This window comes from Lentzea albida, from assembly GCF_900111005.1.
GTDB lineage: Bacteria > Actinomycetota > Actinomycetes > Mycobacteriales > Pseudonocardiaceae > Lentzea > Lentzea albida.
On the sequence record NZ_FOFV01000001.1, the window covers coordinates 676,686 to 732,140 of the forward strand.

The window sequence follows — 55,455 nt, forward strand, 5'->3', positions numbered from 1 at the left end:
CTCCTGCCACACGCTCTTGCGGTAGAACATGCCCCAGGGGTACTGCGTGAACGGCACGAAGTACTGCTTGCCGTCGGTGGCCGTCGAGGCCTGCTTGAGCGCGTCGGAGTAGTTGCCGCCGATCTTGCCCCACAGGTCGCTGACGTCGCCGGTGAGTCCCTGGTCGGCGAAGAACCGCATCCGGTAGCCGGCGAACCACGCGAGCACGTCGTCCGGCTTGCCCTGCAGGTAGTTGTTGATCTGCTCCTGGTACTGCTCGTGCTGCTTCGTGTTGATCGTGACGGACAGGCCGCCCGACTGGCCCTCGAAGCCCTTGAGCGCGGCCGTGATCGCGTCCTTCGGCACCTGGTCGGACAGGTTGTTGCCGAAAGTGACGACCTTGGAGTCGCCGCCCGAGCCGGAACCGCCCCCGCACGCCGAGAGAAGACCACTGGTCGCGGCGACGCCGGCGCCGGCCAGCATGACTCGCAGCATCGTCCGCCGACCGAAGTGCGGTAACGGGGTGGAACCAGGCGTCTGCAGAACCATCATCGCTCCTACGGGTGACACGCGCTCGTGCGAACCGAACATGACTCAAACAAAGTTGCGCACAATGTGGTCCGAGTCATACAGCATGTCAAGCCCTGTTACGCAGCTGTTAAACCGGTGCGCAGCGGCGTCCGGGCCACTTCCCGGTACTTTTCCCGGTCGTTAGCCCCACAGACCTCAACGCGAAGTTGTGTTTGCTTGTGTTGACGTTGGGGGTCGTCGTCGGCCACGCTTGCGGCCGTGACGACTTGGCCAACAGACCTGCCAGGCCTCGGCTGGGGGGCTGACTACAACCCCGAGCAGTGGCCCGAACACGTCTGGACCGAGGACGTCGAGCTCATGCGGCGCGCCGGCGTGACCATGGTCAGCGTCGGGATCTTCAGCTGGGCGAAGATCGAGGTCAGCAAGGGCGAGTACCGGTTCGACTGGCTCGACCGCGTGATGGACCTGCTGCACGCCGGCGGCATCCGCGTCGACCTCGCGACCGCCACCGCCGCGCCCCCGCCGTGGCTGACCACCGAGTACCCCGAGATGCTGCCCGTCCGCGCGGACGGCGTGCGGCTCTCGCACGGCTCACGGCAGGCGTACTGCCCGTCGTCGCCGATCTACCGCGACCGCGCGACGGCGCTGGCCGCCGAGATGGCCTCGCACTACCGCGACCACCCCGCCCTCGCCGCCTGGCACGTCGGCAACGAGTACGCGTGCCACGTGAAGCGCTGCTACTGCGACACGTGCGCCGCCTCGTTCCGCGAGTGGCTGGCCGCCCGCTACACGCTCGACCAGCTCAACGACGCGTGGTCGACGGCGTTCTGGAGCCAGGGCTACACCGACTTCGCGCAGGTCCTGCCGCCGCGCGTCACGCCGACGTTCTCGAACCCGGCGCACGTGCTCGACTACGACAGGTTCTCCGACGACGCGATCCTCGAGCTCTACAAGGCCGAGCGCGACGTGCTGCGCATGATCACGCCCGAGGTGCCGGTCACGACCAACTTCATGGTCAACTGGACGTTCGGCGACCTCGACTACTGGAAGTGGGCGCGCGAGGTCGACTTCGTCTCCAACGACCACTACACCGAGGCCCAGTCGCCCGACCGGCACATCGAGCTCGCCATGTCCGCGGACCTCGTGCGCGGGCTCGCGGGCGGCAAACCGTGGCTGCTCATGGAGAACTCGACGTCCGCGGTGAACTGGCAGCGGCGCAACATCGCCAAGCTGCCGGGGGAGCAGCGGCGGCACTCGTTCCAGAACATCGCGCGCGGCGCGGACGGCACGCTGTTCTTCCAGTGGCGGCAGTCGCGCGGCGGCAGCGAGCGCTACCACTCGGCGATGGTCCCGCACGCCGGCCCGGACACCAAGGTGTACCGCGAGGTCTGCGAGGTCGGTGCCGAGTACCGGAAGCTCGCCGAGGTCGTCGGCTCCACTGTGGACGCCTCCGTCGCGGTCCTGTTCGACTTCCAGTCCGGCTGGGCGCTGCGCCAGGACGCCCACCCGACGCAGGACTTCGACTACTGGCAGCACGTCCTCGGGTACTACAAGGCGCTGTGGCAGGCGGGTGTCACCGTCGACTTCGTCGCGCCGGGCACCAACCTCTCGAAGTACTCGCTGGTGGTCGTGCCGGCGTTCTACGCGGTGTCCGACGCGCACGCCGCCGTGATCGCGGACTACGTGGCGGGCGGCGGCCACGTCGTCGTCACGTACCTCTCCGGTGTCGCCGACCAGTACACGCGAGTGCGACTGGGCGGGTACCCCGGGGCGTTCCGCGACGTGCTCGGCGTGTGGTCCGAGGAGTTCTTCCCGCTGCGGCAGGACGAGACCGTCTCGCTGAGCGACGGCTCGACCGCCTCGTTGTGGACGGAGCACCTGCACACGCGCACCGCTGACACCGTTGTCTCCTACGTGGACGGGCCGTTGCCCGGGGTGCCGGCGGTGACGCGCAACGCGTTCGGCAACGGTGTCGCCTGGTACGTGGCGTGCGACCTCGACGGCGACGGTCTGAGCCGAACGGTGGAAAACGCGCTTTCCGGTGCGGGCGCAAGGGTGTCGCGTTCGCCGATTGAGCTCGTGCGGCGCAGGGGCGACGTATCGTTCCTCTTCGCCGTCAACCACACCGACACCGACGCGCAGATCGAGGCGTCCGGTGTCGACGTGTTGTCCGGCACGCAGGTCTCCGGACGCCTCACCGTGCGAGCCGGGGACGTGGTCGTCCTCAGGGAAGAGGTGTGAGGTGCTGGCACGTCAGCGGCAAGCCGTGATCATCGAAGAGGTCCGCCGCACGGGAGCGGTGCGCGTGAGCGACCTCGTCGTGCGGCTCGGCGTCTCGGACATGACCGTGCGCCGGGACCTCGACGTGCTCGCCGCGCGCGGGCTGGTGGAGAAGGTCTACGGCGGCGCGACGTCCGTCGTCGGGCGCTCGACCGACGAGCCCGGTTTCGAGGCCAAGTCGGTGCGGCAGCTGCCTGAGAAGGAGGCGATCGCGGCCGCCGCCGCGGGCCTCGTGCGTCCCGGCACGGCCATCGGTCTGTCCGCGGGCACCACGACGTGGACGTTGGCGCGGTTCCTCGACGACATCCCCGACCTGACCGTCGTCACGAACTCCATCCGCGTCGCCGACGTGCTGCAGCAGAGCGGTCGCACGGACCGCACGGTCGTGCTGACCGGTGGCGTGCGCACGCCGTCCGACGCGCTGGTGGGCCCCGTGGCCGTGCAGGCGTTGCGGTCGCTGCACCTCGACGTGGTGTTCCTGGGCGTGCACGGCATGGCCGAGCGCTCCGGTTTCACCACCCCGAACCTCAACGAGAGCGAGACCGACCGCGCGCTCGTCGACGCCGCCGGACGCGTGGTCGTGGTCGCCGACCACGAGAAGTGGGGCACCGTCGGCATCTCCACGATCGCCGACCTCGACGAGGCGCACGTCCTGGTGACGGACGAAGGTTTGCCGGACGACGCCAGGGCCATCCTGAGCGAGCAGGTCGGCGAGTTGGTGTTGGCACATGTACCGGGAAGTGGCGAGGAGCTGGCGTGAGGCGTACCGCGGGAAAACTGGCGGACGGCCGGGAGATCATCTACTTCGACGACAGCGCTGAGGCGCCGCCGCGGGCCGCGGTGGACACCCGGGACCTCCCCGAGACCCAGCCGATGTCCGAAGTCCGGCTGGACCCGTTGACCCGCGAGTGGGTCGCCATGGCGGCCCACCGCCAGACGCGGACGTACAAGCCGCCGGCGGACCTGTGCCCGCTGTGCCCGTCGACGCCGGGCAGGCCCACCGAGATCCCCGAGGCCGACTACGACGTCGTCGTGTTCGAGAACAGGTTCCCCTCGCTGGCCCAGAACGTGCCCGACGTGCCGTCCACTGTGGATGGTGAGGAGCTGTTCGTGCGCGCGCCGGGCCGCGGGCGCTGCGAGGTCGTCTGCTTCACGTCGGACCACAACAAGTCGTTCGGCGAGCTCTCAGAGTCGCGCGTGCGCACCGTCGTGGACGCCTGGGCGGACCGCGTCGCCTTCCTGTCAACGTTGCCAGGGGTCGAGCAGGTCTTCCCGTTCGAGAACCGCGGCGAAGAGATCGGCGTGACGCTCTCCCACCCGCACGGCCAGATCTACGCGTACCCGTTCGTCACCCCGCGCACCGAGCGCATGCTGACGGCTGCTCAGGCCTACTACGCCGAGCACGGCCGCCCGCTGTTCGGCGACGTCCTGGAGGCCGAGCTCCGCGCGGGCGCGCGGGTGGTGGACGAGTCCGAGCACTGGGTCGCCTTCGTCCCGGCCGCCGCCCGCTGGCCCGTCGAGGTCGTGCTGGCACCGCGCCGCCAGGTGCCCGACATCGCCGCACTGTCCTCAGTGGAGCGCGACGACTTCGCGTCGCTCTACCTGAAGGTGCTGCACCGCCTGGACGCCCTCTACGACCGGCCGTTGCCCTACATCGCCGCCTGGCACCAGGCCCCGGTCAGCCAGGGCCGCGAGGAGATGTGGCTGCACCTGCAGGTCTTCTCGGTGCTCAGGACGAAGGACAAGCTCAAGTACCTCGCGGGCTCCGAGTCCGGCGAGGCCGTCTGGATCAACGACGTGACGCCCGAGCAGATCGCGGAACGGCTCCGGGGAACACACAAGTAGCTCCCAGGCTGGTTTAAGGGTTCTCTCAGGACGACACCCGAGACTATGGGCATGACCGAGAGCAACCAGCCAGCGCAGCAGCCGGACCAGCCGGACTCCGTGCCGTCGAGCGCCGGTCAGACAGACTCCGGAGCGCGGGAGCAGGGCCCGTCGCTGCCGGAACCCGGCCAGCCGGATCCTTTGCAGGGGGGATCCGGCCAGGCTGGGGCTACCGCTCAGACCGGGACGACCGGCCAGGCCGGGGCTCCCGCTCAGGCCGCGACGACCGGCCAGGCCGGGAGCGCCGGCCAGGCCTCCCCGTCCGGCCAGGCCGGGAGCATCGGGCAGGCCTCTCCGTCCGGGCAGGCCTCCCCGTCCGGCCAGCCGGCCGCGCCCGCGGGCCTCGGCGACGTTCCCGCCTCCTTCACTTCGGCCCAGCCGCAGGTGCCCTCACCTGACGCGGGCCAGACGCAGCTCGGCGGGTCCGGACCCGGCCAGCAGCTCTCTTCACCCTCAGGGTCCGGCCAACCTCACCCGCTCGGCCTCGGCGCCACCACCGCGCAGTTCGGTGCGGAGTCACCGGCGGGCACGCCGTCCGGTCCGTTCGCCGCGCAGCAGCCCTCGGGCCCGTTCAGCGCGCAGCAGCCGTCAGGTCCGTTCGGCGCACCGAACGCGGGACCGCCCTCCGACCCGTTCGCCGCACCCGGCTCGCAGACCGGCCAGTACTACCTCCCGCCCGGCCACCAGCAGGCCGTTCCCCCGCGTCCCAAGGGCCGCGGCAAGGTCGTGGCGGGCGTCGCCGCCCTCGTGCTCCTCGTGGGCGGGCTCTCCGGCGGCCTCGGCGGCTACCTGGGCTACAACTTCGCGAACGACTCGTCGTCCGTGAGCTCGCTCGACTCGCCCCGCCCGGCCTCGCAGACCTCGAACGCCCCCGCGGGCTCGGTCGAGGACGTGGCGAACAAGCTGCTGCCGTCCGTCGTCCAGATCCAGGTCACGACGAGGGCCGGCGCCGGCGAGGGCTCGGGCTTCATCATCTCCGGCAACGGCCAGATCGTGACGAACAACCACGTCATCGAGGGCGCTGCCGCCGGCGGTGACATCAAGGTCGTCTTCCAGGACGGCAGGACCGCGTCCGCCAAGATCCTCGGCCGCGACCCGAGCTCCGACATCGCCGTCATCCAGGCCGACGGCGTCTCGAACCTCCCGGTCGTGCAGCTCGGCAACTCCGGCGACATGAAGATCGGCCAGGGCGTCGTCGCGATCGGCTCGCCGTTCGAACTGTCCGGCACGGTGACGTCCGGCATCGTCAGCTCGCTGAACCGCCCGGTCTCGGCGGGCGGTGACCGCACCTCGCAGGCGACGGTCCTGAACGCCATCCAGACCGACGCCGCGATCAACCCCGGCAACTCGGGCGGCCCGCTCGTCAACATGCAGGGCCAGGTCGTCGGCATCAACTCGGCGATCTACAGCCCGAGCCAGGGCCAGGGCCAGGCCGGTTCCGTCGGCATCGGCTTCGCGATCCCGATGGACCAGGCCCGCCGCACGATCGACGAGATCGTGAAGAGCGGCAAGCCCAAGCAGACCGTGCTCGGCGTGAAGGTCGAGTCGACCGAGCAGGGCGCGAGGATCACGGAGATCACCGCCGGAGGCGCCGCCGAGAAGGCCGGGCTGAAGGCCGGTGACGTGATCACGAAGTTCGGCGACCGCCGCATCGACGAGTCGGACACGCTCGTCGCCGCCGTCCGGTCGAAGGCTCCTGGCGACAAGGTGACGATCACCCTGTCAGACAACAGGACCGTGGAAGCCACCCTCGACGGCGTCGAGGTGGGATAGGTCGGGGGACGCTCGGGTCCTGGCAGCCGCCGCCCGCCAGGACCCGAGCGTGACGACCCCGGAGAGGCCCGGACCTGTGCGCACCTGCCCCGCACACAGGCCCGGGCCTCTTCTTACGTCCTCGTGACGAACACGGGCCAGGCGCGCTTCCGTGACCTACCGTGGTGACGTGGTGGAACGGGTGCTGGTCGTCGACGACGACACGACGGTGCGCGATGTCGTGCGCCGCTACCTCGAACACGCCGGGTACGAGGTCGAGCTCGCCGGCGACGGGGAGAGCGCGCTGCGGCTGATGGCCGCGCAGGAGCCGGACATCGTGGTGCTGGACCTGATGCTGCCCGGCATCGACGGCCTCGAGGTGGCGCGGCGGATCCGGGAGCGCGGCAGCACGCCCGTCGTCATGCTGACGGCGCTCGGCGAGGAGGAAGACCGCATCGCCGGGCTGCAGATCGGCGCGGACGACTACGTGACGAAGCCCTTCAGCCCGCGCGAGCTGGCGTTGCGCGTGTCGTCGGTGCTGCGGCGGGCCCACCGGGCGTTCGAGCCGCGGGTCGTGCGGGACGGGAACCTCGTGCTGGACGTGGCCGCGCACACGGCGACGCTGGACGGCCGGCCGTTGCAGTTGACGACCCGCGAGTTCGACCTGCTGGCGTTCTTCATCGGCAACGCGGGCAAGGCGTTCGGCCGGGCGGAGCTGCTGGAAAGGGTGTGGGGCTGGCAGTTCGGCGACCAGTCGACGGTGACCGTCCACGTGCGACGGTTGCGGGAGAAGATCGAGGAGGACCCCGCGAAGCCGCGCCGGCTGAGCACCGTGTGGGGCGTCGGCTACAGGTACGACCCGTGTTCGATCGACTGAGCCGCGTCTCGCTGACCACCGCGATGACCGTCATGGTCATCGTGCCGGTGGTGGCCACCATCGCCGGTGTGCTGATGGTCAGCGGGTTCATGTTCACGCCGATGCTCGGCGCGACCCTCATGGCGTGCGTGGTGGTCGGCCTGGTCACCGTGCCGTTCTCGATCCTGCTGGGTCGCGCGATCGCGCGGCGCACGATGTGGGAACGCGAGGCCGAGGCGGCGCGGCGGCAGCTGGTGGCGTGGATCAGCCACGACCTGCGGACGCCGCTGGCCGGGATCAGGGCGATGACCGAGGCGTTGGAAGACGGCGTCGTCTCCGATCCGGGCGAGGTCGCCGTCTACGCCAAGCAGATCGCGCTGGAGGCCGACCACCTGTCGAAGCTCGTGGACGACCTGTTCCAGCTCTCCCGGATCACCGCGGGCGCCCTGAACCTGCCGATGCACGACGTGGCGCTGGCCGACGTGGTGAGCGACGTCGTCGCCGCCTCCCGCCCGATCGCGTCGCGCGAGGGTGTCGAGCTGCGCGCGGACGCCCGCGCCTGGCCCGTCGTGCGGGGCTCCGAACCGGAACTGATGCGTGTCGTACGCAACCTTGTGTCCAACGCCATCCGCCACACACCGGAGGGCGGTGCCGTCGCCGTCCAGGTCGATGTGGACGGACCCGAAGCGGTGGTGCGAGTGGACGACTCGTGCGGCGGCATCCCCGATGACGTGCTGCCACAGGTGTTCGACGTGGGCTTCCGCGGCTCGTACGCGCGCAACCCGTCGGGCGCCGGACTGGGCCTTTCCATCGCGCGCGGCCTCGCCGACGCGCACCACGGGCGGATCGGCGTCGAGAACCACGGTCCTGGCTGCCGCTTCGAGGTCCGACTCCCGCTACGGTGATCGGTATGGAACGCAGCGCGCAGCGCCTTGGCCGCGCTTTGGTCGTGATCGTGGACGACCGGGTGGCGCACGGCGAGCAGGACGACAACTCCGGGCCTCTCGTCACCGAGCTCCTCGAAGAAGTGGGCTTCATCGTCGACGGCACCGTCGCGGTCGAGGGTGAGGTGGTCGACATCCGGGCCGCCCTCAACACGGCCGTCATCGGTGGCGTCGACCTCGTGGTCACCGTGGGAGGCACAGGCGTGTCCCCGCGCGACGTCACCCCCGACGCCACGCAGGGCGTGCTCGACCGCCCGATCCACGGCATCGCCGAGGCGCTCCGCGCCTCCGGCCTCGCCGCGGGAGCGGTCGACGCGGGCATCTCGCGCGGTCTCGCCGGCGTCTCCGGCAGCACGCTCGTCGTGAACCTCGCGGGCTCGCGCTCCGCGGTCCGCGACGGCATGGCGACCCTGTCGGCCCTGGTGCCCTACGTGATCGAGCAGCTGAGCGGTCTTGACGAAGAGTGATTCACCGAAGCCGGCCGACGACGACGCAGCGCGTCGTCGCCGGTTGGCGGAGGTGTTCGGTGACGTGCTGCCGGAGACCACTTCGGACGAGCGCGGTGGGTCCGGGGCTGGGGCGGATGACCGCGAGGCCTGGTACCGCGAGAACAGGCCGCCGCACCACGGCGGCTGAGGCAGGCTGCCGCAGCCTTGTGCGAGCTGACGCGGCAGGCGCGGCTGGCGTGAGCCGACGCCGCTGAGACGGGCCGATGCCGCTGAGACGGGCCGACGCCGCTGAGACGGGCCGACGCCGCTGGGACAGCTTGTTGCCAACCCGAGTGGGCAGCAGGCCTCGTGGGATGGCTGCGGATGTCCCTGGCCGGACCCGCGAGTGCGGAGCGCTGGCCTCGGCGCCGTGATCAGGCGGCCTGGGCCCGGCCCCGGACGTCGGCCGGGGGTTGGAGCAAAGCCAGGACAAAGCGCGCTGGACCGCTGGTGCGGCGGGCGCGCTTCGTCTCGGCGGGGACGGGCTGAGATCAGATGGCTGGGCCGCGGCGGTCCTGCACCACGGTGGGCTGCTGCTGCTGGTTGTTCTGCTGTGCCGCGAGGAGGTCGCGGATCTCGATGAGCAGCTCGACGTTCGTCGGCTCGGCCGGGCCGGCCTCCTCGCCCCTCTTGCGGCGCTCCTGGATCTTCTTGATCGGCAGCACCAGGACGAAGTAGACGACAGCGGCCACGATGATGAAGTTGATCGCGGCGTTGATGACGTTGCTGAAGTCGAGGTACGTGTCGTCCTTGCCCTCGCGGAGCTGGATGCCGAGGCCCTTGGTCTCGGCGCTGCCCAGCGACGCGATGAGCGGCTTGATGAGGCTCGTGGTGAACGCGGTGACGATCGCGGTGAACGCCGTGCCGATGACCACGGCCACGGCCAGGTCGACGACGTTTCCGCGCATCAGAAAGTCTTTGAATCCCTTCAGCATCAGCGGAGAGTAACGGCTAATGCGTGATCCAGTGACATCGCGGCCACACGAGTTGCATTAAGTCTCGGCAACGTGAGCACGACGACCTGGCCGCGCGTCTCCCTCACCGCCGCGTTCTCCGCGACGACCTCGCCGGACGACGACACCACGTCGACCCGGCCGCCCGGTCTGACGACGGCAGCAAGGCCCTGGTCAGCCACTCGGACGGCCACCGACGCCTGGTCCGGGGACACGTCGGAGAGGTCGTAGTCGGTCAGCGGGACGCCTGCCCGCGCGGGCGACGACAACGCGCGGCCCACCACTGCCTCGGAACCCGGGAACGAGCCGGGCAGCGGCGCGCTCAGGGACACGACCCGGACGTCGGAGGCCGTGAGCGGGGACCCGGCCGGCAGGTCGCGGGAGGCGACCACGGCGGGATGGCCCACGTCCGGCCAGAAGAACGTCGACAGGGCGATCAGGGCGAGGCCCAGGGCCAGGAAGCGGCGCCACGCGGGAGAAGGGCGGCGGCGCGAGAAGGAGCGGACCCGGTCGAGGGCGGAGGCGGAAAGCGTCATGCCTCCGACCGTAGGGCGGTCGGAGGCATGGCTGGTGGGGCTGGAACGCAAGTTGTGGACAACTCGCGATCTTCAGGAAGCGGCGGCCGCCGGAGCGCTCGAGGACTTCGAATCCGAAGAGGACGACGAGGACGACGAGGTGGACTTCGTGTCCGACGACTTCGTCTCCGAGGAGGACGAGGTGGACGACGAGGACGTGCTCTTCGACGAGCCCGAACGGCTGTCCGTGCGGTAGAAGCCGCTGCCCTTGAAGACGACACCGACGGCGCCGAACAGCTTGCGCAGCTTGCCCGAGCACTCCGGGCACTCGGTGAGGGAGGCGTCGCTGAACGACTGCACCGCCTCGAACCGGTGCTCACACGCGGTGCAGGCGTACTGGTACGTAGGCACTGGGTCTGCTCCTAGCTCTGGCACTCGACCGTTGTGAGTGCCAACACGATTTTCGCCCAGGACCTTCCCGGAGCGCAAACACCCCCGATCAAAGTCACAGCCAGCGCAGCCCGATCGAGGGAGTCAGAACGCCGTTCATCCGCACGTCGTGCGGCTCGCCCGGCACCTCCGCCAGCACCTCGCAGTCCCGCACGACACCGACCAGAGGCGCCTTGACCAGCGGCAACGACCGGTCGTAGTGGCCCTGCCCCTTCCCGATCCGCACCCCGGTCACCGACACGGCCAGAGCGGGCACGAGCACCAGCGAGGCTCCAGCGATCGCCGAGGCGCCGAGCCGCGGGCCGGTCGGCTCCAGCAGCTTGAACCCCGCGGGCGCGACCTCGCCGGTGTGCTCCGCCCAGTCCAGCGGCGACGCCCCCGTCACGACCGGCAGCAGCACCCGGCACCGCAGCCCGTCGAGCCACGACGCGTCACCGGGCTCGGAACCGACCGGCAGGAAGGCGCACACCGTCTGATCAGGTGAAAGATCCAGAGCGGCGACGTGCGCGGCCAGCGCGGCGGCTTCCAGGGCGCGGACTTCGGGCGACAGCGCACGCCGCGCGGAGAGCAACCGTGAACGCAGTGTGGCCTTCCGGTCACGAAGATCGGACGTCATGATGGGTATCCCCCGGTATGTCGTTAGCATCGCAGCCCATGAGCAGCGCCTTCCACACCGCTATCGTGCCCGCGGCCGGTCTGGGCACCCGTTTCCTCCCCACGACCAAAGCCGTGCCGAAGGAACTGCTGCCCCTGGTCGACACCCCCGCCATCGAGTACGTGGCGCGCGAGGCAGCAGAGGCCGGTGCGAAGAAGCTGGTCATCGTGACGTCGCCGACCAAGGCGTCGGTCGCGGACTACTTCGACGCGAACCCCGACCTCGAGCAGTCGCTCACCGACAAGGGCAAGACCGAGCTCGTCGAGAAGATCCGGCGCGCCCCGCAGCTGATCAAGGCCGAGACCGCGATCCAGGACCAGGCGCTCGGCCTCGGCCACGCGGTCGGCTGCGCCGAGGGCAACCTGACCGGTGAGGACGAGGCCGTCGCGGTGCTGCTGCCCGACGACATCATCCTGCCGACCGGCGCGCTGAAGAAGATGGCCGAGGTCCGCCAGGAGAAGGGCGGCAGCGTCCTGCTGGCGTTCGACATCCCGCGCGAGCAGATCTCCGCGTACGGCGTGTTCGACGTCCGCGACACCGGCAGCGACGACGTCAAGCAGGTCGTCGGCATGGTCGAGAAGCCGAAGCCGGAGGAGGCGCCGTCGACCTTCGCGGCGGCGGGCCGGTACCTCCTCGACCGGGCGATCTTCGACGCCCTCAAGCGCATCACCCCCGGTGCCGGCGGCGAGCTGCAGCTCACCGACGCCATCGCGCTGCTGATCAACGAGGGTCACCCCGTGCACGTCGTGGTCCACCGCGGCGGGCGACACGACCTCGGCAATCCCGCCGGATTCCTGCGCGCTGCGGTTGACTTCGCACTCAACACCCCGGAGTACGGACCCGATCTGCGCGAGTGGTTGCGGGAACGCCTCGACAACTCCTGAGCGCGAGGACCAATCACATGAGGTCAGTGGACGAGCAGCTCGCTCGGGTGATCGCGGCCGCGGTGCGGCCCGCACCCGTGCGAGTCGCGATCTCCGAGTCGCAGGGCCTGCTCTGCGCCGAGGAGGTCGTCGCGGAACGCGCGTTGCCCGGCTTCGACCAGGCCGCCGTGGACGGCTACGCGGTGCGCAGCGTCGACGTGTCCGGCGCCAACGCGAGTCCGGTGCAGCTGCCGGTCGTGGGTGAGATCCCGGCCGGCTCCCGGCAGCCGCGCAGGCTGCAGCCGGGCCAGGCGGTGCGGATCGCGACGGGCGCTCCGCTGCCGACGCTGGCCGACGCGGTCGTGCCGCTCGGCTACACCGACGGCCACCAGGCCAAGGTGACGGTCAACCGCAGCGTGCCGTCCGCCGGGTTCGTCCGCCGCACCGGCGAGGACGTGCAGACCGGTGACGTCGCCGTGCGCCGCGGCGCGTCCATCGGTGCTGCTCAGGTGGGTCTTCTGGCCGCCGTCGGACGCAACAAGGTGCTCGTGCACCCACGGCCGCGCGTGTCGGTCATCTCGCTCGGCGAGGAGCTCGTCGACGTCGACCGCACGCCCGGCCAGGGCCAGGTCTACGACGTGAACTCGTACGCGCTGGCCGCCGCCGCCCGTGACGCGGGCGCCGAGGTCAGCCGGGTCGGCATCATGTCGGCCGACCCGCGCCGGCTGCGCGAGGTGATCGAGGGCAGGCTCCTGCTGTCCGAGATCGTCGTCATCGCGGGCGGCGTCGGCGGCACGATCGGCGACGAGGTCAAGGCCGCGATCACCGAGCTCGGCGACATGGACGTCAGCCGCGTCGCCATGCACCCCGGCTCGGCGCAGGGCTTCGGCAGGCTCGGCCCCGACGCCGTGCCGACGTTCCTGCTACCGGCGAACCCGATGAGCGCGCTCGTCGTGTTCGAGGTGCTGGTCAGGCCCTTGATCAGGGCGGCGCTCGGCAAGAAGAACCCGTACCGCCGCGCGGTGTCGGCGCGCCTGCTGTCGCCGCTGCAGTCGACGAAGGGCCGCCGGGGCTTCCTGCGCGGTCAGCTGCTGCGCGACGCGGACAACGGCGAGTACCTGGTGCAGCCGCTCGGCACGTCCGGGTCGCACCTGCTCGCGTCACTGGCCGAGGCCAACTGCCTCATCATGGTCGACGAGGACGTCACCGAGGTCTCTGTCGGCGAAGAGGTGCTGGTCAGCTTCCTAGCGCAGCGTGGATGAGCGTTTTCGCCGATCTGGGCAGACACCCCGGCTGGCCCGTCCGGCTGGGGCCCCTGCACGTGCGCGCCGGAACCGTCGAGCTGCGCGGACCGCGCCTGTTCGACGGGTCGCGCTGGTCGAGGCTGCGCATCCGCGACCGCGCCTACCTGGAGCAGTGGGAGCCCACGGCGCAGGAGGGCTGGGACGAGCGCAACGCGACGCTCTCCTGGCCCGCGCAGTGGTCGTCGTTGCGCGGCATGGCCCGGCGCGGCACCACGCTGCCGTTCATGATCCTGGTGGACGGCGAGGTCGCCGGTCAGATCACCGTCGGCAACATCGTGCGCGGCTCGCTGCTCTCGGCGTGGATCGGCTACTGGGTGGCCGCTGACCGGGCCGGGGGCGGAGTCGCCACGGCGGCCGTGGCGTTGCTCACGGACCACGCCTTCCGCGATGCCGGACTGCACCGCCTCGAGGCCACCGTGCGTCCCGAGAACGGCGCCTCGATCCGTGTGCTCACGAAGTCCGGTTATCGCGAGGAAGGTCTCTTCAAGCGTTATCTGGATGTTGCCGGACAGTGGCGCGACCACCTCTGCTTCGCGCTGACGACCGAAGAGGTCCCGGATGGCCTAGTGCGCCGTTTGGTCGCACGCGGAGAGGCCCGTCTTCCCTGACGATTGCTTCCGTTCGCCCTAATCACTTCACCCAAAAGTGGGTGATAGACCACACTTTCGTACGCACGGCAGTCGGCGAGCCTCCGACACAGGTGTGACTGTTGTGACTAGCGTGGTGACAGCACCACGCGTGGGCCGGGGGAGGTGAACGGGGAATGCCGAGTTCGCTGATCATCGTTGCGCTGGTCGTCGCCTGGCTCGTGGTCCTCGTCCCCATGATGGCCCGCAAGCGCCAGGAGAGTGCGCGCAGCGTGGGGGAGGAGTACGACGCCATGCCGGACGCCGAGTACGACGACATCCACGACATCGACGACGACTACTTCGACGAGGAGGAGTACGTCGAGCGCCCCTTCCGGCGCGGCCGCGGTGGCTACGACCCGGAGACCGCCGCGCTGGTCGCGCAGGCGAAGTACGCGTTCCGGCGCAGAGTGGTGGCATTCCTGCTGGTCGCCGCCGTCGCGTCCGGGATCGTCGCCGGGGTCTTCTTCGCGAAGCTCTGGTACGGCCACGCCGCGATCGACCTGGTGCTCGTCGGGTACCTCACGTACCTGCGCCGGCAGGTGCGGATCGAGGAGGAGATCCGCGCGCGCCGGCTCGCCCGCCTGCAGCAGGTGCGCCGCCGCCGTGCGACGGGTCCGCAGCTGCAGGAGCCCCCTGCCGCCGAGCCCGAGCCCGTGCAGGTCGCCGAGGAGGCCGAGACCACCCAGGTCGAGGTCGTCGAGGACAGGCCCGCGCTGCCGCCGTTGCCGCGCTTCGAGCACCACGTGCGTCCGGGCACCATCCCGGTCGACTCCGACGACGAGGACCCGGTCTTCGTCGAGCTCGACGGGCTGGAGTCGCTGCGGTACCGAGGTGCGGTCGGCGCTTAGGAGGGGGTGGTGAAAACACCCCCTCCGGGACTGCTATAGTTCTCCCCGTAAGACAGCAAGGGGCTGTAGCACAGTTGGTAGCGCGTCTCGTTCGCATCGAGAAGGTCAGGGGTTCGATTCCCCTCAGCTCCACAGATTGATAATCGCCCGGTCCGCGTTTACGCGGGCCGGGCGATTTCGCATTAGTCGTACGTTTGTCCCTCTCGCACTGCGAATGCCTTGTCCTTCGGCAATCGCAGTCATCCGGAGCAGCGATCGGCCGCTCCCGGGCCCGCGGAGGTCACGGGGAACGGCGGTCGGAGGACGCCCGCGAGAACGCGTCGAGAACGACCGGCAGGACCAGTCGCTCCACCAGTCGGGAGTCGATGCTGCCCGGCTCCACCAGTTCCTGGGCGTTGCCGCCTTCGCGCAGGGCGACCGCGAAGCGGGCCACCAGTGCGGGATCGATGACGAACTCGCGGCCCGACGCCGCCAGCAGTTCAGCGAAGATCCGCGCGATCCCCTGGCGGACCTCCTCGTCCTTGCGGGCGAGGACGGCCGCCGCCTCGGGGTTGCGGATGGCGTACAGGGTGAACTCGGTCGAGATGAGGAACCACTGGCGCTCGTCCTCGGACGGGCGGTTCGCGAGGTTCACGAAGTGCTGCAACGGATCGCTCGCCTGACGGGCCTGGTCGAGGGCGCTCCGCAACCGCGTGAGCACCGCGGCGGCGTGCGCCTCGAACATGGTGAAGAAGAGCTCGTCCTTGCTCGCGAAGTTGGAGTAGAACGCGCCTCGGGTGAAGCCGGCCCGATCGCAGATCATCTCGATGCTGGCCCCGTTGAAGCCGCGCTCGGCGAAGACCTCGGCGGCACTCGCCAGCAGCCGCGACCTCGTCACGGCGCGCTGACCGGTCGTCCCTCGTGGCACCACTCCTCCGCTCTGCCCGTTTCGATACAGGAACGTATCTGCACGCGGCTGCTTTGCATAGCTGCTCTTGACGCTGGTTCTGACCAGCTGTGATAGTGGCCTCAGTCTTCGATACGACTCTGTATCTCATAGATGGGACCGTCATGACGAGCACGGTTACGCCGGACATCCTGGAGATGGTCCGCGCCAGCATCGGACCCGCCCCCGACGACTTCGAGCTGCCGCTGCCGCCGATGAACCTCTCGGTCGAGGAGGAGCGGGAGTACCGCAAGCGCGAACTCGCGGCCGCGTTCCGGGTGTTCGCCAAGTTCGGTTTCTCGGAGGGGGTGGCCGGCCACATCACGGCCCGCGACCCCGAGCACCCCGACACCTTCTGGGTCAACCCGTTCGGCATGAGCTTCAGCCAGATCAAGGTGTCCGACCTGATCCACGTCGACCACGTGGGCAACCTGCTGCACGGCAAGCGGCCGGTCAACCGGGCGGCGTTCTGCATCCACTCCGAGGTGCACAGGGCGCGGCCGGACGCGGTCGCCGCCGCCCACGCCCACTCGCTGAACGGCAAGGCCTTCGCCTCGCTCGGCATCCCGCTCGCGCCGATCACCCAGGACGCCTGCGCGTTCTACGAGGACCACGGGCTCTACTCGGACTTCCGCGGCGTGGTCAACGACACCGAGGAGGGCCGCCGGATCGGCGTCGCCCTGGGTGACGCGAAGGCGGTCGTCCTGCAGAACCACGGCCTGCTCACCGTGGGGCAGACCGTCGCGGCCGCCGCCTGGTGGTTCATCACCATGGAGCGCTCCTGCCAGGCCCAGCTGCTGGCGATGGCCGCCGGTGAGCCGACCCTCATCGACCACGACACCGCGGTCGGCGTGCGCGACCAGACCGGGAACCCGGTCGCCGGCTGGTTCCAGTTCCGGCCCCTCTGGGACCAGGTCGTCGCGGAATCCCCCGACCTGTTCGACTGATCCCGGCGACGACGAAAGGGCCGCCCCGGAACGCGGGCGGCCCTTTGTCGTGTCCTGGCGTCGGCGCCTAGAACGTCTTGATGACGCCGCCGTCGACGACCAGGTCGGTTCCGGTGATCCAGCTCGCCTCGTCCCCGAGCAGGAACGCGACGGCGGCCGCGACCTCCTCGGGCTCGCCCAGCCGGCCCATCGTGACACCCATGTCGGTGGGTGCCTTGTGGTTCAGCACCTCTTCCCTGGTGGCGCCGGACTGGGCGACCATCCAGTCGACGGTCCCGCCCTCGTCCGTCCAGCCGGGGGTGCGGGTCGGACCGGGGGACACGGTGTTCACCCGCACGCCCCGCGCGGCGAACTCCTCCGACAGGGCCTGGGTCAGGTTCGACATCGAGGCCTTGTGGGCGGAGTAGTCGACGACGCCCGTGAACGGCAGGCGGGCGTTGACCGAGGAGATGTTGACGATCGCACCACCGCCGTCGAGCAGGTCGGGCAGCAGCGCCCGGCTGAGCCGGACCGCGGACATCACGTTGATCGTGAACCCGGCTTCCCACTGTTCGTCGGTCACGTCGAGGAACGAGGAGCGGAAGTCCCAGTTGCCGACGTTGTTCACCAGGGCGGACACCCTGCCGCGGGCGCGGGCGGCCTCGGCCAGGCGCAGGTTGCCCTCGGCGGTGGCGAGGTCGGCCCGCACGACCGTGAGGTTCCCGGTCTGCTCCGGCGAGGCCGAGCGCGATCCGGTGACGACCTCGTAGCCGTCCTTGAGGAGGCGTTGGACGACAGCGGCGCCGATCCCCTTCGTTCCTCCGCTGACGACGGCGACGTTGTTCGGCATGACACTCCTAGGCTTGTTCGGGAGCGATCGCTCCCTATCTCGGTCTGACCGTAATACGGGAGCGATCGCTACACAACCCGGAGTTAGGATGAGGCATGCCACGTCCCCGTCAGTTCGACGACCACGACGCAGTCCGGAAGGCGATCGAAGTGTTCCGCCGCCAGGGCTACCACGGCACGTCGACGCGGGACCTGGGCGCGGCGATGGGACTGAACCCGTCGAGCCTGTACCGGGCCTACGGCGACAAGCACGCGCTGTTCCTGCGGGCCTTGGACAGCTACCAGACCGTCCAGGACGAGGCCACCGGCGAGATCACGAGCAGCTCGGACAGCGTGCGCTCCGCGCTGCGCCGCTGGCTGGTGCACATGATCACCGAGGAGCAGGACCACGCCTGGGGGTGCCTGATGGTGAACACCGCCGCCGAACTGGGCGCCGAGGACTCACCGACCCGTGAGCGGGTGCACGCGGCCTTCGACGGCAACGTCACCGTGATCGCGGACCTGCTGGAGAAGGCCGTCGCCGAGGGCGAGATCACGCGTGAGATCGACGTCCACGGCTGGTCCGAGCTCCTGTTCACCACCGTCGCGGGTCTGCGGGTGCGGGACAGGGCCGGGCAGCCCCTGGAGCGGCTGACCGCGGCCGTCGACACGGCGCTGGACGCGATCTGGGGCAGGTAGCGGAAACGCGTTCGGTGTCCGCCTCACCGCCGGATACCTTGGGCGCGTGAACATCCTTGGGGGATTTAAAGCTCTGTTCGTCGTGGGGACGGCACTCGCCGCCGTCAGCTGTTCGCCGGGGCAGGAGGAGCAGCCGGCGGCGCCGCAGGAGAAGCACTTCGACGTCACGGGCTGGGGGAAGCTGAAGCCCGGAATGTCCAAACAGGACGCCCTCGCCACCGGTGACCTCGCGGCCACGGGCGCGGGGAAGACCGGAAACTGCGAGGACTACCGCTACGAGGACGGGCCCGCGGCCGACCCGAAGCAGGTGGCCGAGGACGACGCGCTCGAGCAGAAGATCGCCGAGGCGCAGAAGGCCGCGGACGCCGCCAAGGCGGCGATCGGGCCGGAGCCCGGTCCGAACGCGGGTGCCGCGGACTACGCCGCGTCGGCGGAACGGCTCGCGGCGTCGGCCGAGGCGAGCAACAAGGTCGTGCAGCTGACCGTGGAGTCCACGAAGCGCATCGCCGACCGGGCCGAGGCGCGCGAGGCCCACGGCGGCGTGCTGTTCGCCGGCGACAAGATCCGGATGATCCTGCCGCCTCCCGGTGCCACGGCGGCAAAGGACCTCGGCAAGGGCGCCACGGTCGAGCAGGTCAAGGCGGCCTACCCGAACGCCACCAGCGCCGGCGACGGCATGTTCGACGTGCCCGTGCCCGGCCAGAAGGGGTTCGTGCTGAGCTTCCACTTCGCCGAGGGCAAGCTCACGGCGTTCATGCTGTTCAACACCGAGGCGGCGTGCGCCTGAGCTGAGCGATTCCAGGCCGTCCGTCGTAATGCGGGCGGCCTGTTCGTCTATATAACGGCCGTAAGCTCGTTCGGCTCCCGAAAGGCTGTACCCATGAGCGACGCGCCACAGGACAAGGTCACGGTCCTGTCCGCCGAAGCCCTCGCCCAGCTGAAGGCGTTCCCGCTGCACGGCGACGAGCGGCTGCAGAACAAGCTCCTGTGGAAGTCGCCGGGCGGCGACACGATCGTCGGCCTGATCCAGATGGCGCCCGGCGCCCGCGACGTCGGCCACAACCACCCGTCGGCGACGCAGCACACCTGGGTCATCGACGGCACCGTGAGCATCGGCGGTGTGGAGGCGACGGCGGGTTCGTACGCGTTCGTGCCGCCGGGCGTCGACCACGAAACGGTCGCGGGCGACGAGCCCGTCACGATGTTCTACGTCTACCAACCGTTCGCGCCCGAGCACGACCACCACGACCATTAATTGCACGCTCACCCATCTATGGGGTGAAGTTCGGTGAAGAACGCGGCGCCCACAAATAGTTTTCTCCTATGAGATCTGTGGTCGCCGCGTTATTACTCGGGGCCGTCACCTCCAGCGGTGCAGCGGCGACCGAAGCCCACGCCGCCCGGTGCACGGCCGCCCGTCCCGTCGTCTCCAGCACGGAGACAGCCGTAGAAGCGCGCGTTCTCACCGGCTGCACGGCCGGTGAGCTCGTCGTGTTCCAGGCGTCCATGACCCTGCGCGCGCACGGCACCTCCTGCACCGCGATCTCCGAAGAGCTCGAAGCGGACCCGGCCACCGAGCCGCAGTGGATCCGCGCCCGCCTGGAAGTGGAATGCGCGCCCGGTGAGACCGGCGAGCTCGGCTCGCGGATCACCGTCGAGATGCGCGACCAGACCCGCACCGCCACCTACGGCCTCGGCGACTCCTACGCGGAGCGCGACCCGGCCGCGCGGCACCGGTGGACCGTCGAGTTCCTCGCCGGGCTGGGGGAGTTGCCGGTGGCACCCGATCCGGTGGTGAGGACCGGCGGGGGATCGGTGGGGCCGGGTGGCTCGCACACCGTCTCCGACCACCGCGTTCACACCCGCTGAGGTCGCTTTCTCCACCCGTTCGCCACAGGTCCGTTCGTGCTGCCTCCGATAACGATCCGTGCAGAACCGGCGACATCGGTCAACGGAGTCCGTCCATCGCAACGTGTAAGAGCCAAGAGGCCCAACGCGGGGTGGACGGAGGTGCAACGCGGTGATCAAGGAAAGGGTTGCTGTGGGATCAACCGCAGACCAATCACGCACCGTAGGCTGAGAAGGCACCTAGGCTGGGGGTGATCTCGAAAGGGGTGGTGTGAGTCGTGGGGCTCGCTGAGTCCTTGCTCACGTGGCTGCACGGCTTCGTGGGTGCGAGTGTCTGCCCCGGTGACTGGGTGTGGACCACCACGGCGCTCGGTGCGGTGCTCGGGTTGTTCCCGACGGTCGGGGCGCTGCTGTCCATCGCGGTGCGCCGGGTGGTCGGCAACTCCTACGGTCCCGTGACCGGTGCCGTCTTCACCGTGCTCGGCGTCGCCAGCTGCCTGGTGCTGCCGTGGCTCGTGATGCGCGGAACCGTGCAGGGGCTGTCCGGGCGGGCCATCATCGGCGCCGACTCCCTGGACGAGGCCACCTGCTTCGGCACGTTCTCGCAGGGTTCCTACCTCATCGAGGCCCCCTCGGTCCTGGGTGTGATCAAGCAGCCCACGGCGCAGCCGTTGTTCCTCGCCGCCGCCGGTGTGACGGTGGCGCTCGCGCTGCTGTGCCTGCTGTTCGTGATGCTGCAGTCCGGTTCGGCGTTCCGGCTCGGGCCGAACTGGCCGCGCCGGGTGTTCTGGCCGATGTTCCTGGTACTGCTCGTAACGACGTCGGCATTCCCCGTGACCCTTGTGGGCCATGTGCTCCTCGGGTTTCTGCCGATTGCGGTAATCGGGTCAATCGTCGTGCGGATTTTCGGGTTGACTACCGCCATGCTGAACCGCCCCGGCCGCGACCGGTCCTCGGACCGCAACTCGCAGAACCAGCCACCGCAGCCGGTGGCGCGCACGCCGCAGCCCCAGAACAACCAGCTCCCGCAGGGCCAGCCGCAGAAGAAGGCCGCGACGAAGCCGATCAACGCCTCCGCGCACCAGCCGCCGCACAACCCGCCGCAGCACTCGTCGCAGAACCCGCCGCCGTACCAGCCGGCGCAGGTGCCGAAGTACCAGCCGGCGCCGATGAACCGGCCGATGCGCCCGGTGACGCAGCCGCAACCGCAGCCTGCGAACCACCCGCAGAACCCGCCGCCGCGGCAGTACCCGCCGACCCGCGTCGCCGAGGTGCTGCCCCAGCCGAAGGCGCCGCAGCCGTCGAACCCGGCGGTGCTCGCGGACACGCCCGGCCCGCTGCCGTTCGGTCCGGGCGCGGCCAACGCCGAGTCGCCCGCGCCCGTGCAGAAGTCGGGCAAGGTCTGGAACCCCGGCAACGGCCGGTTCCGCCGCGTCCGCCAGCTCGGTTCCGGCGGCTTCGGCACGGTCTGGCTGGCCGTCGACGAGCAGCTCGACCGCACGGTCGCGGTGAAGCTGGCGCACGCCCCGGACAACGAGACCGAGGCGCGCATGCTCCGCGAGGCCCGCGCGTTGGCCGCGGTCCGGCACCCGAACTGCGTGCGCGTGTTCGACATCGTCCAGGACCCGGACGGCCTCGCCCTGGTGATGGAGTACATCGAGGGCGCGTCGCTGTCCGAGACGGTGCTCAAGAACGGCCTGATCGACGACAAGCTCGCCGCCCGCCTGTGGCTGAACATGGCCGACGCGCTCGCGGCAGCCCACGACCGGGGCGTTTTGCACCGCGACGTGAAGCCGTCGAACGTCATCGTGGACGGCCAGGGCACCGCGCACCTGATCGACTTCGGCATCGCCCGCTCCAAGGGCGACAGCACCCTCACCGCGACCGGCATGATGGTCGGCACGCCGGACTTCCTCGCCCCGGAGACGGCCCGCGGCGAGACGGCGTCCCCGGCGTCCGACTCGTGGCAGCTCGCCGCCACGGTCTCGTACGCGCTGACCGGCCACCCGCCGCGCGGCTCCCGCGAGAACCCGATCTCCTCGCTGATGGCCGCTGCCCAGGGCGAACCGATCACCAAGCTGCCGCAGAACAGCGCGCACGCCCGTCTCCTGCTCGCCGCGATGGACCCCGAACCCGGGCGCCGGCCTTCGCTCGCGCAGGTGCGGTCGCAGCTGTCGCAGTTCCTGGACCAGCAGGGCATGAGCAAGGAAGGCCCGGTCACCAAGATGATCAGCAAGCCGACTCCGCCGCCGACGAGGCACATGCCGATGTAGGCGATCCGGGCTGGCGTTCTGCGGGACGAGGTGGATGTTCCACCACGTCGTCGACGACCGCCAGGACCGCGCCCGACGTAGTGCCGCAGCTCGAAGCAGTGCTCTGACAGCTCACGCACGCGTCCGGATCGGTGCGGCTGGACGCGTTCGTGCCCCCTGAAGACGTCACGGTCGCGCTTGTCCCGGTCGACGCTTAGGCGATCCGGGTGAACGTCGAACCGGTCCGTAACGGCGATTCACCGTTCAACGACCAAGGTCGTGGTTCACCCGGAAGCCTCGGCATCTCACGGGATGCCATGCGAAGAGTGGTGAGGCGGTTTCCGCCGATCGCCTCACCACTCACCTTCGGGCCGCGGGCCGCAACCGCTTGCGCAGCAGCAGGAACACCCCGGCCGCGCCGGCCACGACGAGCCCCGCGATCCAGACCGGCAAGGGCTTTCCCGACGGCTCCACGGCGGCGGCCGGTTCGGGGGCGGCGGACACCGCGGGCTTGGGCAGCGGTGGTGCGATCTCCTGCCACGGTGACGGGCCCTCGACCGGTCCCAGCACGAGTTGTGGGTCCACCGGCTTGACGAGCAACGTGCCCGGGACCGTCAGCCTGCCCAGCGGGTGGTCGGGGAAGATCCCCTGCACGCCGAAGACCTCGTACGTGCCGGCGGGCAGGGTGAACGCCACGGCGTAGTGCGCGGGTTCGGGCAGCCTCACGCCGACGAACACCTTCTCGTCCGCGCCGTTGCGGAACTTCAGGCCCGTCTTGTCCAGGTTGCCGGCGAACGGGCGCACGCCGTGTTGCAGCACCCAGTAGCCGACGGTGTGGGTCGTGGAGGGCTGGATCGACGGCACCGGGTCCACGTACGTGACGGCCCATGCGCCCGCGTGCGCGTTGGGCGCGCTTATCAGCAGGAAAGCGCACATCAGCAAGAGGATTCTCATGAGGCGGATACACCGGGAACCCAAGTGGGGTTCCCGGTGTAGAGAGGGCATCACGGACGACGCGGTGGCACGGGCGATCGCAGGTGACCAGGCGGCCTACGGCGAGCTGGTCGCCCGGTACACCGCGCTCGCGCACCGGACGGCCTACCTGCTCGGGGCGGGTGCGGACGCCGGGGACGTGGTGCAGGAGGCGTTCGTGAAGGCCTACCGGAAGCTCCACACGTTCAAGCAGGGCCTCGACTTCAAGCCGTGGCTGCTCAAGATCGTCGCCAACGAGACCAAGAACCTGCACCGCGGCAGGCGCCGGCGCAACCTGGTGGAGCTCAGGCTCGCGACCATCACCGAGACCGTCGACCACGACGACCCCGGCACGCTCGTGGACGACTCCCGCGCGAAGCTCCTGAAGGCCGTGCAGGGCCTCAGCGAGCCGGACCGCCAGGTCGTCACGTGCCGGTACCTGCTCGACCTGAGCGAGGCCGAGACCGCCCAGACCCTCGGTCTCGCCAAGGGAACCGTGAAGTCGCGGCTGTCCCGCGCGCTCGCCAGGCTGCGCCCGATGCTGGAGGAGGTGGCCCATGACCGATGACCCGACGGAGGCCGCCCTTCGCGACCTCGCCGTGCACCTCCACGTGCCCGAGCCGCCGGACGTCACCGCGCAGGTGCTGACCAGGATCAACGCGCCGCGCAGGAAGAACCGCCGGCTCCAGGCGGTCGTAGCGGCCGTCACCGCGTTCGCGATCGCCTTCGCGGTGTCCCCGGCGGTGCGGGCGGGCGTGCGGCAGCTGCTGGAGTTCGCCGGCGTCGAGTTCCGCACCGAGGCGCCGCAGTCCGTCGCTCCTCCGCTGTCCAGCCAGGACGTCGGGCTGGACCAGGCCAGACGGCAGATGCCCTTCGACATCCACCTGCCGCAGGCCCTCGGCACGCCGGACAAGGTGACCGTCCACGAAGGACGGTTCGTCACGCTGCACTACGGCGAGCTGAGGCTGGACCAGTTCGACGGCACCATCAGCTCGACCGTCGGCAAGCTCGTCCACGGCGAAGGGGTCGAGCAGATCGGCGACAAGATCTGGATCCCCTACCCGCACGCGTTCTTCTACATCGACCGCGACGGCCAGTGGCACACCGAGGAACCGCAGCTCGCGGGCCAGACCCTGCTCTGGCAACGAGGTCAGGTCACCATGAGACTCGAAGGCGACCTGACCAGGCAGAGAGCCCTGGAGATCAGCGCCAGCTAGGCAGCCACAGCTGCTGTTGCCACATCTCCGGTGTGATCGGGTTGCCGTTCAGGATCGGCCAGAGCCACACGAAGTTCGCGACCACGATGCCGACGTACAGCGCCACCACCAGAAGTCCGGTGCCGCGGCGTTCGGAACCGGCGGTCCGACGGCCCAGGACCTCGCCCAGCGCCAGCACGATCATCAGCACCAGGAACGGCGCCATCGGCGTGACGTAGAAGAAGTACATCTGCCGGTCGAGGTTGAGGAACCACGGCAGCAGACCGGCGGCGTAGCCGACGAGGACGCCCGCGTAGCGCCAGTCCATGCGGCCGATCGTGCGGAACAGCGCCCAGCCGATCACCGGGAACGCGAGCCACCACATCGCGGGCGTGCCGATGAGCATGATCGCGCCCAGGCAGGACGCGGCGCCGCAGCCCGTGACGGTGTTGTCGTAGTAGTAGAGCATCGGACGCAGGCCCATCGGCCACGTCCACGGCTTCGACTCCCACGGGTGCCGGTTGGTCTCCGAGGTGACCAGCTCGACGTGGAACTTGTAGACGTTCTTCGCGTTGTACCAGAGCGACTGCAGGACGTCGGGGATGTACGAGATGTCCTGGACCTTGCCGCCGACCACGTGCCGGTCGATGCCGGTCTCGCTCGCCATCCACGGGAACCACGTCGCGATGTAGACGAGCACCGGGATCGCGACCAGGCCGCCCAGCGACGGCAGCACGTCCTTCGCCAGCGCGCCCAGCCACGGCTCCTCGACGCCCGCGGCACGACGGGCCAGAGCGCTCCACACGACCGTCAGCAGGCCGAACGCGGCGATGTACCAGATGCCCGACCACTTGATGCCGCACGCCGCACCGAGCATCACGCCCGCACCGAAGCGCCACCAGCGGAAGCCGAGCCACGGGCCGAACGCCGAGTTGTTGACGAACCCCTCGCGCACGGCCACGGCCAAGCGCGCGCGCACTTGTTCGCGGTCGACCACGAGACAGCCGAACGCCGCCACGACGAACAGCGCCAGGAAGATGTCGAGCATGCCCATCCGCGACTGGACGTGCGAGACGCCGTCCGCGATGAGCAGCACGCCGGCGAGCGCGCCCAGCAGGTCCGAGCGGGTCAGGCGGCGGGCGATCCGGACGATCAGCAGGATCGTGATCGCGCCGGCCAGTGCCGAGGCGAACCGCCAGCCGATGCCGTCGTAGCCGAAGAGCTCCTGGCCGATCGCCATCAGCTGCTTCGCGAGCGGCGGGTGGACGATCAGCTCGTAGCCGGGGTTGTCCTCGTAGCCGCCGTTGCGCAGCACCTGTGCCGTCTGCGGCACGTAGTGCTTCTCGTCGAAGATCGGCGTGCCCTTGTCCGTCGGATAACCGACGTTCCAGAAGCGCACGACGGCACCGATCAGCGTCACGACGGCCGTCATCAGCCACCCGCGCATCCGGTCTCCGGACGGAGGCGGGTCGAGCGTCGCCGCACGATCCGTGCGCGGCTCCTCGACGACGACGGGCGCCTCTCCTGGCTGCACGAGGACTGTCACGCCGCCGATCGTAGGGTGAACCTTGTGAGTCCTGTATCCGGTTCAGGCCGTCTAGTTCTGGCAGCCACCCCTCTCGGCGACATCCGAGACGCCTCCGCGCGCCTGGTCGAGGCCCTCGAGACGGCCGACGTGATCGCCGCCGAGGACACCAGGAGACTGCACAGCCTCGCCGCCGCGTTGCAGGTCAAGCCGTCCGGGAGGGTCATCAGCTTCTACGACCAGAACGAGGTCGGGCGCCTCCCGGGCCTGCTCGAATCGCTGCACAACGGCGAGACCGTGCTGCTCGTGACGGACGCCGGAATGCCGTCGGTCTCCGATCCCGGTTACCGGCTCGTCGCCGCGTGCGTCGAGCAGGACCTCACGGTCACGTGCCTACCGGGGCCGTCCGCGGTGACGACGGCACTCGCGCTGTCCGGCCTGCCGAGCGACAGGTTCGCGTTCGACGGCTTCCCGCCGCGCAAGTCCGGTGAGCGCCGCCGCTGGTTCGCCCCTTTGGCCACCGAGCAGCGCACCGTCGTGTTCTTCGAGGCCCCGCACCGGCTCGCGGACACGCTCGCCGACGCCGTCGAGGTGCTCGGACCGGACCGCCGCGCCGCCGTGTGCCGCGAGCTGACGAAGAAGTACGAGGAGGTCGTGCGGGGCACGCTGGGCGAGCTCGCCGAGTGGGCCGTGGAGGGCGCGCGCGGCGAGATCACCGTGGTGCTCGGGCCCGCCCCCGTCGCCGACACGCCGGACCTCGACACGCTGGTCGCCGAGGTCAAGCAGCGCGTCGCCGACGGGGAGCGGATGAAGTCGGCCGCCGCCGAGGTCGCGGAGGCGGCCGGGATCAGCAAGAAGACCCTCTACGACGCGGCGATCAAGTCAAGCTGACTCCTTGTTGAACGTGCGCACGCCGTAGAACACGCCGACCAGCACCAGCACGGCCACCGAGACCAGCCCGTACGTCACCGTGCCGGGGTTGAAGATCGACCGCTCGGCGTCCACGACGTGCGCCAGCGGGTTGAGCCGCGACAGCCAGTAGAGCCACTGCGGGCCGTTCGACATGGGCAGCAGCACGCCGGAGAGCAGCATCAACGGCACGATCGACGCCGACAGCACGGACGCGAAGACGTACTCGAGCTTCACCTTCAACGCGATCGCGTACGACATCGAGCCGATCGCGATGCCGAGCAACGCCACCAGCCCGAGGCCGAGCAGCATCTGGCCGGCCGTCGCCCGGAAGCCGAACAGCATCGCGGCGAGCATGATCAGCAGGCTCTGCACGACCAGCAGCACCACGTCCTTGCCGACCCGGCCGATCAGCAGCGCGATCCGGCTGACCGGGGTGACCCGCAGGCGTTCCATCACGCCCGTGCGGACCTCGGGCAGCAGCGAGAAGCCCGCGTAGGCCGTGCCGAACAACGCCATCTGCACCAGCAGGCCGGGCACGAACCACTGCCAGCCCGTGTCGCCGAGCAGCGGACCGAAGAGCCCGAGGTAGAGCAACGGCTGCGCGATGCCGAACACCACGGCCACGGGGTTGCGCAGCACGGGCAGCATCACGCGGGAGAAGACGAGCCAGGTGTCACGCAGCATTGCTGTCCTCCCGCAGGGAACGGCCGGTCATCGTCAGGAACACGTCGTCGAGCGTCGGCCGGTGCACCTGGACGGAGTGCAGCTCGACGCCGATGTGGTCGAGGTCCTTGAGCAACGACGGCAGCGCGCGGTCGCCGTTCGGGATGCGGAAGCTGACCACCTCGCCGTCGACCACGGCGTTCTCGAACTTCGTGGCGACGACCTGCGCCTGCGGTGTGCCGAGGACGACGAGGTCACCGGAGACCTGGTGCTTCAGGTCGTCCGGTGAGCCCTCGCCGACGATCGCGCCGTGGTCGATGACGAGCAGCCGGTCGCTCAGGTAGTCGGCCTCGTCGAGGTAGTGCGTGGTCAGGAAGACCGTGGTGCCGTCGGCCTTGAGCTGCCTGATGTGGTCCCACAGGTTGCGGCGGCTCTGCGGGTCGAGCGCGGTGGACGGCTCGTCGAGGAACAGCAGCCGCGGGTCGTGCAGCACGCCCATCGCGATGTCGAGCCGCCGCTGCTGGCCGCCCGAGAGCGTGACGACGGCGCGCTTCTCCAGGCCGACCAGGTCGAACCGTTCGAGCAGGCCCGCGACCTTCTTGCGGGCGTCGTGCTTGGAGAGACCGTAGAAGCGGGCCTGGAAGTCGAGCTCGTCGGCGACCCGCTGGTCCTGGCCCGCGCCGGGCTTCTGGCCGACGTAGCCGATGTTGCGACGGACGCCCGCCGGGTCCTTCAACAGGTCGTGCCCGGCGATGGTGGCCTCGCCGGCGGTGGGCTGCAGCAGCGTGGTGAGCATCCGCAACGTCGTGGACTTGCCGGCGCCGTTCGGCCCGAGGAACCCGACCAGCTCGCCCTCGGCGACGTCGATGTCCACGCCCCGCACGGCGTCCACCGGACCGGTCTTCGTGTCGAACCGGCGCGCGAGGCCGCGTGCCTCGATCATGGTGAGACCCCCTCTAGTCAACTTTGACTAGAGGCTAGCGAGGACTATTCAAGTTTGACTAGTCCTTAAGCGCGTACGCACCGGCCTCTAGGCGTTCGATCAGCTCTTGAGTCCACCGGACCTGACCTTCGAGGTGGACGAGCCACAGTCGAAAGAGCTCGCTGACGTGCGCGGGCTTGCCCATCTCCGGCATCGACTCGATGCCGTGGCGGGTCGGGGTGAGCTGGCCTTCGAGGCCCGCCAGCCGGTTCTTCAGCAGCACGACGGCCTGCTTGCGCGGGACGAGGTTGAGCATCGCGACGCCCGCGGACACCTCGTCGTTGCCGGCGGCCGGGTTCGCGAGCGCGTGCGCGAGGAGGTCGTTCAGCTCGTGGTCGCCGGCGGCCGTGATCCGGTAGGAGGTGCGGGCGGGACCCTCGCCGGACTCGACGCCGACCGGCTCCAGCAGTCCGTCCTTGGCCAGCGCCTTCAGCGCGTGGTAGATCGAACCGGGCTGCACGTTCGCCCAGGACTCCGCCGACCACGACTTGAGCTCGCGGCGCACCTGGTAGCCGTGGGCCTCGCCGACGAGCTTGACCACGCCGAGCACCAGCATTCTGGTCGCGGACAAACCGACCTCCCATGCAGTGAAAAGCGGCTGGCACCGCCTCCGTAGGCTATGCACATGAGTGCCTCCGTACTGACCGCGGTGGCCTGGCCTTATGCCAACGGCCCCAGGCACATCGGTCACGTCTCCGGTTTCGGTGTCCCGTCCGACGTCTTCTCCCGCTACATGCGAATGTCCGGACACCGGGTGCTCATGGTCAGCGGCACGGACGAGCACGGCACGCCCATCCAGGTGCAGGCCGAGAAGGAGGGCCTGACGGCCCGCGAGCTCGCCGACAAGTACAACCGCGTCATCGCCGGCGACCTGCAGGGCCTCGGCCTGTCCTACGACCTCTTCACCCGCACCACCACCGGCAACCACTACCAGGTGGTGCAGGACCTGTTCTCCGCGCTGTGGAAGAACGGCTACGTCATCCCCAAGACGGAGATGGGCGCCATCAGCCCGTCGACCGGCAGGACGCTGCCCGACCGCTTCATCGAAGGCACCTGCCCGATCTGCGGGTACGACGGCGCGCGCGGCGACCAGTGCGACAACTGCGGCAACCAGCTCGACCCGATCGACCTGAAGAACCCGCGCTCGCGGATCAACGGCGAGACGCCGAAGTTCATCGAGACCGAGCACCTGTTCCTCGACCTGCCGTCGTTCATCGAGTCGCTGGGCTCGTGGATGGGCACGCGGACCGAGTGGCGCCCGAACGTGCTCAAGTTCTCGCAGAACCTGATCAAGGACCTGCGGCCGCGCGCCATCACCCGCGACCTCGACTGGGGTGTGCCGATCCCGCTCGACGGGTGGAGCGACCAGCCGATGAAGCGGTTCTACGTGTGGTTCGACGCGGTCATCGGCTACTTGAGCGCGTCCGTGGAGTGGGCCCGTCGTTCCGGTGACCCGGACGCGTGGCAGGAGTTCTGGACGGGCGACGCCCAGGGCTACTACTTCATGGGCAAGGACAACATCGTCTTCCACTCGCTCATCTGGCCGTCGCTGCTGCTCGGGCAGAACGGCGCGGGCGACAAGGGCGGCGAGCCCGGCCGGTTCGGCACGCTGAACCTGCCGACCGAGGTCGTGTCGTCGGAGTACCTGACGATGAGCGGCTCGAAGTTCTCCACCTCGCGCGGCACCGTGATCTACGTCGGCGACTTCCTCAAGGAGTTCGGGCCGGACGCGCTGCGGTACTTCATCTCCGTCGCGGGTCCCGAGAACCAGGACACGGACTTCACCTGGGAGGAGTTCGTCCGCCGGACGAACTTCGAGCTGGCGAACGAGTGGGGCAACCTGGTCAACCGCTCGGTCTCGATGGCGCACAAGAACGTCGGCGCCATCCCGAAGGCCACCGCTCTGACCCCCGCCGACCACGAGCTGCTCGCGCAGTCCAAGGCGGCGTTCGACACGGTCGGCGCGCACCTGCGCCGGTCGCGGTTCAAGCAGGCCTCCGGCGAGGCGATGCGCGTGATCTCGGCGGCGAACAAGTACCTGTCGGACCAGGAGCCGTGGAAGCTCAAGGACGACCCGGACCGCCGCGACTCGGTGCTGCACACGGCGTTGCAGGTCGTGCAGGACGCGAACACGCTCATGACGCCGTTCCTGCCGCACTCGGCGCAGAAGGTGCACGAGGCGTTGGGCGGCACGGGCGTGTGGGCCGCACAGCCGCAGATGAACGAGGTCTCCGACCTCGACGTGCCCGACCGCTCGTACCCGGTGCTGACCGGTGACTACGCGGGTGAGCAGGCGAAGTGGGAGTCCACGCCGCTCGAGGTGGGCCGCCCGCTGCAGAAGCCGTCGCCGTTGTTCACCAAGCTCGACGCGAAGCTGGGCGAGACCGGGCCCGAGTGGGCTCCGATCGTCACCGACTAGTGGCGGAGAAGCGGGAACGACCGCCGGTGCCGGAAGCCCTTCCGGTGCCGGTGGTCGACGCCCACACCCACCTCGACGCGTGCGGCGCCTCGACCGCCACCGACGTGGCGGTCCTGCTCGACCGGGCGGAGGCCGCCGGCGTCTCGCACGTGGTCACCGTGGCGGACGACCTGGCCGCCGCCCGCTGGGCCGCCGAAGCGTCCACTTGGGACCCCAGGGTCTACGCGGCGGTGGCCGTGCACCCGACGCGCACGGCGTCGTTCGGGGACGCGGAGAAGTCCGAACTGGAGCGCCTGGCCGTTCTGCCGCGCGTGGTCGCGATCGGCGAGACGGGTCTGGACTACTACTGGGACTACTCGCCGCCGGCCGCGCAGCACGAGGCTTTCCGTTGGCACATCGACCTTTCCAAGCGCGTCGGCAAGCCGTTGATGATCCACGACAGGGACGCGCACGAGGACATCCTCAAGATCCTGGACTCCGAGGGCGCACCGTCCACAGTGGTCTTCCACTGCTTCTCCGGTGACGCGGACTTCGCCCGCCGGTGCGTCGACGCGGGGTACGTCCTGTCGTTCGCGGGCCCGGTCACGTTCAAGAACGCGCGCGCCCTGCGCGAGGCGGCCCAGCTCGTGCCCCAGGACCAGCTCCTGGTCGAGACGGACGCGCCGTTCCTGACGCCTCATCCGTTCCGGGGGCGTCCGAACGAACCCTATTGTGTGAATTACACAGTTCGGGATCTCGCTACGGTGCGTGGCGAAGATCTTTCTGAACTCTGCGCCGCCGTCACCCGTACTGCTCAACGAGTGTTCGGGTTCGACCACTGAAATGCGACGTAGAGCGAACGGAGTACAGGGTTCCTACCTCCATGGGGTGACTGAGGTCACAACATTGGTGGGGGTGTTTGCGCAACGTGCTTCGCCCCGTTACTGTCCCGTGACCGTGCCACCAGAGCCGACGTTGTCGGTTCGGAGCACGCCCGCAGTCGGGGCGGGACCGAAGCCAGAAGCGCGAAGAAGCGAGACCACGTAGGAGGAGTTGCCGGGAACCTTCGAGCTCCAACTCGAATGATCTTGTCAACGCCAACTGTGCGGTGGCCTCAAAGCTTCCGCAATGGAGGTATCGACCCTGATGTCCGGTAGCGACAGAACTGCCGCCGCGTCGTACGACTTCAACGAGGACACCGACTGGTTCACGCCGGTCGGCGGCACCGCGGTGGGCGTTGCCGATCCCCACCCGAGCTTTCCCCCCGGCGCGCTGACCATCACGCCGGCGGACGTGCTCGAGGTGCTCGGCCCGGACGCGGACGACCTGCTCGCCTCGGCCAACGTCGACGTCGACGAGCTGATCCGTCTCATCAACGCCGAGACGACGATCATGCCGCCCCTCGTCCTCCCGTCGGAGGAAGAGGAGAAGCGCGACCCGCAGGTCCTCGTCAAGGCCGCCTCGACGTGGAAGCGCCGCTTCCTCAAGGGCGCGGTCGCCGCGGTGCTCGTGTCGATCTCCGGCGGCGGCGTGACCGCGATGGCGATGGACAAGTCGCTGACAGTCGAGGTCGACGGAGCGCTGCAGACCGTCCACTCCTACGAGGGCACGGTCGGCGAGGTCCTGGCGGAGGAAGGCATCGTCGTCGGTGAGCACGACGCCCTGTCCCCGTCGCTGAACGCCCCGATCTCCGACGGCGGCAAGATCAGCCTCGACCGCGGCCGCCTGCTCAAGACGAGCGTCGACGGCCAGGCCCGCGAGGACTGGGTCCGCTCGATCACCGTCGAGGAAGCCGCGAAGCAGCTCGGCGTGAACCTCGAAGGCGCCTGGATGTCCGCGCCCGGTTCGCAGGACATCCCGCTCGAGGGCATGAACCTCGAGGTCAAGACCAGCAAGCTCGTCAAGCTGTTCGACGGCGCGAACCCGGTCCGCGAGATCAAGACCACCGCCCTGACCGTCGACGAGCTCCTCAAGGCCGAGAACCTCACCCTCGGCCCGGAGGACGCCGTCTCGTCCGGCACGGACGTCAAGATCGCGACCGGCGCCGAGGTCTACATCTCCCGCACCGGCGTCACGGTCATCAACGTGAACGAGCCGGTCGCCCCGCCGGTCGAGAAGACCAACGACCCGAACATGAACGCGGGCGAGCAGAAGGTCACCGACCCCGGCGCCCCCGGCGAGCAGATCTCCCAGTACCGCGTGACCGTGAAGAACGGCAAGGAGATCAGCCGCGAGAAGCTGAGCAGCAAGGTCACCAAGGAGCCGAAGCCGAAGAAGATCACGGTCGGCACCAAGCCCCTCCCCGACGGCGAGGTGTGGGACCGCCTGGCCAAGTGCGAGGCGGGCGGCAACTGGGCCATCAACACCGGAAACGGCTACTACGGCGGCCTCCAGTTCAACGCGAGCACCTGGGCCGCCTACGGCGGCACCGCCTACGCCCAGCTCCCGCACCAGGCCACCCGCGAGCAGCAGATCGCCATCGCCACCAAGCTCCGCGACGGCCGCGGCGGCACGTACTCGGCGTGGCCGGGCTGCCGCGCGAAGCTCGGCCTGCCGTAAACCCTCTCCGTCCCCGACAGAGGCCGCTCCTGGACCGCCAGGGGCGGCCTTCGTCGTGTCCGGGGGCCGCCGGGCGGGAAGTCCGGTGGGTTGGAGGGCTGGGACGCGTCTGGGGCGGGCTGCTGGGGGAGCGCACCCGCCACGGTGGCGCGCGGCAGGCGTGTCGGCACCCCGGTGGGGCGTGGGCGAGGCCGCGGCAGGGTGGGGGCGAGGTGGGAGCGCGGCAGGGGCCGAGGCGTGGCAAGGCTGGGTGAAGCTGCGGCTTGGCGGGGGTTGAGGTGCGGCGAGGCTGAGTGAGGCGGAGCGCGGCAGGGTGGGGCGCGCGGACCTGGTGAGGCGGAGCGTGGCGGGGATCGAAGCGCGGCAGGGCTGGAGAGGTGCGGCGCAGCAGGGGTGAGGCGCGCAGGCTGGTGGGGCGGATCGCGGCGCGGCACGGGTGAGACCGCCCAGATCAGACGTGAGACCGCCCAGGCCAGGGCGAAGCCGAAGGCAAGCCACCCCACCGCCCAACGCAATGGCGAAGCCGAGCCGCCCCTACCTCCACGGGTCTGAACAGCGGTAACGACCCAACCCCGACGGCGATTGGGGCTTGACTTTGGGTGCGAGGCCTTAGACTTGACCACTCGGCCGGGCTTCACAGACCGGCCTTTATTAGGCCGAGAAAGGCCTCGCAAGGGCCCCGAAGTCAAGCCCCAATCGCGATCGTCGCGAAGCGGCGATGAAATGACCCGGCTCGTCAAACCCCACGGTAGGTGCCACCCACCCCACCCACCACCAGGCCTGCGAGAATGCCCGGGTGAGCCTGCTGGGTCCTGCCGAAGTCCGCCGTCTAGCCGCAGAGCTGGACATCCGCCCCACCAAGAAACTGGGCCAGAACTTCGTCCACGACCCCAACACCGTCCGCAAGATCGTCACCGCGGCCGAGCTCACCGAAGACGACGTCGTCCTGGAGGTGGGCCCAGGCCTGGGCTCCCTGACCCTCGCCCTCCTCCCGAGCGCCAGCCAGGTGGTGGCCGTGGAAATCGACCCCCCGCTGGCACGAAGGCTCCCGCAGACCGTCCAAGAGATGGACCCGGAGAACGCCCACAAGCTCCACGTCGTCCTCAAGGACGCCATGAAAGTCACCCAAGAAGACCTGCCGGTCCAGCCCACCGCGATCGTCGCCAACCTGCCCTACAACGTGGCGGTGCCGGTGGTCCTCCACCTCCTGGCCGAGCTCCCCAGCCTCCAGAAGGGGCTGGTGATGGTGCAGGCGGAGGTGGCCGACCGGATGGCCGCGAAGCCCGGCAACAAGATCTACGGCGTCCCCAGCGTGAAGCTCGCCTGGTACGCCGAGGCGAAGAAGGCCGGCGCGATCGGCAAGAACGTGTTCTGGCCCGCGCCCAACGTCGATTCGGGGCTGGTTTCGTTCCAGCGCCACGAGAAGCCTTTGTCCACTGTGGATCGCAGTAAGCTCTTCAAGATCGTGGACGCCGCCTTCGCGCAGCGCCGCAAGACCCTCAGGGCTGCTCTCAAAGCACACACCGCGAACGTCGACGGACTGCTCGAGAAGGCCGGTGTCGACCCGCAGTTGCGGGGGGAGCAGCTCAGCGTGATCGACTTCATCCGGATTGCGGAGGTCTAGGCCGGGGATCCTTCGGCCATCAGTGTGATCTGTCGAACGAATCCGAATCTGGCTTGCGCAACCGAACGTCCGTCCGGTTGACTGCTACTTGCCATCCGGAGCGACTGAGAGACCTGGCTCTACGACGTCGCAGCAACCACCCGCTGGATGCGGGCAGGTGCTAACGCCAGGACCGATGGAGGAGCACCATGGGTACCGTGCGAATGCTGACGCGCCGTCGAGTTGTCGACCAGTGCCGTCGCACCGCTTCTGCATGTCGTCGCCACCTCGTCTAAGGCGCCTTCTCAAAGTCCTTTGACGCGCACTCGAACGAAGAGTGGCGCACACACCTGAGCAGCAACCCTCGACCGCGCACGTCCGGTTCACAGACCGGACGAGGTGCCGTCGCGCGCAGCCGTGGAGCAGAAGTGATCACTGTCGAAAACCTCACCAAGTCCTTCCAGGGTGTCAGCGCCCTCAACGGCGTGACCCTCGACGTCGAGGCCGGCACCGTGCTCGGTGTCGTCGGCCCGAGCGGTGCCGGCAAGTCCACTCTCGCCCGCTGCGTCGCGCTGCTGGAGCGTCCCGACTCCGGGGCGATCCGCGTCGACGGCACCGACATCACGAGCCTCGACGGGTCGGCCCTCAGGGCTGCTCGTCGGCAGATCGGCGTTGTGCCGCAAGGGGATTCGCTCCTCCGCCAGCGCACGGCGGCCGGCAACATCGCGCTGCCGCTCGAGAGCGCGGGAGTCCCCGGACCGCAGCGGCGGACGAGGGTCGGCGAGCTGCTCGACCTCGTCGGGCTCACCGACAAGGCCGCCGCGTACCCCGACCAGCTGTCCGGCGGGCAGCGCCAGCGCATCGCCGTGGCGCGTGCCCTCGCCGCCAACCCGTCCGTGCTGCTCGCCGACGAGCCGACGTCCGCGCTGGACCCGGAGACCACCGGTTCCGTGCTGACCGTGCTCGACCGTGCGCGCGCTGAGCTCGGTGTGACCGTCCTCGTCGTCACGCACGACATGGGCGTGGTCCGGAAGATCTGCGACGACGTCGCCGTGCTGGAGCAGGGGCGCGTCGTCGAACACGGCAAGGTCCTCGACCTGGTCAACAACCCGGTGAGCCGCACGAGCAGTGCGCTGCTGCCCGCGGTCGACCTGAACCCGATCAACGAGAGCAGCTACGACCGCGTCGCGGACGTCGTGCTCGTCGGGTTCGCCGCGGTCGGGGCGCTGCTGCCCGAGGCCGCGCACCGGTTCGGCGTGGAACTGAACATCGTCGGCGGTGGCCTGACGCGTCTCGGGGAGACCCCGGTCGCGCGCTTCCGCCTGGGGCTGAACGGCGAACGCTCCGACTCCGCTCTCGAGTGGATCGGCGAGGCCGGCGGCGCTGTGCAGAGGTCCCTGAAGGGGCCACAGGGAGTAGCTGCGTGAGGTCTGCAACACCCTGGTCCGACGTGATCGCGTATCTCGTCGAGGCCACCGGAGAAACGCTGTACATGGTCGGCGTCTCCACTGTCATCGCAACACTGCTGGGCGTTCCCGTGGGTGTTTGGCTGCAGCTCACCGCCAAGGGCGGGCTGCGGCCGAACGCCGCGGTGCACAGGATCCTGAGCTTCGTCACCGACCTGGGCCGCTCGATGCCGTTCATCGTGCTGCTCGTCGCTCTCACGTCGGTCACCCGCCTGATCGTCGGCGGCTCGATCGGCAGCACGGCGGTCATCGTGCCGCTGGCCGTGGGAGCGATCCCGTTCGTGGGCAGGCTGGTGCAGAACATCCTGTCCGAGGTGCACGTGACCGTGGTGGAAGCCGCGATCACGACCGGCGCCTCGACCCTCAAGATCGTCAAGAGCGTGCTGATCCGCGAGTCGCTGCCCGCGCTGATCAACGCCATCGGCGTCACCGTGATCGCCCTCATCGGGTACTCGGCGATGGCCGGCGTGATCGGCGGCGGTGGCCTCGGCGACCTGGCGATCCGCGAGGGCTACCAGCGCTTCAACGACCGGATCCTGTGGAGCACCGTGGCGTGGCTCGCCGTGCTCACCACCGTGATCCAACTCGGTTTCACCCGTGCCGCCCGCGCCTTCGACCGGCGCCGGCACGCCTCCGTCTGACCCGTAGCAATTCTCAAAAGGAACGTCATGCGTATTCGTGCTGCCCTGATCGCAGTCGCTTTGACCGGTTTGACTGCTCTGTCCGCCTGCTCGTCGGGTGGTGCGAGCAGCGCCTCCGACACGCTGAAGGTCGGCGTCTCGCCGGTCCCGCACGCCGAGATCCTCAAGTACGTGGCGAACGACCTCGCCTCGTCGAAGGGTCTCAAGATCGAGGTCGTCGAGTTCACCGACTACGTGCAGCCGAACACGGCGCTGGTCGACGGGTCGCTCGACGCCAACTACTTCCAGACCGTCCCGTACTTGGAGACGTTCACCAAGGAGTCCGGCGCGAAGGTGGAGTGGGTCCAGCCCGTCCACGTCGAGCCGCTCGGCCTCTACTCGAAGAAGGCCAAGAAGCTCGACGAGCTGCCGAACGGTGCCAAGATCGCCGTCGCCAACGACGCGACGAACGAGGCCCGCGGCCTGAAGCTGCTGGAGGCGAACGGTCTGATCAAGCTCAAGGCCGTGGACCAGCCCACCGTGCGCGACCTGGCGGAGAACCCCAAGAACCTGCAGTTCGTGCCCCTGGAGGCCGCTCAGCTGCCGCGTTCGCTGGAGGACACCGACGCGTCGGTCATCAACGGCAACTACGCCATCGACGCGGGCCTCAAGCCGGCCACCGACTCGCTCGCGCTGGAGAAGGCCGAGAACAACCCGAACGCGAACGGCCTGGTCACCCGCACCGAGCTCAAGGACGACAAGCGCATCAGGGACCTGGCGGAGCTCCTCGCGTCGCAGCAGGTCAAGGACTACATCAAGCAGAAGTACAACGGTTCGGTCATCCCTGTCTGAGCGCGACTGCGACCGGGGGAGGAGTCCGGAACCCGAGAACGCCCGTAGGCTGACATGGTGCTCGCAGTCGTTCCTCCCCCGGTCACAGTTCGCGTCCCGGCCAAGGTCAACCTGCACCTGGCCGTGGGTGACGTGCGCCCGGACGGTTACCACGACCTGGTGACGGTCTTCCAGGCGCTGTCGCTGGTCGACGAGGTCACGGTCGCGGTCGCCGACGAGCCAGGCGTCGAGGTCCACGGCGAGGGCGCCGACCAGGTGCCCACCGGTGCCTCGAACCTCGCGTGGCGCGCCGTCCAGCTGCTCGCCGCGCACGTCGGCAGGGACGCGGACGACCCCAAGGTCCGCGTCGTCATCCGCAAGGCCATCCCGGTCGCGGGCGGCATGGCGGGCGGCAGCGCGGACGCGGCGGCGGCGCTGGTCGGCCTGTCGTCGTTGTGGCGCCTCGACATCAGCCGTGACGAGCTGGCCGAACTGGCCGGGAAGCTCGGCGCGGACGTCCCCTTCGCCCTCTACGGCGCGACCGCCCTCGGCACCGGCCGCGGCGAGCGGATCGTGCCCGTGCTCGGCCGCCACCAGTTCCACTGGGTGCTGGCGTTCGACCGCCGCGGACTGTCCACTCCGGACGTCTTCGACGAGCTGGACCGCCTGCGCGCCGAGGGCGACCCGCCCCGCGTGGGCGAGGTCGAGGCCGTGCTGGAGGGCCTGTCCTCCGGCGACCCGAGGCAGCTCGCCCTGCTGCTGGGCAACGACCTCCAGGCGGCGGCCGTGTCCCTGCGCCCGAACCTGCGCCGGACGCTGCGCGCGGGTGTCGACGCGGGCGCGCTGGCCGGCATCGTGTCCGGTTCCGGCCCCACGACGGCGTTCCTGTGCGAGGACGGCGACGCGGCGGTGAAGGTGGCCGCCGAACTGGCCGGCGCCGGCGTGTGCCGGACGGTTCGCGTGGCGCACGGGCCGGTGCCCGGAGCGCGCGTGATCACGACTGAAGAGCCCAAGCCCACCCCTCCCGAGGTCCACGCGTAGCCGTCGGGGGATTTGGCCCGCCTGGGTAGCCTGCACCGGGCAGTTTCTTACTAGTCGTGAGGTTTTGATGGCCAACCTGGTCAACCTGGAGTCCGTGTCGAAGTCGTTCGGCGTCCGGCCGTTGCTCGACCGCGTGTCGCTCGGCGTCAACGAGGGCGACCGCATCGGCGTCGTCGGCCTGAACGGCGGCGGCAAGACGACGCTGCTCGAGGTGCTGGCCGGGGTGGAGCCCGCCGACGACGGCCGCGTGTCGCGGTCGCGCGACCTGCGGATGGCCGTCGTGACGCAGCGGACGGAGCTGCCCGAGGGCTCGACCGTGCGCAACGCGGTGATCGACCCGCTCGGGTTCGACGCGGAGCACGAGTGGGCGTCCGACGCCCGCGTCCGGTCCATTTTGGACGGACTCGGGATCACGGCGCTGGGCCTCGACTCCGTGGTCTCCACGATGTCCGGTGGCGAGCGCCGCCGCGTCGCACTGGCGGCCGCGCTGATCCAGGACCTCGAGCTCCTCGTGCTCGACGAGCCGACGAACCACCTCGACGTCGAGGGCGTGCGGTGGCTCGCGGAGCACCTGCTGGCCCGCAAGTGCGCGCTCGTCGTCGTCACGCACGACAGGTGGTTCCTCGACACGGTCTGCAACCGCACGTGGGAAGTGGTGCTGGGCAAGGTCGAGCAGTACGAGGGCGGCTACGCCGACTGGATCTTCGCGCGCGCCGAGCGGCAGCGGCTCGCGGACGCGGCGGAGGAGAAGCGGCAGAACCTGGCGCGCAAGGAGCTCGCGTGGCTGCGCCGCGGCGCGCCCGCCCGCACCTCGAAGCCGCGCTACCGCATCGAGGCCGCCGAGGCCCTGATCGCGGACGTGCCACCGCTGCGGGACAACGTGGAGCTGCTGGCGTTCGCCAAGAAGCGCCTGGGCCGCACGGTGATCGAGCTCGAGGACGCCACGCTGTCCATTCCGGACCGCGTGCTGGTGCAGGACCTGACGTGGCGGATCGGTCCCGGTGAGCGGATCGGGCTCGTCGGCGTCAACGGATCGGGCAAGACGACGTTGCTCCGCCTGCTGGCCGGAGAGCGGGAAACCGAGTCGGGCAAGCGGATCCAGGGCGCGACGGTCAAGATCGCGCACCTCTCGCAGGAGCTGCTCGACCTCAACGGGTCGATGCGCGTGCTGGAGGCCATCGAGGAGGTCGCGCGCCGCGTCGTGCTCGGCAAGTACGAGATGTCGGCCTCGCAGCTGGGCGAGCGCTTCGGGTTCTCGTCGCAGAAGCAGTGGACGCCCGTCTCGGACCTGTCCGGTGGCGAGCGGCGGCGCCTGCAGCTGTGCCGGCTGCTGATGGCCGAGCCGAACGTGCTGCTGCTCGACGAGCCGACCAACGACCTCGACATCGACACGTTGCAGCAGCTGGAAGACCTGCTAGACTCGTGGGCCGGCACGCTCGTCGTGATCTCCCACGACCGCTACCTCGTCGAGCGCGTCTGCGACAAGGTCGTGGCGCTCTTCGGCGACGGCAAGCTGACCGACCTGCCCGGCGGCATCGAGGAGTACCTGCAGCGCCGGGACTCGCTGCGCGACAGGCAGTCCACCGCCGCGCCGGCCGCCGAGAAGGCGCCGTCGAACGCCGCCGACCAGCGCGCCGCCCGCAAGGAGCTGGCCAGGCTGGAGCGGCGCCTCGAGGTGCTGCACAAGAAGGAAGCCGAGCTGCACGCGGCGCTGGCCGAGGCCGCGACCGAGCCCGACCGGCTGCTCAAGCTCGACGCCGAGCTGCGGGCCGTGCTGGCGGAGGAGTCCGAAGTGGAGACCGCGTGGATGGCCGCCGCCGAGGTCGTCGAGGGCTGAACCGCACCTGCCTGAGCGGCACCGGGCCGAGCCCGCGCCGGGGCTACTTGCCCCGGCGGCGCAGCTCCTCGGCGAGCTGGGGCAACAGCTCGTCGATGAACGACGTGTCGTAGCCCTGGCCCGAGAGCAGCGCGTAGCTGAAGCGCGCCTTCATGACCTCGTCGGCGGTCGCCCCGAGCATGCCGTCGAGCGCGACGCCGATCTCCTCCAGCATCCTGTCGACCTGCGCGGTGCGGTAGCCGCGCTGGCCGGACGCCGCCTGCGGGATCCGCAGCTGGCGCAGGTCCTTCCAGGACTTCACCGTCGGCATGCTGCTGCGCACCGGGCCGGAGAACTGCTGCTCGATCTGGCCGAGGAACGCGTCGACCTCGGTCTCGTCGTACCCGCGCCTGCCGATCAGGGGGCGGGAGAACCGGATGTCGCGGACGTCCTTCGCGGTCAGGTTGTCCTGGCCGAGCAGCGTCGCCTCGATGCGGTCGAGGAACGCGTCCACCTGGGACTCCTGGTAGCCGCGGCGGCCGCGCGGAGGGCGGTGGAACGCGATGTTGCGGATGTCCGCGGCGGTGAACTTCGCCGCGTCGACGGACTGCTGGGACGCGGGCTGCTGCGCGGGCGTCCGCGGCTGCTGCTGGGCCTTGCGGGGGCGCTGCTGCGGCTGCGGACGCGGGTCCGGCCGGGCGCCGCGCTGCTGCGGGCGTTGTTGCTGCTGGGGGAGCTGCGGCGGGATCTGCGTGGTCGGCGGGCCCGGGTCGCGCGGCGGCGGCGCGGTCTCGAACATCAGGACCACGAGGTCGAGGAACGTGTCGACGTCCTCGGAGTCGTAGCCGAACGTGCCGGGGGCGGTCTCGCCGAACACGGCGTCCTGCACCTGCTGGGCGGTCAGGTTGTCCCTGCCGCGCAGGGTCTGCTCGATGCGGTCGAGGAACGCGTCGATCTGCCCCTCGTGGTAGCCGCGGGTCCCCGGTCTGGGCTTGTGGAAGCGCACGGCGGCGACGTCGTCGGGGGACAACCTGACCGCGGGTCTCATCGCCTGCGACGTGGCGTGCGCTCCCTGCGCCGGCGCGGCGGCCTGCACCCGTTGCGGAGTGGACCGCAGCGTGTCCGCCACGAGTTCCATGAAGACGTTGACCTCGTTCACGTCGTAGCCCGGGTCTCGGGTCGCCGTGCTGAACCTGACGTTGAGCACGTCCTCGCGCGTGAGGATGTCCTTGCTCTTCATGGTGCCCTCGACCCTGTCGAGGAACGCGTCCACCTCAGCCGCGTCGTACCCGCGCTGACCACGCGGGGGACGGTGGAACGCGACCAGTGCCACGTCCTGCGCGGAGAGCAGAGGAGCCGGATGCGCGGGTAGACGATGCTGCGCTCCGGGACCGCCCCGATCCACCAATGACCTCCTCCTGCGTACCTGTACTGGGGAGTATCGCGTTTCGCGTGGCATAACGTTTCGCCCTGATGGACCAAAGGCCGCCACTACGATCGCGAACATGAGTCAGTTCGTGGATGTGATGCTGGCGACGGCCTCCAGCGGCAGCGACAGGGGCATGACGACGGGGGAACCCGCCGCGCCCGTCCGCCGGACGTGGGCCGAGGTGCACGAACGCGCCCGGCGGATGGCCGGTGCGCTCGACGTGGCACCGGGCACCGCGATCGCCGTGCTCGCCGCCGAACCAGCCGTGATCGCCCCAGCCGTGCAGGCCGCATGGCTTTGTGGTGGCAGCGTCACGATGTTGCATCAACCCACACCGCGCACCGACCTGGCCGAGTGGGCCGAGGACACGCTGCGGGTGCTCGCCATGATCGATTCGCACCTGGTCCTGCTCGGCAGCCCTTTCGACGCCCTGGCTGCCGTCCTGGACCAGCACGAAGTGCCTTACAAGCTGCTCTCCGAACTCGACGCGGAACCGATCGCTGCTCCTGTTCCCACCGACGAGGATGCCACGGCACTGCTGCAGTTGACGAGTGGATCGACGGCTGATCCGAAAGCCGTGCGCATCACCCACCGCAACCTCATGGCGAACGCCGAGGGCATGCGCGTCGCGGCGGCCCTGGACCCGTCCTCCGACGTCATGATCTCGTGGCTGCCGCTGTTCCACGACATGGGCATGGTCGGCTTCCTGACGGTGCCGATGCTGTTCGGCCTGGAACTGGTGAAGGTCACGCCCGTCGACTTCCTGTCCCGCCCGACGCTGTGGGCCGACCTGATCACCCGCCACCGCGGCACGATCACCGCCGCGCCGAACTTCGCCTACGCGATCGTGGCGCGCCGCCTGGCCTCGTCGTCCGACTCGTTCGACCTGTCCTCGATGCGGCTGGCCCTGAACGGCGCCGAGCCGATCGACCCGGCGGCCGTGGAGGCGTTCGTGACGGCCGGTGCGCGGTTCGGACTGCGTCCCGAGTCGATCCTCGCGGCCTACGGGATGGCGGAGACCACCCTGGGCGTCGCGTTCGCGCCCCTGTTCACCGGCCTGTCGGTGGACGTCGTGGACGCGGACGCGTTGGAGTCCAAGCACCGCGCGGTGCCCACGGAGGGCGGGCGCGCGTTCCCGTTGCTCGGTCCGCCGCTGCCCGGCCTGGAACTGCGGGTCGTGTCGGACGACGGCGCCGTGCTGGGCGTCCGGGACGTCGGCGAGCTGCAGATCCGCGGCGAGGCCGTGACGCCCGGCTACCTGACCGTGAACGGCCCACTGGCCACTCAGGACGCCGAGGGCTGGCTGTCCACCGGGGACCTCGGATACCTGGTGGAGGACGGCCAGGTCGTCGTCTGCGGGCGGCGCAAGGACGTCATCATCATGGGCGGGCGGAACATCTACCCGACCGACGTGGAGCGCGCGGCCTGCTCGGTCGAGGGCGTGCGGCCCGGCAACGCCGTCGCCGTGCGGCTGGACGCCGGCACCCAGCGCGAACGGTTCGCCGTCGTGCTGGAGTCGAAGCTCGCCGGTGACGCCGACGCGGAGAAGGACCTGGTCAAGCAGGTCACGGCGCGCGTGGTCGACGCCGTCGGCCTGCGGCCGTTCGCCGTGGTGGTGCAGCCGCCGGGGACGTTGCCGAAGACGCCGTCGGGCAAGCTCCGGCGGTCCGCGGCGGCCGCGCTCGTCTAGATCTCGTCGAGTTCCCGTAGTCGTTCGCGCAGCTCCCTCGCGGTCCTGCGGGGGAGTGCGTGGGCGGCGGCTTCGAGGACCTCACGGGCGTGGAACGGGTCGTGGTCCGGGTAGGGGTCGTGGTCCCACGGCTCTTCGAGCCACCGTTTGCTCGCCGGGGAGCGTTGCCAGGCCGTCCAGGTCTCCAGCGCTCGCCGGACGTCGTACGGGCCGAGGTGGTTGCGGATGCGCCCAAGGCGGTTCAGATCGGCCAGGAGGCGGCCGGAGAGGCCCTTCAGCACGTCGGGGCGGGGGCGCCTACGCGGCATGGCGTTCGGCGGTCCTGGCCACGAACCGGCGCAGCTCCTTCGCCGTGCGGGTGGGAAGCCTGTTCGCCGCCCGCCTGAGCAGGTGGCGTGCCTCCAACGGGTCGCCGCAGCACTCGTAGAGCTCGCACCGGGTGCCGGTCCCGAAGGCACGCAGATGGCGGTGCGGGTCGTGGAGGTACTCGGTCCACAGGCGCAGTGCGCGCTCGACCGAGCCCTGCCAGAGGGTTGGATCGTCGTCCTCGAGGACGCGGATGTCGGCGAGCAGCCGGGACGACATGCCCCGGACCGCGGAGTACGGGTTCACCGGGAGCTGGAGCAGCTGCCGGGCATTCAACGGGCGCCTACGCGGCATGGCCCTTTCGGTTCGTCATGCCGTCCATTGTGCCGCTAGTGGAAAGCGTTTTGTGCGGCTTCCAGGCCCTTGGTGACGAGGGCCTCCGCCGCGTCCGCCGCCCGGTCGATCTCCAGGGCGAGCTGCTTGCGCTCGACGGTCGAGAAGTCCTTCAGGACGTAGTCGGCCGGGTCCTGGCGGCCCGACGGGCGGTCGACGCCGAAACGGAGGCGGTGGTAGTCCTTGGTGCCCAGGGACTTCGTGATGGAGCGGAGTCCGTTGTGGCCGTTGTCGCCGCCGCCGAGCTTCATGCGCAGCTGGGCGAACGGCAGGTCCAGCTCGTCGTGGACCACGAGGATCGTGGTGGGCTTGAAGAACTTCACGGCGCTCGCGACGGGGCCGCCGGAGAGGTTCATGAAGCTGCGCGGCTTGGCGAGGACGACGCGGTGGCCCGCGAGACGGCCCTCGACGACCTCGGCGCCCGACTTGTGCGCCTTGAACTTGCCGCTCATGCGCGCGGCCAGTTCGTCGAGCACCAGGAAGCCGATGTTGTGCCGGTTGCCCTCGTACTTGGGGCCTGGGTTGCCCAGGCCGACGACGAGGGCGAGGTCAGCGTCCACGGAACCGCAACTCCTGCTCGAGATCGTCCAGCAACGTGTCGACGGCCTGCACCTGGTACCCCTTGCCCAGCAGGCCGGACGTGGTGCTGAACCGGGTGTTGCGGATCTCGGTCGAGGTCATCGAGCCGCGGCCGTCCAGGTTGGCCGCGGCACGGGCGATGAAGGCGTCGACCTCGGCGCGATCGTAGCCGGTGCCCGCCTTCGGGAGCTTGCGCGCACGCAGGTCCTCGCCGCTGTTCAGGCCCGTCGGCGGCACGATGCCGTTGCGGACCTGGAACTCCAGCAGGTGCAGGACGCCGTCGACGCTCAGCGGGTCGTAGCCGTTCGGGACCGCCGCGAACCTGACGGTGCGGATGTGGTCCGGGTTCAGCCGGAGCCGGCCGGAGAGGGCGTCGGCGATGATCTGCAGGAACTCGTTGACCTGCCCGGGGTCGTAACCCTGCCGCTTGCGGCGGAAGGTCTTCGACCGGACATCGGCCGGGCGCAGGTACTGCGACGGCGCGCCGCCCCCCTCGTGAGGAGGCGACGCGCCGTCGTTTCGGCCCGACGTGATGGGGCTCAGTCTTCCTCGGTGGCCTCGGCCGGGGCGGCCGCGTCGTCACCCTCGAGCTGCGCCGCGGACGGCGCCTCGTTGACGGCGACGACCAGAGCCTCGGCGTCGGTGATCAGGACGGCACCCGCGGGCAGCGTCAGGTCGCTGGCGTGGATCTGGGTGCCGGCGGCGAGACCCGCGATCGACAGCTCGATCTGCTCGGGGATGTTGAGCGCGTCGGCCTCGATCTGGATCGTGCTGAGGTCCTGCGTCAGCAGCGTGCCCGAGGCGGGCTCGCCCGAGATGGCCAGGGGCACCTCGACGGTGACCTTCTCGCCGCGCTTCACGAGCAGCAGGTCGACGTGCTCGATGTAGTTCTTGATGGGGTGCGTGGTGACGGTCTTGGTGAGCGCCAGCTCGCTCTCGCCACCGAGGGCGAGGGTGAGGACGGCGTTCTGGCCGTGCTCGCGGACGACACGGGCGAACTCGAGCGCCGGCAGGGCCAGGTGCTTCGGGTCGGAACCGTGGCCGTAGAGGACCGCGGGGATCTTGCCGGCGCGACGGGTACGGCGGGCTGCGCCCTTGCCGAATTCGGTGCGCTGCTCAGCGGCGAGACGAACCTCGGACACGGTGGGGTACTCCTTACACAAGTCTGGCCTTGTACGTCGGGGCGGTGCACAAGTTTTCAGCGGTTGAGGCTTGGTGGTGGCCTGCGGCGGCGAGCAGCGCGGAAATAGGGTCAACACGCGCGGCATCAAGCCACCGCGTCGATCACGCCGAGCTGGGGAGCTCGCCCTCGCCGAGGCAACCCGACCAGTGTAGGTGAGTGCTGGTTGTGGAGGCCAATCGGGGGTGCTTGGGGTGGTTCTGGGGGCGGTGGCGCTTGGGTTCGGGGTGGGTGGGGCGGGCTTGGGCGTGGTGTGGCTGAGAGGGAGGGCTGGGGCGAGGAAGGGGTGGCTTGCGTGGCCTGGCCTGGCCTGGGCGTGTGCGGGTGGGCTGGGGTGGCGTGGCGGTGTGTGTGCGGGGTTGGGCACGGAGCCTTGTGCGGGCGGGGCTTGTGCGGGTTGGCCTGGGCTTGCTGAGTGGGGCTTGGCTTGCGCGGGCCGGGCTGGCGTGGCGGGTTGCGTGCGGGGCCTTGTGCGAGCTGGCTTGGGCGGGCCGGGCTTGTGCGTGGGTCACCTTGCGTGCGGCCTGTCGCCTTGCGTGCTTCCCCTGGGGGCTCTGCCCCCAGACCCCCGGCAATCTGATCGGGGGTGGCGCCGCAGGCAGGCTGATGGCACGCCTGGTGCGTAGGGCGGCTGCCTGTTGCGTTGTTGGTTGCGTTGGCGGTGGGGTCCCGTCACAAGTCGCACCAGGAGCAAGTGCTGTGGCGCGACTCGTGACGGGACCCCACCGCCCAGGCCTCGTGCTCAGGACGGCTCGCCTTCGGCGTCGCGGCAAAGCGAAGGGGCCTCCCGCCGTCCGTTGCGGACTGCGGGAGGCCCCTTGCAAGCGGGAACGTCAGGCGTTGCCGTCGAACAGGCTCGTGACCGAGCCGTCCTCGAACACCTCCTGGATGACGCGGGCCAGGAGCGGCGCGATCGAGAGGACGGTCATGTTCGCGAAGCGCTTCTCGGCCGGGATCGGGAGCGTGTCGGTGAACACGACCTCGCGGGCGCCCGAGTCCTGCAGGCGCTGGGTGGCCGGGCCCGAGAGGATGCCGTGCGTCGCGGCGATGACCACGTCGGAGGCGCCCTCGTTCAACAGCTGCTTCACGGCGCCCGCGATGGTGCCGCCGGTGTCGACCATGTCGTCGATCACGATGCAGAGGCGGCCCTCGACCTTGCCGACGACGCGGTTCGAGACGACCTCGTTCGGGCGGAGGGGGTCGCGGGTCTTGTGGATGAACGCGATCGGCGTGCCGCCGAGGGTGTCCGCCCACTTCTCGGCCAGCTTGGTGCGGCCCGAGTCGGGGGAGACGACGGTGATGTCGTGGCCCGCGTACTTGCCGCGGATGTGGTCCGCGAGCAGGGGCATGGCCCACAGGTGGTCGACCGGGCCGTCGAAGAAGCCCTGGATCTGCGCGGTGTGCAGGTCGACGGAGACCAGGCGGTCGGCGCCCGCGGTCTTGAACAGGTCGGCGACGAGGCGCGCGGAGATCGGTTCGCGGCCGCGGTGCTTCTTGTCCTGGCGGCTGTACGGGTAGAACGGCATGATCACCGTGATGCGCTTGGCGCTGGCGCGCTTCAGGGCGTCGACCATGATCAGCTGTTCCATCAGCCACTGGTTGATGGGCGCGGTGTGCGACTGGATGACGAAGGCGTCGCAGCCGCGCACGGACTCCTCGAAGCGGACGAAGATCTCGCCGTTCGCGAAGTCGTAGGCCGACTGCGGGGTCACCGTGACGTTGAGGTGCTTCGCGACCTCTTCCGTCAGCTCCGGGTAGGCACGCCCGCCGAAGAGCATCAGGTTCTTCTTCGGTGTGCCGGGCATCTGCGGGTTCACGGTCAGCGACCCTCCTCTGTCTTCTCGTCGGCATTCTGCTTCGCCAGGGCCTCGGCCGCTGCCTGAGCTGCGGCCGTGCCCTCACGACGGCTGAGGACCCAGCCTTCGAGGTTGCGCTGGGGGCCCCCGGACACGGCGAGCGCGCCCGGTGGGACGTCGCGGCGCAGGACGGTGCCCGCGCCGGTGTACGCGCCGTCGCCCACGGTCACCGGCGCTACGAACATGTTGTCCGAGCCGGTGCGGCAGTGGGAACCGACGATCGTGCGGTGCTTGTTCACCCCGTCGTAGTTGACGGTCACCGAAGCCGCACCGATGTTGCTGTGGTCGCCGATCGTGGCGTCGCCGATGTACGACAGGTGGGGGACCTTGGAGCCCTCGCCGATGGTCGAGTTCTTCGTCTCGACGAAGGTGCCGATCTTGCCCTTCACGCCCAGGGAGGTGCCGGGGCGGAGGTAGGCGAACGGGCCGACGGACGCGCCGTCGCCGATCACCGAGTCGCTGCCGTGGGTCCGCACGACCGAAGCGCCGGCGCCGACCGTCACGCCGGAGAGCGTCGTGTCCGGGCCGACCACCGCGCCGGAGCCGATCACGGTGCCCGCGCGGAGCTGCACGTTCGGCTCTATCAGGGCGTCCTGGCCGACCTGCACGTCCGCGTCCACCCACACCGAGGCCGGGTCGACGACGGTCACGCCGCCGCGCATCAGGCCCTCGACGATGCGGCGGTTCATCTCGGCGCCGACGGCCGCGAGCTGCACTCGGTCGTTGATGCCCTCGACCAGCCACGGGTCGGACGCGATCAGCGCCCCGACGCGCAGGCCGTCGCCGCGGGCGATGCCCAGGACGTCGGTCAGGTAGAGCTCGCCCTGCGCGTTGTCGGTGGACAACCGCGAGAGCCCGTCGCGCAGCACCGCCGCGTCGAACGCGTACACGCCCGAGTTGATCTCGGTGATCAGCTGCTCGGTCGCGGAGGCGTCCTTCTGCTCCACGATCCGCTGCACGCTGCCGTCGGTGTCGCGGACGATCCGGCCGTACCCGGTGGGGTTGTCCACCACGGCCGTGAGGACGGTGACCGCGTTGCCCGCGGCCGAGTGCTCGGCCAGCAGGGCGGTGAAGGTCTGGGTGTCGAGCAGCGGCACGTCGCCGTAGCTGACGATGACCGTGCCGGCCAGGTCGTGGGGCAGCTCGGCCAGGCCGCAGCCGACCGCGTGCCCGGTGCCCTTCTGCTCGGCCTGCACCGCGACGGTGACCTTGCGGCCCAGCGCCCCGGCGAGGGATTCCAGATGCTCGGTGACTGCTTCACGGCCGTGTCCGACGACGACGGCGAGGTGGTCGGGGTCTGTGCCGGCCGCCGCGCGCACCGCGTGTTCGACGAGTGAGCGTCCGGCGATCCGGTGCAGCACCTTGGGCGTGGACGACCGCATGCGGGTGCCTTCCCCGGCGGCGAGCACGACCGTGCTGACAGGGCCCTCGAGCATCAATGCTCTCCCTAACAGGCTGGGTGGTTCGAAGTCCGCGGACCAGCCTAAGCCTCCGCGGAGGGCTCCCCGGCCACGGCCGCTACCTGGCAGCCACCTTGGCGCTTCGCCACGTACATCGCGGAGTCGGCCCTTGACAGGGCCTGGTTCGCGGATTCGCGGGGGCGCAGGGAGATGACGCCGACCGACAGCGTCACCCCCCGGGAGAGGTCGATTGGCAAGCCCGCCACGGCATCCACGGCTCGGCCGAGTGCCGCTTCCGCGGCGTGCAGAGGGGCTCCCGGCAGCAGCACGACGAACTCGTCACCGCCGTAGCGGGCCACCATGTCGTCACCCCGCAGGGCCTGCCGGAGTGTGCTGGCAATCACCCGGAGGACATCATCACCCTCGGCATGTGAATGCCGGTCGTTCACGCCCTTGAACCCGTCCAGGTCGACCAGCGCGATGGAGAACGGGTCGACCTGACCGGCGATGAGCTCGGCCATCTTGTCGTCGAGCGCGCGGCGGTTCGGCAGTCCGGTCAACGGGTCCTGCAACGCCTGCTGCGCGATCGCGCCGTGCGCGCGCGTCAGCCTTTCGTGCTCGCGACGCGTCTGCAACGTGGCCACGCGCGACTCGCGCATCTGCCACAGCTCCAGCTCCAGCGCCGCGTTGTACGCCTGCAACGCCGACGTCGTGTGCGGGCCGCAGAGGTGCGCGTACTCGCGCTCCAGCGACAGCACCAGCGACGGCTCCGAGGTGTCGTGCTCCATCTGCGTGCGCGTGTCGTCGAGGACCTTCAGCGCGTCGTCCAGCCGGTTCGCCTCGACCAGGCACCGGGCCAGCGCGATCGCGACGATGATCAGCTCCCGCGCGTACATCGACAGGCCGCGCAACGACCACAGCCGGTCCAGGTGGGTCTCGCTCGGGCTCGTCAGCGCGTGGGCGGCACCGAGGATCGGCACCTGCTCGGCGGCGTCCATGTCCCGCCTGCCGGGGTGCAGCGACTGCCGGAACGGGACCTCGGCGGCCTCGGCGAGCCCGGACGCGACGCGGAACTGCTCGTGCGCGGCGTCGTGCAGGTTCACCCGTTCGAGCCGCAGGCCCCAGCCGATCCGCAACCGCGCGCGGTTGACCAGGTGCACGTAGATCTGGTGGGGCTGGCCGCTCTCACGCAACGCGTTGTTCGCGCCCGCCAGCACGTCGTCCGCCATCTCGTAGACGCCGAGCTGGGTCAGCACCAACGCGATGTCCTGGAACGTGTTGGCCAGCAGCTGGTCCCAGACGCGCTTGTCGAAGACCGGGTCGACGTCCGGTTCCTCGTCGAGCATCATCGCGAGCGCCGCCGCGATCTCGGTGAGCGCCTTGTCCTCGGCGTTGCCCAGTAGGAACCGGCGTCCGCGCAACGCCCGGGCGTCCGCCTCCAGCACGATCAGGCCGTGGCGGCGGCAGTGGCTGAGCATCTCGTCGAGCTGAGGGTCGGACATGTCGACCAGGCCGGGCGTGACCAGCCGGACCACGGCCGCGGCTCTGAGCAGCTGCGCGACGATGCGGGGCTCTCCACGGCCCTGCGCCTCGGCGAGGATGTGGTCGATCTCGGACGCCGCGTCGAGCTGCGCGGCCAGGTGGCTGCTCTGGGCCACGGCGACAAGCTCGCTCGCGCGACCCACCAGCCACGCGTCGGACATCTCGTGGTGGCGGTGGCCCACGTTGCCGTGCTCGTCGACCGTTTCCTCGGGCAGCTTCCACCTCCCAAGACCCGCGACCCTGTGCCCTCAAGGCCCCCTGCTCCGCCACCAGGATTCGAACCTGGACCATCTGAACCAAAATCAGAGGTGCTGCCTTTACACCATGGCGGAACGGGCGGACTCGCGCCCGCCTCAGGGCACATGTTGTCACGAGTGGTCCTGCTCTTGTCCAACCACCACTCGCCCGGCTCAGTTCAAGATCAGGGACCGGCGCCGATTGACCTGGTCAGGAAGTCGCCCAGCGCGGCGCGGTACGTGTCCGTCGCCACATTCCACCCCGAGGTGTGGTCGGCGCCCGGGATCTCGACGTACCGCAGGGGCCACCCCAGGCCGTTCGCCGCGGTCGCGAGGTCGCGGGACGACTGGGCCGGCACCGTGCCGTCCGCCGAGCCGTGGATCACCAGCGTCGGCGGCTTGACCGCGGGAGGGTTGGCGACCAGGTCGAACCGGTCGAAGTCGAGGTCGGCGCGCCAGCCGGACACGACCTCCGCCACGGGCGTGAGCCACGTCGGCACGCCCCGGTTCTGCGCCTGGAGGTTCAACGTCTGCGTCCAGTTCGTGACGGGGGAGTCGAGCACCACGGCGCTCACGGTGGACGCGGAGCTGGACCGCGCCAGCATCTGCCCGACGATCGCGCCGCCCATCGACCAGCCGTAGAGGACGACCTTCTTCGCGCCCTGCCCCTGCGCGTAGTGGATGGCGGCCTCGACGTCGTGCCACTCCGTGTCGCCCAGGTGGTAGAGGCCGTCCGGCGACTTCGGCACGCCGGGGTCGTTGCGGTAGGTGATCAGCAGGACCGGCAGCCCGGCGGCGTGGAGCTGGGGGACCACCCGCAGCGCCTCCTCGCGCGACGCGCCCCGCCCGTGCACCGTGATCACCCACGTGTCCCTGTTCGACGCCGGGACGAGCCACGCGGGCATGTCGCCGAGCTCGCCGGGGATCGCGACGTCGCTGTAGACCAGTCCGAGGGACGTCTTGGGGTTGCCCTCGTAGACGTTTGTCTCGATGCGCACCTTCGTGCCCTCGGGCGGTGCGGTGCCTTCGAGCAGAGGACGTTCCACGCGGCCGTCCTTGTTCGAGGCGACGTCACCGACCTTCGCGGCGCCACCGGGCCAGACGACGCCGAACGTGCCGCGCAGCGTGCTCAGCTTCGACTCGGCGAGGACGAGGTTCTCGTCGTCCAGGCCGAGCGCGGTCTCCGGGTAGCGCTGCGGGAACGCCTCCGCGGGTTTGAGCAGCTCGTTGCTGTAGTACCAGCCGATGCCGCCCAGAGCCGCCGTGACCAGCACGAGCAGGACGAGCAACGAGGTCGCGGTGATCCGGATGATCTTGCGTCTGGCCATCCGTCGATGATGCCCGGTCGAGGTCTCGATTCCAGGCGACACAGCGTGGTGTTGCCGAGAACGGCGGCTGGCCAGGATCACCGGGGAGAAGTGGCCTTTGTAGGCTGACTCGGTGGCCAGGGTCAGGATGACGGGCAAGGAGCGCCGAGAACAGCTCCTGGACGTCTCCCGCGCCCTGTTCGCCGAGAAGGGCTTCGACGCGACGTCGGTCGAGGAGATCGCCGCCCGTGCCAGCGTGTCGAAGCCCGTCGTCTACGAGCACTTCGGCGGCAAGGAAGGCGTCTACGCCGTCGTGGTCGACCGCGAGATGCAGCGCCTGATGGACCAGATCGTCGACGCGCTGGACGGCGGCTCGCACCCGCGTGAGCTGCTCGAACGGGCCGCCTGCGCGTTGCTCGACTACATCGAGGGCTCGACGGACGGGTTCCGGATCCTGGTGCGCGACTCGCCCGTCGCGTCGTCCTCGGGCACGTTCTCGTCGCTGCTCAACGACATCGCGTCGCAGGTCGAGCACGTCCTCGCGCTGCACTTCGCCGAGCAGGGCTACGACCGCAAGCTCGCCGCGCTCTACGCGCAGGCGCTGGTCGGGATGGTCGCGCTGACCGGGCAGTGGTGGCTCGAGGCGCGCAAGCCGAAGAAGGACGAGGTGGCGGCGCACCTCGTGAACCTGGCGTGGAACGGGCTGTCGGCCATGGAGCACAAACCCAAGCTGCGCAGCCGGTCCTGACCTCTTAGTGCATCTGCACGTACGGTGCGCCCTTTGTTAGTGCACAAGGCTGAAGTCGTGGCGGAGGGTGAAACGGCGCGTGCACGCCGGAGCGATGACTCCCAGTGGAACGGCTTGAAGTCCGGGCTGTTCGTCGAGGGGTCGGACAGCCCGGACGGACTTCAGGCGTTCCCGGTCAGCTTCAGCAGCTTGTCGTCGCTGCCGTTCGACGACGTCACGTAGAGCGCCCCGTCCGGCCCCGTGCGCGCGGCGCGGAGTCGTCCGTACTTGTCGTTCAGCTCGTCCGGGATACTGACGTTCTGGACCTTGCCGTCCGCGTCGAGCGTGAACAGCAGCAGCTTCGTGCCCTTCAGCGCCGTGATCGCGAGCTTGCCGTTCCAGAACGCCGCCTGGCAGATCGCCTCGGTCGGCGAACCCGACGACCACACCGCCGGCACCGCGTCCGGGAACCGCTCCAGGTCGGTCATGGGAACGCTCTCGTCGTACCTGCTCTGCGTGCCTCCCTGCGACGGGTCCCAGCCATAGTTGGCACCCTTGCGCACGAGGTTGACCTCGTCGTCGACGGACGGGCCGTGCTCGCTCGAGAAGATCTGGTCGGTGTCCGGGCGGAACACCACGCCCTGCACGTTGCGGTGGCCGTAGCTGTAGACGCGGCGCTCGTTGGCGTTGCCGGAGCTCGCGAACGGGTTGTCCTTCGCGCCCTCGCCGGTCTCGGGGTCGATCCGCAGCACCTTGCCGCCGAGGCTGGTGCGGTCCTGCGGGTTGCGGGCCTGCGCGATGTCGCCGGTCGCGACGAACATCGTGCCGTCCGGCGCCAGCGTCGGACGGCAGCCGGAGTGGCGGCCGCTCGAGTTCGACGGCATGCCGGTGAGCAGGTCCTTCACCTTCGTGGCGCGGGTGCCGTCGAGGCGGAACGTCACCAGCCGCACGTCGTTGCTGGTGTTGTGGCAAACGGTGAAGCGTTGGTTGTCGGGGTGGATGACGAGCCCCATCAGGCCGCCCTCGCCGCGTGCCTGGACGTCGCCCAGGTCGATGTCGACGGGCGTGACCCGGCCGCCCTCGACCAGCTTGAGGGTGCCCGGCCGTTCGGTGACGAGCATCGCGCCGCCGGGCAGGAACCCGATGTCCCACGCGTGCTGGAACCCGCCCGCGACCTCCTCGACCTTCAGGCCCGTGGGCGCGGGAGCCTTCGACGGCGCGGTGCCGCCCGGTTCCGGCGACGAGCAGGCCACGACGACCAGCACCAACCCTGCAGCAACGAGTGCGCGCATGTCCCAACTATGCGTTTTGTGCCGTGGTGGTTCCGTAAGGCCGCTCCACGGGCAGCAACGCGCGCGCTCCGTCCAGATCACCCTCACGCACCTTCTCGTGGACCTGGTGCGCCAGTGCGGTCACGTCGGTGATGCCGACCGTCCACTCGTTCACGTACATGTCGACGGCCTCGCGCGTCAGGCCGATTTGGATGGATCTGCACGGGAGAGCCTCGTGGTGCAGGCCGCGCTCGGGGTCCCACTGCACGCGTACGGCCGGCTTGCCGGGGATGCGGCTCGACACGGCGTTGGAGACCGCCCAATCGAAGCCCGATCGGGTGATCCGCACGGCCAGGACGCGTTCCTGGCCTTCCTTGAGCGCGTACCCGCAGCGGTACATCATCCAGAGGAAAGACGGCTTGATCCACGTCATCCGCTCCATCTTGAACGGCGGCACGAACCGTTGCGCCGCCACGGCGGGTTCGGCGATCGCCGGCGAATAGGCCTGGTAGACCACGATGGACCGATCGTCGTAGTCGGCCCGTA

The 55,455-nt window shown here is 69.8% G+C and carries 56 protein-coding genes, 2 tRNA genes, 1 pseudogene and 1 riboswitch (2 of these 60 running past the window's edge); of the genes and pseudogenes, 33 read left to right on the top strand and 26 right to left on the bottom strand.

Translation table 11 applies throughout. The features are described 5' to 3' along the window. On the bottom strand, positions 1-462 hold the 5' end (the start) of the coding sequence (locus BMY74_RS03385) for an ABC transporter substrate-binding protein (protein ID WP_245785864.1). Its footprint begins 783 nt before the window's first position; the window shows 462 of its 1,245 coding nt (coding positions 1-462); it begins with the start codon at positions 460-462; the stop codon falls past the left edge of the window. Positions 463-768: 306 nt separating this feature from the next. Between BMY74_RS03385 and BMY74_RS03390 the strand changes: the two genes are divergently transcribed. The 8 genes from BMY74_RS03390 (at position 769) to BMY74_RS03425 (ending at position 8,862) form a co-directional block, all read left to right on the top strand. After that, complete coding sequence (locus tag BMY74_RS03390) at positions 769-2,751, top strand: beta-galactosidase (protein WP_089909141.1); 1,983 nt, start codon at positions 769-771, stop codon at positions 2,749-2,751. A 1-nt stretch (position 2,752) separates the two neighbouring features. Beyond that, positions 2,753-3,550: a DeoR/GlpR family DNA-binding transcription regulator gene (locus tag BMY74_RS03395; RefSeq protein ID WP_065914902.1), complete on the top strand. Its 798-nt coding sequence runs from the start codon at positions 2,753-2,755 to the stop codon at positions 3,548-3,550. Then, on the top strand, positions 3,547-4,635 hold the full coding sequence (gene galT, locus BMY74_RS03400) for a galactose-1-phosphate uridylyltransferase (RefSeq protein WP_089909144.1): 1,089 nt from the start codon (positions 3,547-3,549) through the stop codon (positions 4,633-4,635). Before BMY74_RS03395 ends, galT begins: the two co-directional genes overlap by 4 nt. A 51-nt stretch (positions 4,636-4,686) precedes the next feature. Next, positions 4,687-6,447: a trypsin-like peptidase domain-containing protein gene (locus BMY74_RS03405; RefSeq protein ID WP_089910419.1), complete on the top strand. Its 1,761-nt coding sequence runs from the start codon at positions 4,687-4,689 to the stop codon at positions 6,445-6,447. A gap of 151 nt (positions 6,448-6,598) precedes the next feature. After that, positions 6,599-7,303 (top strand): response regulator transcription factor, encoded by a 705-nt coding sequence (locus tag BMY74_RS03410; RefSeq protein ID WP_218159501.1) that lies wholly within the window; start codon positions 6,599-6,601, stop codon positions 7,301-7,303. A 23-nt stretch (positions 7,304-7,326) separates the two neighbouring features. Next, the gene (locus BMY74_RS03415) at positions 7,327-8,187 is read left to right on the top strand and encodes a sensor histidine kinase (RefSeq protein WP_089910425.1); all 861 of its coding nucleotides are present in this window, start codon (positions 7,327-7,329) and stop codon (positions 8,185-8,187) included. Between the two features lie 5 nt (positions 8,188-8,192). After that, positions 8,193-8,693 (top strand): MogA/MoaB family molybdenum cofactor biosynthesis protein, encoded by a 501-nt coding sequence (locus tag BMY74_RS03420; protein ID WP_089909148.1) that lies wholly within the window; start codon positions 8,193-8,195, stop codon positions 8,691-8,693. Further along, complete coding sequence (locus BMY74_RS03425; RefSeq protein WP_089909151.1) at positions 8,680-8,862, top strand: hypothetical protein; 183 nt, start codon at positions 8,680-8,682, stop codon at positions 8,860-8,862. The genes BMY74_RS03420 and BMY74_RS03425 overlap by 14 nt, the downstream gene beginning before the upstream one ends. A 343-nt stretch (positions 8,863-9,205) precedes the next feature. On the opposite strand, the gene mscL is transcribed toward BMY74_RS03425, so the two are convergent. The 4 genes from mscL to BMY74_RS03445 all read right to left on the bottom strand — a co-directional run bounded on the left by mscL (position 9,206) and on the right by BMY74_RS03445 (position 11,248). Beyond that, positions 9,206-9,649, bottom strand: coding sequence for a large-conductance mechanosensitive channel protein MscL (gene mscL, locus BMY74_RS03430; RefSeq protein WP_089909154.1), 444 nt, complete (start codon positions 9,647-9,649; stop codon positions 9,206-9,208). Beyond that, the gene (locus BMY74_RS03435; protein WP_089909157.1) at positions 9,649-10,203 is read right to left on the bottom strand and encodes an SAF domain-containing protein; all 555 of its coding nucleotides are present in this window, start codon (positions 10,201-10,203) and stop codon (positions 9,649-9,651) included. Before BMY74_RS03435 ends, mscL begins: the two co-directional genes overlap by 1 nt. A 72-nt stretch (positions 10,204-10,275) precedes the next feature. Next, on the bottom strand, positions 10,276-10,593 hold the full coding sequence (locus tag BMY74_RS03440; protein WP_089909161.1) for an FmdB family zinc ribbon protein: 318 nt from the start codon (positions 10,591-10,593) through the stop codon (positions 10,276-10,278). 94 nt (positions 10,594-10,687) lie between these two features. Further along, positions 10,688-11,248: a 5-formyltetrahydrofolate cyclo-ligase gene (locus BMY74_RS03445; protein WP_089909164.1), complete on the bottom strand. Its 561-nt coding sequence runs from the start codon at positions 11,246-11,248 to the stop codon at positions 10,688-10,690. 38 nt (positions 11,249-11,286) lie between these two features. On the opposite strand from BMY74_RS03445, the gene BMY74_RS03450 reads away from it, so the two are divergent. The 5 genes from BMY74_RS03450 (at position 11,287) to BMY74_RS03470 (ending at position 15,063) form a co-directional block, all read left to right on the top strand. Beyond that, complete coding sequence (locus BMY74_RS03450; RefSeq protein ID WP_089909167.1) at positions 11,287-12,171, top strand: UTP--glucose-1-phosphate uridylyltransferase; 885 nt, start codon at positions 11,287-11,289, stop codon at positions 12,169-12,171. A 17-nt stretch (positions 12,172-12,188) separates the two neighbouring features. After that, positions 12,189-13,412, top strand: coding sequence for a molybdotransferase-like divisome protein Glp (gene glp / locus BMY74_RS03455; protein WP_089909169.1), 1,224 nt, complete (start codon positions 12,189-12,191; stop codon positions 13,410-13,412). Beyond that, positions 13,409-14,062, top strand: coding sequence for a GNAT family N-acetyltransferase (locus tag BMY74_RS03460; protein WP_089909172.1), 654 nt, complete (start codon positions 13,409-13,411; stop codon positions 14,060-14,062). Before glp ends, BMY74_RS03460 begins: the two co-directional genes overlap by 4 nt. Positions 14,063-14,217: 155 nt before the next feature. Continuing rightward, positions 14,218-14,931: a divisome protein SepX/GlpR gene (gene sepX / locus BMY74_RS03465; RefSeq protein WP_089909175.1), complete on the top strand. Its 714-nt coding sequence runs from the start codon at positions 14,218-14,220 to the stop codon at positions 14,929-14,931. Between the two features lie 59 nt (positions 14,932-14,990). Continuing rightward, a tRNA-Ala gene (locus BMY74_RS03470) sits at positions 14,991-15,063 on the top strand. 148 nt (positions 15,064-15,211) lie between these two features. Here BMY74_RS03470 and BMY74_RS03475 read toward each other — a convergent pair. After that, positions 15,212-15,838: a TetR/AcrR family transcriptional regulator gene (locus BMY74_RS03475; RefSeq protein WP_177229543.1), complete on the bottom strand. Its 627-nt coding sequence runs from the start codon at positions 15,836-15,838 to the stop codon at positions 15,212-15,214. A gap of 143 nt (positions 15,839-15,981) precedes the next feature. Between BMY74_RS03475 and BMY74_RS03480 the strand changes: the two genes are divergently transcribed. After that, a complete protein-coding gene (locus tag BMY74_RS03480; protein WP_281244941.1) occupies positions 15,982-16,803 on the top strand; it encodes a class II aldolase/adducin family protein in 822 nt (273 codons plus the stop codon). Between the two features lie 67 nt (positions 16,804-16,870). On the opposite strand, the gene BMY74_RS03485 is transcribed toward BMY74_RS03480, so the two are convergent. Next, complete coding sequence (locus BMY74_RS03485) at positions 16,871-17,632, bottom strand: SDR family oxidoreductase (RefSeq protein WP_089909177.1); 762 nt, start codon at positions 17,630-17,632, stop codon at positions 16,871-16,873. 95 nt (positions 17,633-17,727) lie between these two features. On the opposite strand from BMY74_RS03485, the gene BMY74_RS03490 reads away from it, so the two are divergent. From BMY74_RS03490 to BMY74_RS03510, 5 genes are all read left to right on the top strand, one after another. Continuing rightward, the gene (locus BMY74_RS03490) at positions 17,728-18,309 is read left to right on the top strand and encodes a TetR/AcrR family transcriptional regulator (protein ID WP_089909180.1); all 582 of its coding nucleotides are present in this window, start codon (positions 17,728-17,730) and stop codon (positions 18,307-18,309) included. 46 nt (positions 18,310-18,355) lie between these two features. Further along, on the top strand, positions 18,356-19,096 hold the full coding sequence (locus BMY74_RS03495) for a hypothetical protein (protein ID WP_143091427.1): 741 nt from the start codon (positions 18,356-18,358) through the stop codon (positions 19,094-19,096). Between the two features lie 93 nt (positions 19,097-19,189). Next, complete coding sequence (locus BMY74_RS03500; RefSeq protein WP_089909185.1) at positions 19,190-19,564, top strand: cupin domain-containing protein; 375 nt, start codon at positions 19,190-19,192, stop codon at positions 19,562-19,564. Between the two features lie 68 nt (positions 19,565-19,632). Beyond that, the gene (locus BMY74_RS03505; protein WP_143091428.1) at positions 19,633-20,178 is read left to right on the top strand and encodes a hypothetical protein; all 546 of its coding nucleotides are present in this window, start codon (positions 19,633-19,635) and stop codon (positions 20,176-20,178) included. A 257-nt stretch (positions 20,179-20,435) separates the two neighbouring features. After that, positions 20,436-22,430, top strand: a complete 1,995-nt coding sequence (locus BMY74_RS03510; protein ID WP_245785865.1) for a serine/threonine-protein kinase — start codon at positions 20,436-20,438, stop codon at positions 22,428-22,430. A gap of 339 nt (positions 22,431-22,769) precedes the next feature. On the opposite strand, the gene BMY74_RS03515 is transcribed toward BMY74_RS03510, so the two are convergent. Next, on the bottom strand, positions 22,770-23,363 hold the full coding sequence (locus BMY74_RS03515; protein WP_143091429.1) for a hypothetical protein: 594 nt from the start codon (positions 23,361-23,363) through the stop codon (positions 22,770-22,772). On the opposite strand from BMY74_RS03515, the gene BMY74_RS03520 reads away from it, so the two are divergent. Then, a complete protein-coding gene (locus tag BMY74_RS03520; RefSeq protein WP_089909195.1) occupies positions 23,362-23,949 on the top strand; it encodes an RNA polymerase sigma factor in 588 nt (195 codons plus the stop codon). The two genes, BMY74_RS03515 and BMY74_RS03520, sit on opposite strands and share 2 nt — an antisense overlap. Then, positions 23,939-24,598, top strand: coding sequence for a hypothetical protein (locus BMY74_RS03525; protein ID WP_089909198.1), 660 nt, complete (start codon positions 23,939-23,941; stop codon positions 24,596-24,598). Before BMY74_RS03520 ends, BMY74_RS03525 begins: the two co-directional genes overlap by 11 nt. Here BMY74_RS03525 and BMY74_RS03530 read toward each other — a convergent pair. After that, positions 24,585-26,123, bottom strand: coding sequence for a dolichyl-phosphate-mannose--protein mannosyltransferase (locus BMY74_RS03530; protein WP_245785866.1), 1,539 nt, complete (start codon positions 26,121-26,123; stop codon positions 24,585-24,587). The two genes, BMY74_RS03525 and BMY74_RS03530, sit on opposite strands and share 14 nt — an antisense overlap. A gap of 24 nt (positions 26,124-26,147) precedes the next feature. On the opposite strand from BMY74_RS03530, the gene rsmI reads away from it, so the two are divergent. Next, a complete protein-coding gene (rsmI, locus tag BMY74_RS03535; RefSeq protein WP_089909202.1) occupies positions 26,148-26,993 on the top strand; it encodes a 16S rRNA (cytidine(1402)-2'-O)-methyltransferase in 846 nt (281 codons plus the stop codon). Here rsmI and BMY74_RS03540 read toward each other — a convergent pair. Genes BMY74_RS03540 through BMY74_RS03550 form a run of 3 tightly spaced genes read right to left on the bottom strand, consistent with a single transcriptional unit; the run spans position 26,985 to position 29,230 of the window. Continuing rightward, positions 26,985-27,698: an ABC transporter permease gene (locus BMY74_RS03540; protein ID WP_089909206.1), complete on the bottom strand. Its 714-nt coding sequence runs from the start codon at positions 27,696-27,698 to the stop codon at positions 26,985-26,987. The two genes, rsmI and BMY74_RS03540, sit on opposite strands and share 9 nt — an antisense overlap. Continuing rightward, positions 27,688-28,620 carry an ATP-binding cassette domain-containing protein gene (locus BMY74_RS03545; RefSeq protein WP_089909209.1) on the bottom strand — a complete coding sequence of 311 codons (933 nt, stop codon included), beginning with the start codon at positions 28,618-28,620 and terminating at the stop codon, positions 27,688-27,690. Before BMY74_RS03545 ends, BMY74_RS03540 begins: the two co-directional genes overlap by 11 nt. 58 nt (positions 28,621-28,678) lie before the next feature. Continuing rightward, complete coding sequence (locus BMY74_RS03550; protein ID WP_089909213.1) at positions 28,679-29,230, bottom strand: PadR family transcriptional regulator; 552 nt, start codon at positions 29,228-29,230, stop codon at positions 28,679-28,681. A 54-nt stretch (positions 29,231-29,284) separates the two neighbouring features. Between BMY74_RS03550 and metG the strand changes: the two genes are divergently transcribed. The 9 genes from metG to BMY74_RS03595 all read left to right on the top strand — a co-directional run bounded on the left by metG (position 29,285) and on the right by BMY74_RS03595 (position 41,014). Continuing rightward, a complete protein-coding gene (metG, locus tag BMY74_RS03555; protein WP_089910441.1) occupies positions 29,285-31,078 on the top strand; it encodes a methionine--tRNA ligase in 1,794 nt (597 codons plus the stop codon). Between the two features lie 26 nt (positions 31,079-31,104). Continuing rightward, positions 31,105-31,899, top strand: a complete 795-nt coding sequence (locus tag BMY74_RS03560) for a TatD family hydrolase (protein WP_089910444.1) — start codon at positions 31,105-31,107, stop codon at positions 31,897-31,899. Positions 31,900-32,203: 304 nt separating this feature from the next. Next, positions 32,204-33,616, top strand: a complete 1,413-nt coding sequence (locus BMY74_RS46605) for a resuscitation-promoting factor (protein ID WP_089909216.1) — start codon at positions 32,204-32,206, stop codon at positions 33,614-33,616. 802 nt (positions 33,617-34,418) lie between these two features. After that, a complete protein-coding gene (gene rsmA, locus BMY74_RS03570) occupies positions 34,419-35,240 on the top strand; it encodes a 16S rRNA (adenine(1518)-N(6)/adenine(1519)-N(6))-dimethyltransferase RsmA (RefSeq protein ID WP_218159517.1) in 822 nt (273 codons plus the stop codon). 88 nt (positions 35,241-35,328) lie between these two features. Next, a riboswitch (SAM riboswitch) is annotated at positions 35,329-35,422 on the top strand. A 225-nt stretch (positions 35,423-35,647) separates the two neighbouring features. Further along, entirely contained in the window at positions 35,648-36,646 is a 999-nt protein-coding gene (locus BMY74_RS03575; protein ID WP_089909222.1) for a methionine ABC transporter ATP-binding protein, read from the top strand. Beyond that, complete coding sequence (locus BMY74_RS03580; RefSeq protein ID WP_089909224.1) at positions 36,643-37,326, top strand: methionine ABC transporter permease; 684 nt, start codon at positions 36,643-36,645, stop codon at positions 37,324-37,326. The genes BMY74_RS03575 and BMY74_RS03580 overlap by 4 nt, the downstream gene beginning before the upstream one ends. A 27-nt stretch (positions 37,327-37,353) precedes the next feature. Beyond that, positions 37,354-38,157: a MetQ/NlpA family ABC transporter substrate-binding protein gene (locus BMY74_RS03585; RefSeq protein WP_089909227.1), complete on the top strand. Its 804-nt coding sequence runs from the start codon at positions 37,354-37,356 to the stop codon at positions 38,155-38,157. 54 nt (positions 38,158-38,211) lie between these two features. Next, entirely contained in the window at positions 38,212-39,177 is a 966-nt protein-coding gene (locus tag BMY74_RS03590; RefSeq protein ID WP_177229545.1) for a 4-(cytidine 5'-diphospho)-2-C-methyl-D-erythritol kinase, read from the top strand. Between the two features lie 67 nt (positions 39,178-39,244). After that, positions 39,245-41,014, top strand: coding sequence for an ABC-F family ATP-binding cassette domain-containing protein (locus BMY74_RS03595; protein WP_089909230.1), 1,770 nt, complete (start codon positions 39,245-39,247; stop codon positions 41,012-41,014). Between the two features lie 43 nt (positions 41,015-41,057). On the opposite strand, the gene BMY74_RS46610 is transcribed toward BMY74_RS03595, so the two are convergent. Continuing rightward, positions 41,058-42,398: a DivIVA domain-containing protein gene (locus BMY74_RS46610; RefSeq protein WP_281244943.1), complete on the bottom strand. Its 1,341-nt coding sequence runs from the start codon at positions 42,396-42,398 to the stop codon at positions 41,058-41,060. Between the two features lie 100 nt (positions 42,399-42,498). On the opposite strand from BMY74_RS46610, the gene BMY74_RS03615 reads away from it, so the two are divergent. Beyond that, on the top strand, positions 42,499-44,112 hold the full coding sequence (locus tag BMY74_RS03615) for a fatty acyl-AMP ligase (protein WP_089909233.1): 1,614 nt from the start codon (positions 42,499-42,501) through the stop codon (positions 44,110-44,112). Here BMY74_RS03615 and BMY74_RS03620 read toward each other — a convergent pair. The 11 genes and pseudogenes from BMY74_RS03620 to BMY74_RS03665 form a co-directional block, all read right to left on the bottom strand. Continuing rightward, the gene (locus tag BMY74_RS03620; protein WP_143091430.1) at positions 44,109-44,420 is read right to left on the bottom strand and encodes a hypothetical protein; all 312 of its coding nucleotides are present in this window, start codon (positions 44,418-44,420) and stop codon (positions 44,109-44,111) included. The genes BMY74_RS03615 and BMY74_RS03620 overlap by 4 nt on opposite strands. Continuing rightward, entirely contained in the window at positions 44,410-44,772 is a 363-nt protein-coding gene (locus BMY74_RS03625; protein WP_143091431.1) for a hypothetical protein, read from the bottom strand. Before BMY74_RS03625 ends, BMY74_RS03620 begins: the two co-directional genes overlap by 11 nt. A 35-nt stretch (positions 44,773-44,807) precedes the next feature. Further along, entirely contained in the window at positions 44,808-45,371 is a 564-nt protein-coding gene (pth, locus tag BMY74_RS03630) for an aminoacyl-tRNA hydrolase (protein ID WP_089909240.1), read from the bottom strand. Next, on the bottom strand, positions 45,361-45,627 hold the full coding sequence (locus BMY74_RS46030) for a DivIVA domain-containing protein (protein WP_245785867.1): 267 nt from the start codon (positions 45,625-45,627) through the stop codon (positions 45,361-45,363). The genes pth and BMY74_RS46030 overlap by 11 nt, the downstream gene beginning before the upstream one ends. Positions 45,628-45,765: 138 nt before the next feature. Continuing rightward, positions 45,766-45,933 (bottom strand): annotated as a pseudogene (locus BMY74_RS46805) (DivIVA domain-containing protein); the annotation flags it as partial. After that, positions 45,930-46,532, bottom strand: a complete 603-nt coding sequence (locus BMY74_RS03640) for a 50S ribosomal protein L25/general stress protein Ctc (RefSeq protein WP_089909246.1) — start codon at positions 46,530-46,532, stop codon at positions 45,930-45,932. The pseudogene BMY74_RS46805 and the gene BMY74_RS03640, both read right to left, overlap by 4 nt. 871 nt (positions 46,533-47,403) lie before the next feature. After that, on the bottom strand, positions 47,404-48,375 hold the full coding sequence (locus BMY74_RS03645; RefSeq protein WP_177229580.1) for a ribose-phosphate diphosphokinase: 972 nt from the start codon (positions 48,373-48,375) through the stop codon (positions 47,404-47,406). 14 nt (positions 48,376-48,389) lie between these two features. Next, positions 48,390-49,862, bottom strand: a complete 1,473-nt coding sequence (glmU, locus tag BMY74_RS03650; protein ID WP_089909252.1) for a bifunctional UDP-N-acetylglucosamine diphosphorylase/glucosamine-1-phosphate N-acetyltransferase GlmU — start codon at positions 49,860-49,862, stop codon at positions 48,390-48,392. Between the two features lie 47 nt (positions 49,863-49,909). Then, positions 49,910-51,484, bottom strand: a complete 1,575-nt coding sequence (locus BMY74_RS03655) for a GGDEF domain-containing protein (RefSeq protein ID WP_245785868.1) — start codon at positions 51,482-51,484, stop codon at positions 49,910-49,912. Between the two features lie 145 nt (positions 51,485-51,629). Next, positions 51,630-51,700, bottom strand: a tRNA-Gln gene (locus BMY74_RS03660). Between the two features lie 89 nt (positions 51,701-51,789). Further along, the gene (locus tag BMY74_RS03665; protein WP_089909255.1) at positions 51,790-52,932 is read right to left on the bottom strand and encodes an alpha/beta hydrolase family protein; all 1,143 of its coding nucleotides are present in this window, start codon (positions 52,930-52,932) and stop codon (positions 51,790-51,792) included. A 127-nt stretch (positions 52,933-53,059) separates the two neighbouring features. Here BMY74_RS03665 and BMY74_RS03670 point away from each other — a divergent pair, with 127 nt between their 5' ends. Beyond that, positions 53,060-53,659: a TetR/AcrR family transcriptional regulator gene (locus BMY74_RS03670; RefSeq protein ID WP_089910456.1), complete on the top strand. Its 600-nt coding sequence runs from the start codon at positions 53,060-53,062 to the stop codon at positions 53,657-53,659. 161 nt (positions 53,660-53,820) lie between these two features. On the opposite strand, the gene BMY74_RS03675 is transcribed toward BMY74_RS03670, so the two are convergent. Together BMY74_RS03675 and BMY74_RS03680 are read right to left on the bottom strand one after the other, a co-directional pair. Continuing rightward, positions 53,821-54,930 carry a PQQ-dependent sugar dehydrogenase gene (locus BMY74_RS03675; RefSeq protein WP_089909258.1) on the bottom strand — a complete coding sequence of 370 codons (1,110 nt, stop codon included), beginning with the start codon at positions 54,928-54,930 and terminating at the stop codon, positions 53,821-53,823. 7 nt (positions 54,931-54,937) lie between these two features. Further along, positions 54,938-55,455, bottom strand: the 3' portion of a protein-coding gene (locus BMY74_RS03680) for a DUF4291 domain-containing protein (protein ID WP_089909261.1). Its footprint extends 16 nt past the window's final position; the window shows 518 of its 534 coding nt (coding positions 17-534); its start codon lies off the right edge, out of view — the gene reads right to left on this strand; its stop codon occupies positions 54,938-54,940.

Excerpts from the sequence above, each read along its gene's own strand:
- BMY74_RS03405 (WP_089910419.1), top strand. The coding sequence starts at position 4,687 with ATGACCGAGAGCAACCAGCCAGCGCAGCAGCCGGACCAGCCGGACTCC.
- BMY74_RS03415 (WP_089910425.1), top strand. The coding sequence starts at position 7,327 with ATGACCGTCATGGTCATCGTGCCGGTGGTGGCCACCATCGCCGGTGTG.
- BMY74_RS03420 (WP_089909148.1), top strand. The coding sequence starts at position 8,193 with ATGGAACGCAGCGCGCAGCGCCTTGGCCGCGCTTTGGTCGTGATCGTG.
- mscL (WP_089909154.1), bottom strand. The coding sequence starts at position 9,649 with ATGCTGAAGGGATTCAAAGACTTTCTGATGCGCGGAAACGTCGTCGAC.
- BMY74_RS03435 (WP_089909157.1), bottom strand. The coding sequence starts at position 10,203 with ATGACGCTTTCCGCCTCCGCCCTCGACCGGGTCCGCTCCTTCTCGCGC.
- BMY74_RS03445 (WP_089909164.1), bottom strand. The coding sequence starts at position 11,248 with ATGACGTCCGATCTTCGTGACCGGAAGGCCACACTGCGTTCACGGTTG.
- BMY74_RS03450 (WP_089909167.1), top strand. The coding sequence starts at position 11,287 with ATGAGCAGCGCCTTCCACACCGCTATCGTGCCCGCGGCCGGTCTGGGC.
- glp (WP_089909169.1), top strand. The coding sequence starts at position 12,189 with ATGAGGTCAGTGGACGAGCAGCTCGCTCGGGTGATCGCGGCCGCGGTG.
- BMY74_RS03460 (WP_089909172.1), top strand. The coding sequence starts at position 13,409 with ATGAGCGTTTTCGCCGATCTGGGCAGACACCCCGGCTGGCCCGTCCGG.
- sepX (WP_089909175.1), top strand. The coding sequence starts at position 14,218 with ATGCCGAGTTCGCTGATCATCGTTGCGCTGGTCGTCGCCTGGCTCGTG.
- BMY74_RS03480 (WP_281244941.1), top strand. The coding sequence starts at position 15,982 with ATGACGAGCACGGTTACGCCGGACATCCTGGAGATGGTCCGCGCCAGC.
- BMY74_RS03485 (WP_089909177.1), bottom strand. The coding sequence starts at position 17,632 with ATGCCGAACAACGTCGCCGTCGTCAGCGGAGGAACGAAGGGGATCGGC.
- BMY74_RS03490 (WP_089909180.1), top strand. The coding sequence starts at position 17,728 with ATGCCACGTCCCCGTCAGTTCGACGACCACGACGCAGTCCGGAAGGCG.
- BMY74_RS03500 (WP_089909185.1), top strand. The coding sequence starts at position 19,190 with ATGAGCGACGCGCCACAGGACAAGGTCACGGTCCTGTCCGCCGAAGCC.
- BMY74_RS03505 (WP_143091428.1), top strand. The coding sequence starts at position 19,633 with ATGAGATCTGTGGTCGCCGCGTTATTACTCGGGGCCGTCACCTCCAGC.
- BMY74_RS03520 (WP_089909195.1), top strand. The coding sequence starts at position 23,362 with ATGAGGCGGATACACCGGGAACCCAAGTGGGGTTCCCGGTGTAGAGAG.
- BMY74_RS03515 (WP_143091429.1), bottom strand. The coding sequence starts at position 23,363 with ATGAGAATCCTCTTGCTGATGTGCGCTTTCCTGCTGATAAGCGCGCCC.
- BMY74_RS03525 (WP_089909198.1), top strand. The coding sequence starts at position 23,939 with ATGACCGATGACCCGACGGAGGCCGCCCTTCGCGACCTCGCCGTGCAC.
- BMY74_RS03540 (WP_089909206.1), bottom strand. The coding sequence starts at position 27,698 with ATGCTGCGTGACACCTGGCTCGTCTTCTCCCGCGTGATGCTGCCCGTG.
- BMY74_RS03545 (WP_089909209.1), bottom strand. The coding sequence starts at position 28,620 with ATGATCGAGGCACGCGGCCTCGCGCGCCGGTTCGACACGAAGACCGGT.
- metG (WP_089910441.1), top strand. The coding sequence starts at position 29,285 with ATGAGTGCCTCCGTACTGACCGCGGTGGCCTGGCCTTATGCCAACGGC.
- BMY74_RS46605 (WP_089909216.1), top strand. The coding sequence starts at position 32,204 with ATGTCCGGTAGCGACAGAACTGCCGCCGCGTCGTACGACTTCAACGAG.
- BMY74_RS03585 (WP_089909227.1), top strand. The coding sequence starts at position 37,354 with ATGCGTATTCGTGCTGCCCTGATCGCAGTCGCTTTGACCGGTTTGACT.
- BMY74_RS03590 (WP_177229545.1), top strand. The coding sequence starts at position 38,212 with ATGGTGCTCGCAGTCGTTCCTCCCCCGGTCACAGTTCGCGTCCCGGCC.
- BMY74_RS03595 (WP_089909230.1), top strand. The coding sequence starts at position 39,245 with ATGGCCAACCTGGTCAACCTGGAGTCCGTGTCGAAGTCGTTCGGCGTC.
- BMY74_RS03615 (WP_089909233.1), top strand. The coding sequence starts at position 42,499 with ATGAGTCAGTTCGTGGATGTGATGCTGGCGACGGCCTCCAGCGGCAGC.
- BMY74_RS03620 (WP_143091430.1), bottom strand. The coding sequence starts at position 44,420 with ATGCCGCGTAGGCGCCCCCGCCCCGACGTGCTGAAGGGCCTCTCCGGC.
- BMY74_RS03625 (WP_143091431.1), bottom strand. The coding sequence starts at position 44,772 with ATGCCGCGTAGGCGCCCGTTGAATGCCCGGCAGCTGCTCCAGCTCCCG.
- BMY74_RS03645 (WP_177229580.1), bottom strand. The coding sequence starts at position 48,375 with ATGCCCGGCACACCGAAGAAGAACCTGATGCTCTTCGGCGGGCGTGCC.
- glmU (WP_089909252.1), bottom strand. The coding sequence starts at position 49,862 with ATGCTCGAGGGCCCTGTCAGCACGGTCGTGCTCGCCGCCGGGGAAGGC.
- BMY74_RS03665 (WP_089909255.1), bottom strand. The coding sequence starts at position 52,932 with ATGGCCAGACGCAAGATCATCCGGATCACCGCGACCTCGTTGCTCGTC.
- BMY74_RS03670 (WP_089910456.1), top strand. The coding sequence starts at position 53,060 with ATGACGGGCAAGGAGCGCCGAGAACAGCTCCTGGACGTCTCCCGCGCC.
- BMY74_RS03675 (WP_089909258.1), bottom strand. The coding sequence starts at position 54,930 with ATGCGCGCACTCGTTGCTGCAGGGTTGGTGCTGGTCGTCGTGGCCTGC.